This is a genomic window from Peribacillus deserti, assembly GCF_016909175.1.
GTDB classification, from domain to species: domain Bacteria; phylum Bacillota; class Bacilli; order Bacillales; family DSM-1321; genus Paraperibacillus; species Paraperibacillus deserti.
In genome coordinates, this window is record NZ_JAFBFI010000020.1 from 1 (window position 1) to 57,076 (window position 57,076).

The 57,076-nt window shown below is 39.9% G+C and carries 47 protein-coding genes, 16 tRNA genes, 1 rRNA gene and 1 pseudogene; 47 read left to right on the forward strand and 18 right to left on the reverse strand.

Features of this window, described 5'->3' with window-relative positions; translation table 11 throughout:
• From rrf to JOC77_RS17675, 18 genes are all read left to right on the forward strand, one after another.
• Positions 1-91: ribosomal RNA gene (gene rrf / locus JOC77_RS17590) — 5S ribosomal RNA — on the forward strand; the annotation flags it as partial.
• 9 nt (positions 92-100) lie between these two features.
• Positions 101-175 (forward strand) — tRNA-Asn (locus JOC77_RS17595).
• Between the two features lie 3 nt (positions 176-178).
• A tRNA-Ser gene (locus JOC77_RS17600) sits at positions 179-270 on the forward strand.
• A gap of 16 nt (positions 271-286) precedes the next feature.
• Positions 287-361 (forward strand) — tRNA-Glu (locus tag JOC77_RS17605).
• A gap of 7 nt (positions 362-368) precedes the next feature.
• Positions 369-444: transfer RNA gene (locus tag JOC77_RS17610), tRNA-Val, on the forward strand.
• Between the two features lie 46 nt (positions 445-490).
• Positions 491-564 (forward strand) — tRNA-Met (locus JOC77_RS17615).
• Between the two features lie 5 nt (positions 565-569).
• Positions 570-645: transfer RNA gene (locus JOC77_RS17620), tRNA-Asp, on the forward strand.
• A 55-nt stretch (positions 646-700) separates the two neighbouring features.
• A tRNA-Phe gene (locus tag JOC77_RS17625) sits at positions 701-776 on the forward strand.
• 5 nt (positions 777-781) lie between these two features.
• Positions 782-854, forward strand: a tRNA-Thr gene (locus JOC77_RS17630).
• Between the two features lie 11 nt (positions 855-865).
• Positions 866-950, forward strand: a tRNA-Tyr gene (locus JOC77_RS17635).
• A 15-nt stretch (positions 951-965) separates the two neighbouring features.
• A tRNA-Trp gene (locus JOC77_RS17640) sits at positions 966-1,039 on the forward strand.
• 18 nt (positions 1,040-1,057) lie between these two features.
• A tRNA-His gene (locus tag JOC77_RS17645) sits at positions 1,058-1,133 on the forward strand.
• A gap of 32 nt (positions 1,134-1,165) precedes the next feature.
• A tRNA-Gln gene (locus JOC77_RS17650) sits at positions 1,166-1,240 on the forward strand.
• Between the two features lie 5 nt (positions 1,241-1,245).
• Positions 1,246-1,317 (forward strand) — tRNA-Gly (locus JOC77_RS17655).
• A gap of 10 nt (positions 1,318-1,327) precedes the next feature.
• Positions 1,328-1,401: transfer RNA gene (locus JOC77_RS17660), tRNA-Cys, on the forward strand.
• A 6-nt stretch (positions 1,402-1,407) separates the two neighbouring features.
• Positions 1,408-1,488 (forward strand) — tRNA-Leu (locus tag JOC77_RS17665).
• 734 nt (positions 1,489-2,222) lie between these two features.
• The gene (locus JOC77_RS17670) at positions 2,223-5,246 is read left to right on the forward strand and encodes an efflux RND transporter permease subunit (protein ID WP_204546141.1); all 3,024 of its coding nucleotides are present in this window, start codon (positions 2,223-2,225) and stop codon (positions 5,244-5,246) included.
• A 162-nt stretch (positions 5,247-5,408) separates the two neighbouring features.
• Positions 5,409-5,482: transfer RNA gene (locus JOC77_RS17675), tRNA-Gly, on the forward strand.
• A 58-nt stretch (positions 5,483-5,540) separates the two neighbouring features.
• Here the strand turns inward: JOC77_RS17675 and JOC77_RS17680 are convergent.
• Positions 5,541-6,206: a B3/B4 domain-containing protein gene (locus tag JOC77_RS17680; protein ID WP_204546143.1), complete on the reverse strand. Its 666-nt coding sequence runs from the start codon at positions 6,204-6,206 to the stop codon at positions 5,541-5,543.
• Between the two features lie 125 nt (positions 6,207-6,331).
• On the opposite strand from JOC77_RS17680, the gene queG reads away from it, so the two are divergent.
• The 8 genes from queG to yhbH all read left to right on the forward strand — a co-directional run bounded on the left by queG (position 6,332) and on the right by yhbH (position 15,234).
• Positions 6,332-7,471: a tRNA epoxyqueuosine(34) reductase QueG gene (gene queG / locus JOC77_RS17685; RefSeq protein WP_204546145.1), complete on the forward strand. Its 1,140-nt coding sequence runs from the start codon at positions 6,332-6,334 to the stop codon at positions 7,469-7,471.
• Positions 7,472-7,589: 118 nt separating this feature from the next.
• The gene (locus tag JOC77_RS17690) at positions 7,590-8,444 is read left to right on the forward strand and encodes an amidase domain-containing protein (protein WP_204546147.1); all 855 of its coding nucleotides are present in this window, start codon (positions 7,590-7,592) and stop codon (positions 8,442-8,444) included.
• Between the two features lie 71 nt (positions 8,445-8,515).
• Positions 8,516-8,989, forward strand: coding sequence for a tRNA (uridine(34)/cytosine(34)/5-carboxymethylaminomethyluridine(34)-2'-O)-methyltransferase TrmL (gene trmL, locus JOC77_RS17695; RefSeq protein WP_204546159.1), 474 nt, complete (start codon positions 8,516-8,518; stop codon positions 8,987-8,989).
• A gap of 119 nt (positions 8,990-9,108) precedes the next feature.
• A complete protein-coding gene (gene nfsA / locus JOC77_RS17700; RefSeq protein ID WP_204546162.1) occupies positions 9,109-9,858 on the forward strand; it encodes an oxygen-insensitive NADPH nitroreductase in 750 nt (249 codons plus the stop codon).
• A 422-nt stretch (positions 9,859-10,280) separates the two neighbouring features.
• Entirely contained in the window at positions 10,281-12,176 is a 1,896-nt protein-coding gene (locus JOC77_RS17705) for a PrkA family serine protein kinase (RefSeq protein ID WP_204546165.1), read from the forward strand.
• A 115-nt stretch (positions 12,177-12,291) separates the two neighbouring features.
• A complete protein-coding gene (locus tag JOC77_RS17710; protein WP_204546356.1) occupies positions 12,292-12,477 on the forward strand; it encodes a hypothetical protein in 186 nt (61 codons plus the stop codon).
• A gap of 185 nt (positions 12,478-12,662) precedes the next feature.
• Positions 12,663-13,820 (forward strand): polysaccharide deacetylase family protein, encoded by a 1,158-nt coding sequence (locus JOC77_RS21775; RefSeq protein ID WP_204546167.1) that lies wholly within the window; start codon positions 12,663-12,665, stop codon positions 13,818-13,820.
• Positions 13,821-14,061: 241 nt separating this feature from the next.
• A complete protein-coding gene (yhbH, locus tag JOC77_RS17720) occupies positions 14,062-15,234 on the forward strand; it encodes a sporulation protein YhbH (RefSeq protein ID WP_204546170.1) in 1,173 nt (390 codons plus the stop codon).
• Between the two features lie 54 nt (positions 15,235-15,288).
• On the opposite strand, the gene JOC77_RS17725 is transcribed toward yhbH, so the two are convergent.
• Together JOC77_RS17725 and JOC77_RS17730 are read right to left on the reverse strand one after the other, a co-directional pair.
• Positions 15,289-15,912, reverse strand: a complete 624-nt coding sequence (locus JOC77_RS17725) for a DNA-3-methyladenine glycosylase (RefSeq protein WP_204546173.1) — start codon at positions 15,910-15,912, stop codon at positions 15,289-15,291.
• Between the two features lie 145 nt (positions 15,913-16,057).
• Positions 16,058-17,623, reverse strand: a complete 1,566-nt coding sequence (locus tag JOC77_RS17730; protein WP_204546176.1) for an MDR family MFS transporter — start codon at positions 17,621-17,623, stop codon at positions 16,058-16,060.
• Positions 17,624-18,298: 675 nt separating this feature from the next.
• On the opposite strand from JOC77_RS17730, the gene JOC77_RS17735 reads away from it, so the two are divergent.
• From JOC77_RS17735 to JOC77_RS17745, 3 genes are read left to right on the forward strand one after another with little or no spacing between them, the layout of a single operon-like run.
• On the forward strand, positions 18,299-19,657 hold the full coding sequence (locus JOC77_RS17735) for a spore germination protein (RefSeq protein WP_204546178.1): 1,359 nt from the start codon (positions 18,299-18,301) through the stop codon (positions 19,655-19,657).
• The gene (locus tag JOC77_RS17740) at positions 19,650-20,726 is read left to right on the forward strand and encodes a GerAB/ArcD/ProY family transporter (RefSeq protein ID WP_204546182.1); all 1,077 of its coding nucleotides are present in this window, start codon (positions 19,650-19,652) and stop codon (positions 20,724-20,726) included. The genes JOC77_RS17735 and JOC77_RS17740 overlap by 8 nt, the downstream gene beginning before the upstream one ends.
• On the forward strand, positions 20,723-21,805 hold the full coding sequence (locus tag JOC77_RS17745; RefSeq protein WP_204546184.1) for a Ger(x)C family spore germination protein: 1,083 nt from the start codon (positions 20,723-20,725) through the stop codon (positions 21,803-21,805). The genes JOC77_RS17740 and JOC77_RS17745 overlap by 4 nt, the downstream gene beginning before the upstream one ends.
• A gap of 110 nt (positions 21,806-21,915) precedes the next feature.
• Here JOC77_RS17745 and ald read toward each other — a convergent pair whose 3' ends face one another.
• The 4 genes from ald to JOC77_RS17765 form a co-directional block, all read right to left on the reverse strand.
• The gene (gene ald / locus JOC77_RS17750) at positions 21,916-23,049 is read right to left on the reverse strand and encodes an alanine dehydrogenase (protein ID WP_204546187.1); all 1,134 of its coding nucleotides are present in this window, start codon (positions 23,047-23,049) and stop codon (positions 21,916-21,918) included.
• A gap of 197 nt (positions 23,050-23,246) precedes the next feature.
• Positions 23,247-24,500, reverse strand: a complete 1,254-nt coding sequence (locus JOC77_RS17755; RefSeq protein ID WP_204546190.1) for a PucR family transcriptional regulator — start codon at positions 24,498-24,500, stop codon at positions 23,247-23,249.
• A gap of 123 nt (positions 24,501-24,623) precedes the next feature.
• Complete coding sequence (locus tag JOC77_RS17760) at positions 24,624-25,622, reverse strand: inorganic phosphate transporter (protein WP_204546193.1); 999 nt, start codon at positions 25,620-25,622, stop codon at positions 24,624-24,626.
• 15 nt (positions 25,623-25,637) lie between these two features.
• Complete coding sequence (locus JOC77_RS17765; RefSeq protein ID WP_204546196.1) at positions 25,638-26,261, reverse strand: DUF47 domain-containing protein; 624 nt, start codon at positions 26,259-26,261, stop codon at positions 25,638-25,640.
• Positions 26,262-26,638: 377 nt separating this feature from the next.
• On the opposite strand from JOC77_RS17765, the gene JOC77_RS17770 reads away from it, so the two are divergent.
• Together JOC77_RS17770 and JOC77_RS17775 are read left to right on the forward strand one after the other, a co-directional pair.
• Complete coding sequence (locus JOC77_RS17770; RefSeq protein ID WP_204546199.1) at positions 26,639-27,535, forward strand: manganese catalase family protein; 897 nt, start codon at positions 26,639-26,641, stop codon at positions 27,533-27,535.
• Positions 27,536-28,151: 616 nt separating this feature from the next.
• Positions 28,152-28,946, forward strand: a complete 795-nt coding sequence (locus JOC77_RS17775; RefSeq protein ID WP_204546328.1) for an aldo/keto reductase — start codon at positions 28,152-28,154, stop codon at positions 28,944-28,946.
• 21 nt (positions 28,947-28,967) lie between these two features.
• Here the strand turns inward: JOC77_RS17775 and JOC77_RS17780 are convergent, their stop codons facing one another.
• Positions 28,968-29,255 carry a DUF1761 domain-containing protein gene (locus JOC77_RS17780; protein WP_204546202.1) on the reverse strand — a complete coding sequence of 96 codons (288 nt, stop codon included), beginning with the start codon at positions 29,253-29,255 and terminating at the stop codon, positions 28,968-28,970.
• A gap of 581 nt (positions 29,256-29,836) precedes the next feature.
• On the opposite strand from JOC77_RS17780, the gene JOC77_RS21405 reads away from it, so the two are divergent.
• From JOC77_RS21405 to abc-f, 3 genes are read left to right on the forward strand one after another with little or no spacing between them, the layout of a single operon-like run.
• The gene (locus JOC77_RS21405; protein WP_239558875.1) at positions 29,837-30,028 is read left to right on the forward strand and encodes an ATP-binding cassette domain-containing protein; all 192 of its coding nucleotides are present in this window, start codon (positions 29,837-29,839) and stop codon (positions 30,026-30,028) included.
• 2 nt (positions 30,029-30,030) lie between these two features.
• Positions 30,031-30,246: a hypothetical protein gene (locus tag JOC77_RS17790; protein WP_204546218.1), complete on the forward strand. Its 216-nt coding sequence runs from the start codon at positions 30,031-30,033 to the stop codon at positions 30,244-30,246.
• A 5-nt stretch (positions 30,247-30,251) separates the two neighbouring features.
• Positions 30,252-31,610 (forward strand): ribosomal protection-like ABC-F family protein, encoded by a 1,359-nt coding sequence (abc-f, locus tag JOC77_RS17795; RefSeq protein WP_204546220.1) that lies wholly within the window; start codon positions 30,252-30,254, stop codon positions 31,608-31,610.
• Positions 31,611-31,883: 273 nt separating this feature from the next.
• Here the strand turns inward: abc-f and JOC77_RS17800 are convergent, their stop codons facing one another.
• From JOC77_RS17800 to JOC77_RS21895, 3 genes and pseudogenes are all read right to left on the reverse strand, one after another.
• Complete coding sequence (locus JOC77_RS17800; RefSeq protein WP_204546222.1) at positions 31,884-33,407, reverse strand: ATP-binding protein; 1,524 nt, start codon at positions 33,405-33,407, stop codon at positions 31,884-31,886.
• A gap of 386 nt (positions 33,408-33,793) precedes the next feature.
• Positions 33,794-33,847: pseudogene (locus JOC77_RS21890) on the reverse strand (hypothetical protein); the annotation flags it as partial.
• On the reverse strand, positions 33,834-33,992 hold the full coding sequence (locus JOC77_RS21895; RefSeq protein WP_204546225.1) for a hypothetical protein: 159 nt from the start codon (positions 33,990-33,992) through the stop codon (positions 33,834-33,836). The gene JOC77_RS21895 and the pseudogene JOC77_RS21890, both read right to left, overlap by 14 nt.
• A gap of 79 nt (positions 33,993-34,071) precedes the next feature.
• Here JOC77_RS21895 and JOC77_RS17815 point away from each other — a divergent pair, with 79 nt between their 5' ends.
• Both JOC77_RS17815 and JOC77_RS17820 read left to right on the forward strand, forming a co-directional pair.
• A complete protein-coding gene (locus JOC77_RS17815) occupies positions 34,072-35,721 on the forward strand; it encodes a catalase (RefSeq protein WP_204546228.1) in 1,650 nt (549 codons plus the stop codon).
• A 528-nt stretch (positions 35,722-36,249) separates the two neighbouring features.
• Positions 36,250-36,894 (forward strand): SDR family oxidoreductase, encoded by a 645-nt coding sequence (locus JOC77_RS17820; protein WP_204546231.1) that lies wholly within the window; start codon positions 36,250-36,252, stop codon positions 36,892-36,894.
• Positions 36,895-36,971: 77 nt separating this feature from the next.
• Here the strand turns inward: JOC77_RS17820 and JOC77_RS17825 are convergent, their stop codons facing one another.
• The 3 genes from JOC77_RS17825 to JOC77_RS17835 all read right to left on the reverse strand — a co-directional run bounded on the left by JOC77_RS17825 (position 36,972) and on the right by JOC77_RS17835 (position 43,061).
• Positions 36,972-38,786: a hypothetical protein gene (locus JOC77_RS17825; protein WP_204546232.1), complete on the reverse strand. Its 1,815-nt coding sequence runs from the start codon at positions 38,784-38,786 to the stop codon at positions 36,972-36,974.
• A gap of 830 nt (positions 38,787-39,616) precedes the next feature.
• Complete coding sequence (locus tag JOC77_RS17830) at positions 39,617-41,848, reverse strand: hypothetical protein (protein ID WP_239558878.1); 2,232 nt, start codon at positions 41,846-41,848, stop codon at positions 39,617-39,619.
• Positions 41,832-43,061: an ATP-grasp domain-containing protein gene (locus JOC77_RS17835; RefSeq protein ID WP_204546234.1), complete on the reverse strand. Its 1,230-nt coding sequence runs from the start codon at positions 43,059-43,061 to the stop codon at positions 41,832-41,834. Before JOC77_RS17835 ends, JOC77_RS17830 begins: the two co-directional genes overlap by 17 nt.
• A gap of 161 nt (positions 43,062-43,222) precedes the next feature.
• Between JOC77_RS17835 and JOC77_RS17840 the strand changes: the two genes are divergently transcribed.
• The 5 genes from JOC77_RS17840 (at position 43,223) to JOC77_RS17860 (ending at position 46,635) form a co-directional block, all read left to right on the forward strand.
• Positions 43,223-43,786 carry a GNAT family N-acetyltransferase gene (locus JOC77_RS17840; protein ID WP_204546236.1) on the forward strand — a complete coding sequence of 188 codons (564 nt, stop codon included), beginning with the start codon at positions 43,223-43,225 and terminating at the stop codon, positions 43,784-43,786.
• Between the two features lie 522 nt (positions 43,787-44,308).
• A complete protein-coding gene (locus JOC77_RS17845; protein WP_204546238.1) occupies positions 44,309-44,779 on the forward strand; it encodes a DinB family protein in 471 nt (156 codons plus the stop codon).
• Between the two features lie 170 nt (positions 44,780-44,949).
• Positions 44,950-45,564 carry an NAD(P)H:quinone oxidoreductase gene (gene wrbA / locus JOC77_RS17850; protein WP_204546249.1) on the forward strand — a complete coding sequence of 205 codons (615 nt, stop codon included), beginning with the start codon at positions 44,950-44,952 and terminating at the stop codon, positions 45,562-45,564.
• Between the two features lie 234 nt (positions 45,565-45,798).
• Positions 45,799-46,338 (forward strand): hypothetical protein, encoded by a 540-nt coding sequence (locus JOC77_RS17855; RefSeq protein ID WP_204546263.1) that lies wholly within the window; start codon positions 45,799-45,801, stop codon positions 46,336-46,338.
• Positions 46,339-46,362: 24 nt separating this feature from the next.
• On the forward strand, positions 46,363-46,635 hold the full coding sequence (locus JOC77_RS17860) for a GlsB/YeaQ/YmgE family stress response membrane protein (protein ID WP_204546265.1): 273 nt from the start codon (positions 46,363-46,365) through the stop codon (positions 46,633-46,635).
• A 130-nt stretch (positions 46,636-46,765) separates the two neighbouring features.
• On the opposite strand, the gene JOC77_RS17865 is transcribed toward JOC77_RS17860, so the two are convergent.
• Positions 46,766-47,665 (reverse strand): RluA family pseudouridine synthase, encoded by a 900-nt coding sequence (locus tag JOC77_RS17865; RefSeq protein ID WP_204546268.1) that lies wholly within the window; start codon positions 47,663-47,665, stop codon positions 46,766-46,768.
• A gap of 215 nt (positions 47,666-47,880) precedes the next feature.
• Here JOC77_RS17865 and JOC77_RS17870 point away from each other — a divergent pair, with 215 nt between their 5' ends.
• Positions 47,881-48,291, forward strand: coding sequence for a DUF5365 family protein (locus tag JOC77_RS17870; RefSeq protein ID WP_204546271.1), 411 nt, complete (start codon positions 47,881-47,883; stop codon positions 48,289-48,291).
• A 494-nt stretch (positions 48,292-48,785) separates the two neighbouring features.
• Here JOC77_RS17870 and JOC77_RS17875 read toward each other — a convergent pair whose 3' ends face one another.
• Both JOC77_RS17875 and JOC77_RS17880 read right to left on the reverse strand, forming a co-directional pair.
• Complete coding sequence (locus JOC77_RS17875; protein ID WP_204546274.1) at positions 48,786-49,256, reverse strand: thioredoxin family protein; 471 nt, start codon at positions 49,254-49,256, stop codon at positions 48,786-48,788.
• Between the two features lie 7 nt (positions 49,257-49,263).
• Positions 49,264-49,695, reverse strand: a complete 432-nt coding sequence (locus tag JOC77_RS17880) for a disulfide oxidoreductase (protein WP_204546291.1) — start codon at positions 49,693-49,695, stop codon at positions 49,264-49,266.
• 296 nt (positions 49,696-49,991) lie between these two features.
• Between JOC77_RS17880 and JOC77_RS17885 the strand changes: the two genes are divergently transcribed.
• Both JOC77_RS17885 and JOC77_RS17890 read left to right on the forward strand, forming a co-directional pair.
• Complete coding sequence (locus tag JOC77_RS17885) at positions 49,992-51,530, forward strand: bifunctional GNAT family N-acetyltransferase/carbon-nitrogen hydrolase family protein (protein ID WP_204546293.1); 1,539 nt, start codon at positions 49,992-49,994, stop codon at positions 51,528-51,530.
• Positions 51,531-51,707: 177 nt separating this feature from the next.
• Complete coding sequence (locus JOC77_RS17890; RefSeq protein WP_204546301.1) at positions 51,708-53,444, forward strand: phospho-sugar mutase; 1,737 nt, start codon at positions 51,708-51,710, stop codon at positions 53,442-53,444.
• Between the two features lie 159 nt (positions 53,445-53,603).
• On the opposite strand, the gene JOC77_RS17895 is transcribed toward JOC77_RS17890, so the two are convergent.
• Positions 53,604-53,843 carry a YhdB family protein gene (locus tag JOC77_RS17895; protein WP_204546304.1) on the reverse strand — a complete coding sequence of 80 codons (240 nt, stop codon included), beginning with the start codon at positions 53,841-53,843 and terminating at the stop codon, positions 53,604-53,606.
• 286 nt (positions 53,844-54,129) lie between these two features.
• Here JOC77_RS17895 and JOC77_RS17900 point away from each other — a divergent pair, with 286 nt between their 5' ends.
• The 3 genes from JOC77_RS17900 to JOC77_RS17910 all read left to right on the forward strand — a co-directional run bounded on the left by JOC77_RS17900 (position 54,130) and on the right by JOC77_RS17910 (position 56,599).
• A complete protein-coding gene (locus JOC77_RS17900; protein ID WP_204546307.1) occupies positions 54,130-55,545 on the forward strand; it encodes a SpoVR family protein in 1,416 nt (471 codons plus the stop codon).
• A 182-nt stretch (positions 55,546-55,727) separates the two neighbouring features.
• On the forward strand, positions 55,728-56,030 hold the full coding sequence (locus tag JOC77_RS17905) for a hypothetical protein (protein ID WP_204546309.1): 303 nt from the start codon (positions 55,728-55,730) through the stop codon (positions 56,028-56,030).
• An 86-nt stretch (positions 56,031-56,116) separates the two neighbouring features.
• On the forward strand, positions 56,117-56,599 hold the full coding sequence (locus JOC77_RS17910; RefSeq protein WP_204546312.1) for a DUF2798 domain-containing protein: 483 nt from the start codon (positions 56,117-56,119) through the stop codon (positions 56,597-56,599).
• The last annotated feature ends 477 nt before the right edge of the window (positions 56,600-57,076 follow it).

The following is a 57,076-nucleotide window of genomic DNA, read 5'->3' on the forward strand; positions in this document are numbered from 1 at the left end:
ACCCGTTCCCATCCCGAACACGGAAGTTAAGCTCTTTAGCGCCGATGGTAGTTGGGGGATCTCCCCCTGTGAGAGTAGGACGCTGCCAGGCTGGTATTATTCCGCAGTAGCTCAGTGGTAGAGCATTCGGCTGTTAACCGAACGGTCGTAGGTTCGAGTCCTACCTGCGGAGCCATATGGAGAGCTGTCCGAGAGGTCGAAGGAGCACGATTGGAAATCGTGTAGACGGTTACCGCTGTCTCAAGGGTTCGAATCCCTTGCTCTCCGCCATAAAGATTCATAAGCCGGCCCCTTGGTCAAGCGGTTAAGACACCGCCCTTTCACGGCGGTAACACGGGTTCGAATCCCGTAGGGGTCACCATTATATTGGAGGATTAGCTCAGCTGGGAGAGCATCTGCCTTACAAGCAGAGGGTCGGCGGTTCGATCCCGTCATCCTCCACCATCTTTAATTAAATGCCTTATTAGGCAAGATTAAGTACTTTTATCGTCGCGGGGTGGAGCAGTCTGGTAGCTCGTCGGGCTCATAACCCGAAGGTCGCAGGTTCAAATCCTGTCCCCGCAATAAGTGGTCCCGTGGTGTAGCGGTTAACATGCCTGCCTGTCACGCAGGAGATCGCGGGTTCGATTCCCGTCGGGACCGCCATTTTTACAAAACATACCTTTTAAAAAGGTTAATATCTATGATATAATTTAGAAATGGCTCAGTAGCTCAGTCGGTAGAGCAAAGGACTGAAAATCCTTGTGTCGGCGGTTCGATTCCGTCCTGAGCCACCATTTATGCCGGTGTAGCTCAATTGGTAGAGCAACTGACTTGTAATCAGTAGGTTGGGGGTTCAAGTCCTCTTGCCGGCATTTTAAAAAATGGAGGGGTAGCGAAGTGGCTAAACGCGGCGGACTGTAAATCCGCTCCCTCCGGGTTCGGCGGTTCGAATCCGTCCCCCTCCACCATTTTTTAAAAAATATAGGGGCATAGTTTAAAGGTAGAACAGAGGTCTCCAAAACCTCCGGTGTGGGTTCGATTCCTACTGCCCCTGCCAATTTTATATTATGCTGTGGCGGTTGTGGCGAAGTGGTTAACGCATCGGATTGTGGTTCCGACATTCGTGGGTTCGATTCCCATCAGTCGCCCCATTTTCATTTTATAATATCTATATTAATATTTTTGGGCTATAGCCAAGCGGTAAGGCAACGGACTTTGACTCCGTCATGCGTTGGTTCGAATCCAGCTAGCCCAGCCATATATGCGGAAGTAGTTCAGTGGTAGAATACAACCTTGCCAAGGTTGGGGTCGCGGGTTCGAATCCCGTCTTCCGCTTTTTAATATTGGCGGCATAGCCAAGTGGTAAGGCAGAGGTCTGCAAAACCTTTACCACCGGTTCGAATCCGGTTGCCGCCTCCAACATTTGCCGGTGTGGCGGAATTGGCAGACGCGCACGACTCAAAATCGTGTTCCTCTGGAGTGTCGGTTCGACCCCGACCACCGGTATCAGAATATGTTTGAAAAGACTTCAACACAGTTGAAGTCTTTTTTGTATGTATGCCTTAAGAGTCGAAGTCTGGAGTATGCATACCAGCTTAGATGCATTTTAAAAAGAGTTTGCTGCAGGACTCATATCAGACTCATTTAATCTTATTGTGGAATATAGACGGGATAAAAAACTACCTCTAGGATCGCCATATCTTAATTTACTCCTCGTAAAAATGAATTTACCCCCATAAAGCCGGTATTAACCCCCGGAATCCAAAAAATAATGGTGTTGGATAAATGATATAGTTTTGATCATAGTGAAAATTACAAAATCCCTTTACATAGCTAGGGAGTACCTAGAAAGTCCGGTCACATTTCAAGATCCATAGAGTGTAACTAGTGGTTCTGTAATCTAAATGCTTCAGCGACACATAATTATACATAGCTTATGTATTTTTGGATGCTTGAGCTTAGATTACGATCGCATGAATATCATTTACCTCTCACCTAATACTCCATTTCCTAACCCCAATTTATCAATATAGAAATATAACAATAACCTTAAGTTTACACAATAATAAAAATATTCTGCATTCATACCCCGCGGTATATTCTTGAATTCTGACCATACATTAGTTATTGTCGAAAAGTTTCTTTAGGAATTTTCTAAAAACTATATATCATTTGTTAAAAGAATTTGGTACGATTCATTTTGTGTATAGGTCATTTTTACTATGAAAGGGGATAAATGCATGTCATGGTTTACAAAGTGGGCTTTTGGAAATAAAGCTGCTGTAATATTTTTAACAGTTTTAATCTTAATAGTAGGCCTAGTTAGCTATAGAACACTGCCCATGGAGTTTTTTCCTGCAGCAGACCAGCCGCAGGTGACGGTAATTGTTATGGGGCAGGGTACTGATTCTAAAACGATGGAAAGCCAAGTAACAGGACCTATAGAGACTGCTGTTTCAGGGGTCAAAGGAAAGAGCGATGTTTTTTCTACATCTGGTGATGGCTTTACTAAGGTAGACATTATGTTTGATTCTAAAACCGACATGAAAGCAGCGAAACAGGAGGTCCAGGAAGCATTAAATAATACTCCGCTTCCGCAGAATGTGTCTAAACCTACTGTTGTTCAGCTTAATACTTCAATGATTCCAATTTCAGATATTTCATTAACCTTTAAAGACGGACTTACTCCTGAAAATACGGATTTTGCCAAGGAAGAAATTCTTCCATATTTTAAGGATATTAAAGGTGTGGCAAATGTTCAGACATATGGGGCTTCAAGTGCGTATGTTTCTATCAAAACTGATAATGCCAAGATGGCAGAAAATAAAGTATCCTTACAAAATGTTATGGCTGTGTTAAAGGGTCAGAATTCGTCTATTGCAGTAGGCGAAAAGCAGATCAGCGGCAAAACCAGTAATATTAAAGTGGTTGGCAGCATCGATAGTCTTGATAAAGTAAAGAACTTGAAAGTGTCTGAAAATGTGACACTCAGTGAGATTGCACAGATAGAGATTAAAAAGCCACAAGATACATTAACCCGCGTTAATGGAGAAGATGGGCTGATTTTTATCGTAACGAAGGATAGCCTTTCTAACGCAGTGAGCATCAGTAATGAAATAAAGGATGCAGCTAAAGAAATTAACAAAAAATATGATCATGTAAATGCCCATGTTCTTATAGCAACTGCAGATATGGTTGAAACATCAGTTAACACCATGATAAAGGAAGTTTTGCTTGGTGCAGTATTTGCAACCATTGTTGTTATGCTTTTTTTAAGAAATATCCGTTCTACTCTGATTACGATTGTTTCTATACCTTTATCCTTGTGTTTAACGCTTTTCCTCCTTGCTAGATCCGGGGTTACTTTGAATATTTTGACTCTGGGCGGTGTAGCAGTAGCAGTCGGGCGTTTAGTGGACGACAGTATTGTGGTCATTGAAAATATTTTTCGAAAGATGCAGAATCAGAAATTCTCTACTAGTATGGTGATCGAGGCAACAAAAGAAGTGGGGACAGCAATTACTTCATCTACTCTTACAACCGTTGCAGTTTTCTTGCCAATCGGCCTAGTAAGCGGAGGACTGCAGGATATTATCTTGCCCTTTGCACTCACTATTACATATTCATTGCTGGCTTCTCTGTTAGTGGCTCTGACAGTTGTACCGCTTTTAAGCTATTCCCTGCTGAAAAAAGCTAAACTGCCAGAACATAAACCTTCAATTAAGTTCACTAACCTGGTGAGATGGTCACTTAATCATAAATGGGTCATCATTCTTACTTCTTTAGTCATGTTTGGAGGCTCGATTGGAACATATGCAGCGATGCCAAAGGGAGCAGTCAATAATTCTTCCGCAGATTTTATAATTGCAACATTAGATTTTCCAAATGATACTCCAATTGAAACCGTGAAAGAAAAAACCATTGAGCTGGAGAATTATGTACTAAAACAGGATCATATTAAGGATCTTTTCATCCAACTGGGGAATACCGAGGATGCTGCAAAATTTGGAGAAGTCCAATCCCCTACAAAGGCAACATTCAACATTTTATTAAAGGATAAAGAATATACAGATACAGTGATCAAGAGAATTAATTCTCAAAAAGAGGCTTTTGGTTCTGGCAAGCTGACAGCAGGGGCGTCCTCGATGATGGGAGGGTCCAAAACTCAAATTATCATTGATGTTATCGGAGATGATATAAGTAAGCTTGAAGCAGCAACAGGCGCTATAGAAGATGGAGTGAGCGGAATAAAGGGTGTAGAAAAGGTAGGTACCAACCAGGATGCCAAAAAAACCGTGTACTCGTTAAATGTTGATCCTGAAAAAGGGAATGCGGAAGAGATTTCACAGGCGTTATATGGGATGTTAAATAAAATGCCTCTTGGAACGATGAAGCTTGATGATCAGCAGACGGATATATTTTTAGAACCAATCCTGGATCCGAAAACACCGGAGGATTTAAAGAATATGCCTTTAATGACAAAGGCAGGCATGGTACCTGCTTCTTCTCTTGCTGCTATCGTACAAGAAGAAACTTCAACTTTTCAGTATCGAAAAAATGGTGATACTTATATCCGAATAACAGCAGACGTAAAACCAGAGCTATTGTCTGAAATAAATGGAAAGATTAACAAATTCATATTTGGAAATGGCGATAAAAAAGGTTTGAAGCTGGACGAAGGTATAGAGGTTCTTGTAGGAGGAGCAAGTGCACAACAGGCTGAAGACTTCACTGACTTATTCACCATTATGCTTGTTTCCATTGGATTGGTATTTTTGATTATGATCATTACTTTTAAGACGTTCAGAGCTCCTATTGCCATTTTATGCACGTTGCCGCTCGCAGCGATTGGTGCGATAATCGCTCTCTTAATCAGCGGAATTCCTGTTGATCCAACAGGCTTATTGGGTGCATTGATGTTAATAGGAATTGTCGTTACGAATGCTATTGTACTCCTTGACCGGGTAAAACAAAATGAAAAAACGATGATCATCCGTGAGGCAATTGTTGAGGCAGCTGCAATCCGTATGCGGCCGATCTTAATGACAGCGATCGCTACTATCTGTGCGATGCTTCCTATGCTCTTTAAAGAGGCAGAAACGGGAAGCTTAGTATCTCAAAGTCTGGCTGTTGTGGTAATTGGCGGATTAGCTGTCGCAACACTGCTTACATTAATTGTAATTCCGGTTATTTACGAATTGCTTCATTTCAAAAAGTCAAAGAAGCAGCGATTAAATGCTTCGCAGCTTGAAAAAATCGCCTGATTATTTACAAAAAGCCTGATTCTTTATGAATCAGGCTTTAATTGTCTGGCTATAATGTTATTAGTCATAAATAAAATTAAATAAAAAAAGGCTTGATTATAGAACAAATCCAGTGTATAATAGATTTTGTCAGTTAATATTACAAATTTCGACAAAAAACTTGCGGGTGTAGTTTAATGGTAAAACCTCAGCCTTCCAAGCTGATGTCGTGAGTTCGATTCTCATCACCCGCTCCATACATAGGTCACAACGCAGTGTTTCGTCTTTTGATACGAAGCATTGCGTTTTTTTAATTTAGCTGATAATCCTAGATTCAGCTTCTCCTCCGTGAACCTGTGTGAACATGTTACGAACTGCATCGATCAGCTTATAAGCCTCTTCTGTTTGAATGGATGGACGCAGATAAATAATATGTAAGGCATTAACCGTTTTATCTGTGACTTTTGATCTTTCTGAGTCTACAAATGGGGTACCGAATGGTCCTTCCTGATCCTTTGCTACTATCATCTTATTAAGTACATTTTCTCTGCCATTCAGCCCGGTATACACATCGGTTTCATTTCCAATTGTAAATTCAATATTGCCGCTTAATTGATCTGCATCATAAATTCCAAAGGGAATCGCATATTGCAAAGAGAAAAAATTGTTTAAATCAATTGCAGAGTGAATCGGTACTAGAAAGTTTTGTTTCTTAACCCTGCGGTAAAGAGCCTCAGCAGAGTGGCGGTAACGAGAAGGGTCTGTACCCGTTTTTTTAAACACCTGCCTCCATTCTTTTATTCCTTCAAACGAAGTTAAGTCTTTTTCCAGCAGATCAAAATATAATGATTCCTGGTACATGTGGAGCCTGCCCTTGATCATTTGTGGAGAGGTGCTGACAGTAATATTTTTATAAACAATGCATCCAGCTTTAAAGCCTGGAATTTTTTCTGATAAAACAGAGTCTATTGTGATTTCCATTGGTTACCCTCCAAATGCTATTTAAAATAGTTTATCATATACACATTATTAATAAAAAAAATTGTTGTTATATTTTTCATAAGTGGATATAAAATCAAAAAACATTCGAAGGGAGGCTGAAAATTATGGATTACAGCCAATTAAAACAAGAAATTATAGCGTATAGCAAAACCATTGGCATTGATAAAATCGGTTTTACAACTTCGAGTACTTTTGATGCGATGAAAAATAAACTAATTAGGCAGCAGGAATTAGGCTATCAATCAGGCTTTGAAGAGCCTGATATTGATAAACGGACAGATCCGGGCTTAATTCACGAAAAACCCCGGTCTATCATTTCTATAGCTTTAGCCTATCCTTCGAAATTGAAGAATGCTCCACTAAGTAAAAAAGGTGAACGCAGAGGGATATTCTGCAGAGCTTCCTGGGGAGAAGATTATCACGTAATTCTCAGGGACCGCTTAAAAAAACTCGAAGAATATATTTACAGCAGGGTTCCGGATGCCAGATGCCAATCGATGGTTGATACGGGCGAGCTGGTAGACCGCGCAGTTGCAGAGAGGGCAGGAATTGGCTGGAGCGGTAAAAACTGTTCGATCATTACACCGGAGTTTGGTTCCTATGTTTATTTAGGCGAAATGATTACCAGTCTTCCATTCGAACCGGACGCTCCGATGGAGGACAGGTGCGGCAGCTGCAATAAATGCATAGATGTGTGCCCGACTGGAGCGCTGGTTCAAGGAGGCCAGCTTAATGCTCAAAGGTGCATTGCTTTCCTCACTCAAACAAAAGGCTTTTTGCCGGATGAATTTAGAAGTAAATTAGGAAATAGAATTTATGGCTGTGATACGTGCCAAACCGTCTGTCCCGAAAATAAAGGGAAGAATTTTCATTTTCATCCAGAAATGGAGGCAGACCCTGAAATAGCTAAGCCATTATTGATTCCGATGCTTCGGATGAGCAACAAAGATTTCAAAGAAAAATTCGGGAAAGTTTCGGGTTCCTGGCGTGGTAAAAAGCCATTGCAGAGGAATGCAATAATCGCATTAGCTCATTACAAAGAAGAAGGGGCAATTCCTGATTTAATCGAGGTACTAGAGAAAGACCCCCGTCCTGTAATTAGAGGGACGGCCGCCTGGGCACTTGGAAAGATCGGCGGACCTCAATCCAGACAGGCATTAGACAAAGCAAAGAGCTCCGATCAAGATCCCGATGTTCTCGCTGAAATAGAAAAAGGAATGCAGTTATTATCTGCTAATCAATAAACCGGAGAAATCCGTACAAGCTGTCCGACGAAGTCGGCAGCTTTTTTATGCTTACGAATAATTTATCCTCTGCCTCCTACATAAAAATAACCATACCTTCAAAAAAGGAGAGCTGCATGTGAGAGAAAAGCTAAAAATGCTTTTAGAAGAGCGGGTACAGAAATATGTTTCTGATTCTGCCCTGCGTGCTGAGGATGGGAAAATAGAGAAGAAATTATTGTCACTGAAAGAAAGATCGGCTGAAATAGTGAATGTAAAGGCTCAGGCCCATGTGAAGTCCCTGAATGATGACAAGGGATTTTCTTCTATTATGTATGATATCCACTTTAAATATTTGATCAAACAAAAGGATTTCATTTATATGGAGGAAGAAATAGAACACAGACAGGCGGTGGCAGAGGACGGGGAGGTCATTCAGGATTTGGAGGTTCCATACAGATTTACAGCCGAACCGTTTGAGGAGGACGCTGAAGATTTTGATGATAGAATTCCTTATGCATATAATCGGTTAAAAGCCGTACAATATTCGGAAAGATGGTGGAATGAATTTAACCCAGCTTATAGAAGATTTGAAAATGACTGCACGAGCTTCATATCTCAGTGCCTGAGAGCGGGCGGTGCACCTATGTGGGGCCAGCCTGACAGATCCAGAGGCTGGTGGTATAGTGGAAAGAGCTGGAGCTATAGCTGGTCTGTAGCACATGCCTTAAAGCTGTATCTTCAAAGGTCAAAAGGTCTTCGGACAAAACAGGTAGCAAGACCTGAACAGCTGACCTTTGGAGACATCATCTGCTATGATTTTGAGGGAGACGGCAGGTATAATCACAATACAATTGTGACTGGCAGGGATGCATACGGTATGCCTCTGGTTAATGCCCACACCACAAACAGCAGACTAAGATATTGGAAATATGAAGACTCGACAGCATATACACCAAAAATAAAATATACTTTTTTTAGAATACTGAACTGATTGATATTCTTTTATGATTTTAATGAAAAAGTATATAATAGCTGTTAGAAAGGTAAGAAGAGGTGACATAATTGGCCATACATATTGTTTTATATCAGCCGCAGATTCCTTCAAATACAGGGAATATCGCAAGGACTTGTGCAGCTACAGATACCGCACTGCATTTAATTCGTCCCCTCGGTTTTTCAACAGATGATAAAATGCTGAAGCGGGCTGGTTTGGATTATTGGGAGCATGTATCCATCACATATTATGATTCTTTGGAAGAATTTTTTAAGAAAAATGTGGATGGAGAGTTTTTCTTTATTACTAAATTCGGAGAAAAGACTTTTTCATCATTCAACTACAGCCATCCAGAAAAGGATTATTATTTTATTTTCGGACGGGAGACCACTGGGCTTCCGAAAGAGCTGATTCAGGAAAATATGGATCGCTGTCTCCGTATTCCGATGACTGATAAGGTACGCTCATTAAATCTGTCAAATACAGCTGCTATATTGGTTTATGAAGCTTTAAGGCAGCAAGAATATGCTCATTTAACTTAACCTTCCTTTACAAGGCTGATGTGAGATATCATCAGCCCCTATGGGAGGTTCTTTCTTTTTATAAAGGGTATACATTAAGTGTACAATTATAGCAAACCTAAAATAATAGGAGTGAGAAGATGAACAGTGTAATTGAAACGATCCTAAATCATCGTTCCCAGCGGTCATTCCTGCCAAGGCCGCTTTCAAACGAGCAGATAAAGATGATTGTTGAAAGTGCCCAGGCTGCTTCTACATCAAGCTTTATCCAGGCATATTCCATAATAGGCATTACAAATCCCGATAAAAAGAGGGCGCTGGCTGAACTGGCAGGATCTCAAACGTATGTAGAAGAAAATGGACATTTAATGATCTTTTGTGCGGATCTTTATAGGCATACGATGGTTGGGGAAATTGAAAGCAGAAACCTCAAGGAATCGCTGGAGAGCACCGAGAAATTTATGGTCGCAAGCATTGATGCTGCTCTGGCGGCACAAAATGCAGCAATCGCTGCTGAGTCTATGGGATTAGGGATATGCTACATAGGCGGGATCCGGAATAATCTGCCGGAAGTTTGTAAAATACTGAAAACTCCAGAAAGAGTGATTCCCTTATTTGGCATGGTATTTGGATATCCTGATCAAGTAAATGACAAGAAGCCGAGATTACCAATTGAGCATGTATATATGGAAGAGGAATATGAACAGGATAAAGAAGTATATACAGAACAGCTCGAAAGCTATAATCGGACAATCTCCGAATATTATAAGGAGCGGACCGGGGGAAAGCGTGCCGATACATGGACAAGTCAAATGGCCGATATGCTATCAGCTGGACGGAGAATGTATATGAAGGCTTTTATTGAAGAAAAGGGATTAAATAGAAAATAAGAAAAAGCTGCTCAGGGGGCAGCTTTTTTTGTTTTTCTAAAAAAGACGGGCAGATTATTTTACACCTGGTTTATCATCATAGCCAGCTGTAAATATAGCAACAAGGAAAGTTACCGTTACACCTAAAATTAAAATCATGTTCATTTGCGAAGTCCTCCTTTGTCTGCTCTTGCCATTTGTGTTCCCGCTTTCATAAATGGGAATAAGAAAAAGCCACTTTTTGGGTGAATGCTGATATTGCTATTATATCTTATCTTTTTTTCACTGTGAATGAAAAACTATTTCAAAATTTCATGTGTAATTGTATAAGCTTACTGAATGATAAACGCCGGGCCCATTTCTATGATTTGGGCTCATTTAATTAGGCATCTGTGCATACATTGTATTAATCGTCTCTGAAAAAGAACAGAGGAGGATCCATAATGGATATATTAAAGAAAATTGAAAGATACCGAGAAGATGAACAGAAATTAAAGTGGGAAGGCACTTTCGCCGATTACCTGGAACTCCTTAAAGAAAGGCCCCTTGTTGCTCAGTCCGCACATTCACGTGTGTATAACATGATAAAAGATGCAGGGATTGAAGAAGTAAACGGCAAGAAGAAATACAACTTTTTCAGCGGGCAGTTATTTGGGCTAGAAGAATCATTGGAGCGCCTGGTCGAAGAATACTTTCATCCAGCAGCAAAAAGACTTGATGTCAGGAAGAGGATTTTACTGTTAATGGGACCGGTCAGCGGCGGTAAGTCGACTCTGGTCGCCATGCTGAAAAGGGGACTTGAAAATTATTCCCATACAGCAAACGGGTCTATTTTTGCCATTAAAGGCTGTCCTATGCATGAAGATCCGCTGCATTTAATTCCCCAGTATTTAAGAGATGATTTCTATAAAGAATATGGAATACGAATCGAAGGTAACTTATCGCCCCTTAATCTAATGAGGCTTGAAAAAGAATATAATGGGCGGATTGAAGATGTACAGGTAGAACGGATCTTTTTATCAGAAGATAAAAGGGTCGGGATAGGTACATTTAGTCCTTCAGATCCAAAATCACAGGATATTGCAGATTTAACCGGAAGCATAGACTTTTCAACCATAGCTGAGTTTGGGTCTGAATCCGATCCAAGAGCCTATAGATTCGATGGCGAACTAAATAAAGCTAACCGCGGACTTATGGAATTCCAGGAGATGCTAAAGTGCGATGAAAAATTCCTATGGCATTTGCTGTCTTTAACCCAGGAAGGTAACTTCAAAGCAGGCAGGTTTGCGTTGATCAGCGCTGATGAACTGATAGTTGCGCACACAAATGAAACGGAGTACCGTGCGTTCATTTCCAACAAAAAAAATGAGGCCCTTCATTCACGGATCATTGTTATGCCTGTGCCGTACAATTTAAAAGTAACAGAAGAAGAAAAAATTTATGAGAAAATGATCAATGAGAGTGATGTCCATAATGTACATGTTGCACCTCATACATTGAGGGTCGCTGCCATGTTTTCCATAATGACCCGCTTAAAGGATCCGAAAAAGGGTGACATTGATTTAGTTAAAAAGATGAGATTGTATGATGGTGAAAATGTTGAAGGCTATAATTCGGCAGACTTGGAAGAATTGAAGAAGGAATACCAGGATGAGGGAATGAGCGGGATTGATCCGCGCTATGTAATTAACAGGATTTCTTCAACAATTATTAGGAAAGAAATACCGTCTATAAACGCACTGGATGTTCTCCGCTCTTTAAAAGAAGGATTAGACCAGCATGCATCTATAACCACAGAGCTTAGAGAAAAATATATGAATTTTATTTCGGTAGCCCGTAAGGAATATGACACCATCGCTAAAAAAGAAGTTCAAAAAGCTTTTGTTTATTCCTACGAGGAAAGTGCGAAGACTCTTATGGACAATTACCTGGATAATGTGGAAGCATACTGTAATAAAAACAAGCTTAGAGACCAGCTTACCGGCGAGGAAATCAGTCCCGATGAAAAATTAATGCGTTCGATTGAAGAACAAATAGGCATCTCTGAAAATGCAAAAAAATCTTTCCGTGAAGAAATACTAATTCGTATATCTGCATATGCCAGAAAGGGCAAACGCTTTGATTACAACTCTCATGACCGCCTGCGGGAAGCGATTCAGAAGAAACTGTTTGCTGATCTGAAAGATGTGGTTAAAATTACAACTTCTTCAAAGACACCTGACGAATTACAGCTTAAGAAAATTAATGAAGTAGTAGCCAGACTGGTTGATGAGCATGGATATAATACAACTTCTGCAAATGAGCTTCTTCGTTATGTAGGCAGTCTGCTGAATAGATAGGATGAAACACCTGCTTTATGAAGGCAGGTGTTTTCTGTCATTTGGTGTATTTGGATTCATGACTGTTTCGTTCACGGGATAACCGGGTAATAATTCAGCAAAAGGGGTGAATGCATTGAAAGAATATGTAAAGCCTGACCAAGTACCGGAAAACAGCTCAATGGCCAGAAACCTGGCGGAAATGAAAAATCTAGGGAAACAGATGGAAAACATGAGAAGCAATGAAGAACTAATCAGCTATGGAAAATCCCCCGATCCAGTTCAGCATGAAGAAGAGCTTAAAAACAAAGAAGGCTTATAACCGTCTGTAATAGGCAAATAATCTTGCGCAGCCTTCAGTGAGGGCTGCTTCATTTTTGCCTTTTCTTTTATACGAATATGTAATATTACTACTATTTTTTTACAAAAGGAACTCTATTAATTTTAAACATAATTAGGGCTCTCACCTAATAGCTATATAAAAAGAAACAAGGGGAGAGAGATTATGTGAAAAAGTTAGGCTTTTTGATTATGCTGGTTTTTTTAGTCTCACTTCATTTTCCTCAAAAGAACATTCAGGCAGCTGGAAGCAGCCAATTCAAAGATAAAATGTTAGTCGGAATAAATGATAATCTGCTTACAAATTTGGAAACAGCATGGCTTGTGGATGGTAATAAGGTTTATGTATCCTTGCAGCTATTCGAAAAATTAGATTTTCAAATGAAATGGGTAAATCAATATGAAGCTTCCCTTTATAGAAAGGATCTTCCTGAGAAAAGGTTAAGTATACTCCTGACCAAAAAATGGATTACTGATACGCATGGCTTTCAGAAATCCATTGCGATTTTGCAGCGAAATCAAACAAAATATGTACCTGCTGAAGCAATCAGCTCTTATTTTGGATTTCGGGTTCAATACCTGAAAGACGGGCCGGTCATCAGAATTAGTCATACGAAAGCAAGGCTGACTGATGCACAATTCGTCCAGAAATATAAAAAACAAATGGTCACCATTTACAATCCTCCCGCTTCGAAAAAGCGGATTCCTATATATTTAACCTTCGATGATGGTCCCGGCCCCTATATGGATTCAATTTTGAATACATTAAAGACAAAAAAGGCAAAGGCTACTTTTTTTATGATTGAACCTCATATGAAAAAATACTCGTCTCAAGTGAAAAGATCAGTTAAGGAAGGACATTATCCCGCGCTTCACAGTGTCAGCCATGATAAACATAAATTATATGGGGGGAATACATCCGCTATAGGGCTGGAAATGGAGACTGCGAGAAAAACCTTATTACGAATAACTGGTGTCAGTTCCCGCCTGACCAGAGTACCCTATGGCAGTAAACCATATATGACGGCTCCATATAGAAACAGCCTGGCAGTCAGAGGTTTTAAAATGTGGGATTGGAATGTGGATACAGAGGATTGGAAATACCAGAAAACAGATCCAAACCGTATCCTGCAGAATTGCCTGGCTGGAATTAAGAAAATGAAGAGTAAAAAAACACGAGCAGTGGTTTTAATGCATGTTAACAAAGGAACTGCATCCGTGCTGCCTAAGCTTATTGATTCTTTGCATAAACAGGGCTATGAATGTGTGGCTTATCATCCGGCATCGCATTTTATTTTAAATTTTTGGGGAGATAAGAGACTATAAATTAAAAGAGCTCATGGAGGCCTGTTAAAATGGGCTGAAAAATAATAGACTTTTGTGTAATTGTCGAAATTATTTGTAAATTTTTAACCTTTACTGCATAGGATAAAGTAATCAAGTCCCTAAAGCGAACAAGATGGATAGAACAACCCATTAAGCCTAATAATTAACAGGCTTATTTTTTACCATTCAAATCAGCATCATTAATGAAGTGTTGTAAGAAAAGTTAGGAGGGGAAATAAAAATGACAGATGACCCAAATCGCCAGTTTGTGATTTCCAAAGAAGATTGGTCCCTCCATCGCAAAGGATATGATGATCAGCAAAGGCATCAGGAAAGAGTACAGGATGCCATTCGTAACAATCTGCCTGATTTAATTTCTGAAGAAAGTATTATTATGTCAAATGGGCGTGATGTAGTAAAAATTCCAATCCGTTCACTCGATGAATATAAAATCAGATACAATTATGACAAAAATAAACATGTAGGCCAGGGAGACGGCGAAAGCCAGGTTGGAGATGTGGTGGCAAGAGACGGTTCCGGGGCACAGCAGAAAGGACCAGGAAAAGGTCAGGGCCCGGGAGATCAGTCAGGCGAGGATTATTACGAGGCTGAGGTATCTTTAATGGAGATTGAAGAGGCTTTGTTTAAACAGCTGGAACTCCCAAATCTTCAAAAGAAAGAGCTTGATGAAAATACAGTAGAAAACATAGAATTCAATGATATTAGAAAAACAGGGCTCATGGGCAATATTGATAAGAAAAAAACCATGATATCAGCATTTAAAAGAAATGCAATGAGCGGAAAGCCGGGATTCCATCCTATTACCAAGGATGACCTGAAATTTAAAACCTGGAATGAGGTCATTAAACCAGATTCAAAAGCAGTTGTGCTTGCTATGATGGATACTTCGGGATCAATGGGTCTTTGGGAAAAATATATGGCTCGAAGCTTCTTCTTTTGGATGACAAGATTTTTGCGGACAAAATATGAAACGGTAGAAATTGAATTTATTGCTCATCATACAGAAGCAAAGGTTGTATCAGAGGAAGACTTCTTTTCAAAAGGTGAAAGTGGAGGAACAATCTGCTCTTCTGCATACAGAAAATCACTCGAACTCATAGATTTAAAATACAGTCCTTCAAAGTTCAATATATATCCTTTTCATTTTTCAGACGGAGATAATTTAACCTCGGATAATGCCAGATGCGTGAAGCTCGTCAATGAGTTAATGAAAGTATCTAATATGTTTGGATACGGAGAAGTGAATCAGTACAACAGGCATTCTACCCTCATGTCAGCTTATAAAAATATTAATAATGAAAAATTCGCCTATTATATCCTTAAACAAAAGTCTGATGTTTTCCATGCGATGAAAAGCTTCTTTAAAAAAGATGATAGCAAAATGTATGCTTAATAAGCGGTGGTTACATCGCTTTTTTTGTTGGTGAAAAAAGAGGCATGAGCTGGATTAATGTCCTCTCATGCCAGAGTTTCTAGAAACGTAAGAATGACCGGTTATCCAAAAACGCCACGGATAATGGACGGCATCACCCGAATTGCCGATCCCTATGCGTGTGCCTGTCGAAATACTGTTTGGCACAATTCCTTCAGCAAGGTATAGTGGGGGCTTTGTAAAATGTCCTGCATAATCAGCCATCGTTATTCCTAAAGCCTTGGTTAATTTACCAGGACCATTGGTTAAATTCTTACTAACTTCCAGGCCTCTTCTCTGAACCATAAGGTCCAGGCCATCCACGGGTTCTACTGCTCTGATTAAAACAGCTTCCGGCGCGCCGATGTTTCCGCTGACAACATTAACAAGACAATGAGTGTGCATTACATAGGTATAAATAGACCCAGCGGCTCCAAACATAATTTCTGTACGTTTTGTTCTTCTGTTATTGTAGCTGTGGGCAGCCTGATCCATGGGCCCGATGTAAGCTTCCGTTTCTACAATATAACCGGATGCAATGCCTTCAGGAGTTTCCTTAATAAGCAGGCATCCCAGCAAGGATCGAGCTAATTCAAGTGTTGGCTGCAAATAAAAATCCAAGCTAATTGGCTGTTTACGCGTCTCGTTATTAGTATTCATAAGAAAGTTCCTTATAATGGAGATGAATTTGACCATAGAGGGCGTTCCTTTTAAAGAAGGAGGAAATAAACTTCTATAGCCTATTATCTATTTATCCTTATACTCAAACAAATAACCATTGAATTGACATAATTACTCGACATAATTAGAATTCTGTGGAACCTGCCTCTTTGTCTCTTTTGATTTTACCGCGCCCGACACTTAAGGATACGAAAATCCCGGCAGCTACAAAAAGTAAGCCTGTTAAAAAGACAGTAGAGAAAGAATCGGCCCACGCTTTGGCAATGGTTGAAATTAAAACGTTTCTAGCATCATCCGGGACCTTCAGAACCTCAGGCTGTATCAAGATACCAAAGAGAGCATCCGTTTTCTTAGAGAGCTCTTCTAATGCTGGCCGGAGAAGCGCATTTTTTTCGGCAGCTGCAGCTTGTTCCATATTAGAATGCAATGAATGAGTCATAATGGCATTTAGGATTGTTACGCCAATTGTTCCGCCAATTGACCGAAAAAAGGTGGATGCAGAGGTAACTGTTCCTAAAACAGATTTCGGAAATTCATTCTGAATGGCAATCATAATTGTTGGCATGACAAAGCCCATGCCAAAACCTAAAATCACCATGTAGAGATAGGCTGTAAGTTCCTTAGAAGCGGTATCCATTGTACTCATCAAATAAAACCCCAAACTTGTAATAATCATCCCCGCCGTAAGCACGGTCCTAAAACGAAATTTTAGCAGAAGTCTGCCGCCTATAATACTCGAGAGAATTAAAGCAATCATCATAGGAGTCATCGTAGATCCAGCACGAGTCGGGGAAACCCCTAGAACTCCCTGCATATACATGGGAACAAACATAATGGCTCCAAACATGCCTAAACCAAGTAAAAAACCTAATATATTAACAGTTGTAAACACTCTATTTTTGAAAAAGGATAAATCCAAAATCGGTTCCTTTGCCGCTCTCTCAACAAAACAGAAAATTACAAGGAAAATAAGGGATCCTCCAAATATGAAAGCCGATGTGAGCGAGATCCAATCAAATTTATCACCCCCAAAGGTTAATCCGAGAAGCAATAATATTAAGCCCATAACTAGAGTAATAATTCCGAAGTAATCAATATATATTTTGTCTTTTTTAAATACAAGCTCTCGTTTCAAGCCAAAGAATATTAATAATGCGGACAGTAGTCCGGTTGGCACATTGATTAAAAAGATCCAGTGCCAGCTGACAGCATCCACAATTACACCGCCGAAAAAGGGCCCTATCACAGAACTCAGCCCAAATAATGCACCAAAAATCCCCTGCCATTTAGCTCTTTGTTCTGCGGTGAAAATATCTCCAATAATCGTTTGAGATAAAGGCATAATCATGCCCCCGCCAATTCCTTGAATTCCCCGATATATGATTAGCTGCTCCATAGTGCTTGCGGTGGCACAAAGTCCAGAACCTATAATAAAAATGATCGTTCCAATCAGATAAAGAGATCTTCTTCCATACAAGTCAGAAAGCTTGCCTACAATTGGAACTACAATAGTTGAAGTAATCAGGTAGGCGGTCGTGACCCATGCAAAGATCGAAAACCCATTTAATTCCGCAATAATGGTTGGCATTGCCGTACCAACTATGGTCTGCTCCAGGGCGCTGAAAAACATACCTACTATTAAACCAGTCAAAACCAGTTGTTTATTAATTTCTTGAGGTTGAGTATCCATATACATCTCCTGTTTCCCTTGAAATTTAAAAATAGTATGCCCACCGAAATTAGAAAAATTAGCTATTTATTTGGTGAACCAATGGTGGGCTCTGCATATAATTATTCCTTGGATTTGATCGTGAATCTCTATGCAGCTCCCTGTCTAAACTTGCTCGCCAAGCTCAAATATTTGCTCGAAAGCAATGGTTTGCTCATAACCCTTGGAAGGCTGCTCGCAATTCATAAAAGCTGCTCGCAAAGTCCAAAAACTTGCTCGCCAAGCTTAAATTACTCTCGCAAACAATGGGTTTGCTCGTAACCCTTGAAAGGCTGCTCGCAAATCTAAAAAGCTGCTCACAAAATCAAAAACTTGCTCGCAAAGCAAAATTTTGCTCGCAAAACAATGGATTGGCTGCTCGCAATTCATAAAAGCTGCTCGCAAAATCCAAAAACTTGCTCGCAAAGCTGACATTTTACTCACAAACCTTGAGGCTGCTTATTAAAGCCGCTATTAGCATCGTACGATTATGAACCTTATTAAACCGAAAGTCTTCAATTCCTCTCATAATTCTTACTGACTTGAGGAATGATAGTATCAATTCTATAAATGAAGAACGGAGTATATTTTTGAAGGTTCGAGGAAAATTAGGCAGGTCATTTTTATGAGGTTAATTTGATTCTGGAGGAAGTTTTCATGGCGATCAAAGTAAAAACGGAAATAGAAAAGGTGCATGAATGGCTGAAGCAGCAGCTTGAAGACTGTGCAGATGTAGAGGACCGGGAGCTTTCTTCTCAGGAAAAGAAAGCTAAAATCATTTACTTAAAAAGTGTAACTGACTCTCAGCTGGTAAATAGATTTATCGTTACTCCATTTTATGAAATGAAGGATATCCAGGCATTTATGGATTATATCGTTTCCTTTCCCGCTGAAAAAGAACCAAAGGATCAGCATGAAGCCCTTTCGCTGTTATTAAAGGGCTTTGTCATTATTTTCGCGGAAGGCAAGTATGTTGCTTTTCAAGCGAAAAAAATGGCTGGAAGCGGTGTAACAGAGGCTTCTGCAGAGGTTAATGTACAAGGTTCACCTGATGCGTTTACCGAGAATTTAGAGGTTAATCTCAATTTAATCAGGCATCGGTATCAAACCGCAAACTTAAAAGTAGAGTTAAATGTAGTCGGGAGTATTTCTCAGTCTACTATCGGCATACTCTATGACTCAAATAAAGTTGATAAGGGCGTACTTCAGGAGCTTAAAGACAGGCTCAAAACAATCGATATGGAAGTATTAATCACAGCAGGGGAACTAGAACAAAAATTAGCTGGCCGCAAATTTGATATATTTCCAACGATGGTTGTGACCGAGAGACCGGATAGAATGGTAAAATGCCTGGAGCAGGGTAAGATATGTCTCATTCTTGATAAATCAAAATATGCCATAATTCTTCCGTCGGTCTTTCAAGACTTTTTTGCAGCAATGGACGATCGCATACAGCTTCCTCTTGTAGGCTGGTTTTTAAAAACCATTCGATATGCGGGTCTTGTTGCTACCTTGTCTCTGCCTGCTTTTTATGTAGCTTTTGCTTCCTATAATCCAGAAATCCTGCGGGTGCAGCTTACTTTGATGATCGCAGGAAGCAGGGCAACAGTACCATATCCCGCAGTTATAGAAGTATTTCTCATGCTTATAATGGTGGAATTTTTGATAGAAGCAAGTATAAGGCTTCCTAAGACGATCGGTCCCACTGCTACAACGGTAGGAGGTTTAATCCTTGGGACGGCTGCTACAGAGGCCGGTTTAGTTGGAAACATAATGATTATTCTGGTTTCAGCTGTTGCCATAACCAATTTTGTTATTCCTATTAATATGATGAATTTTTCAGTCCGTGTATTAAGATATGGGTTTCTTTTCTTGGCATCTCTTTTCGGATTGGTTGGAATTGTTCTTGGCTTTGTAGGAATAGTTGTTTACCTAGCACAGATGCGCAGTTTTGGGAGGCCGTATTTTAATATACTAGCCGATACTGATAGCAGAAAGGGTAAATCATATGGTTAATAATCGGTATTTTTATTATTTATTAATACTGAATGGTCTTGTTAATTCTGTTAATTTTGTTCCGCGGATTCTTGTAAATACGAATGGCAGTTTAATTGCCATAATAATTGCGGTTATCATAGGGACTTTAATGGTTTTATTTAATACAAAAGCTATGCAGAAATTTCCTGGGAAAGATCTGCCTGAAATATTAGAGCCTGTCTTGCCAAAATTAATAAATAAAGCGATGATATTATTTTTTTCCTTACATTGGTATCTTTTTGGTGCGATTACTTTAGTCTCCTTAGTGGATATCACCCACCGGTTTATTACACCTGACGTGAACCGTTTTATCCTTGCTTTTGGATTTTTGGCGCTGATTCTATTTGCCTGCCAGGTTGAATCACACTCGATTTTGGTATCAATAGAGACGATCATCATTATTAATGTCCCTATTTTTTTGTATTTTTTAGTAAAAGTGTTAACAAATGAATATTTCAGCTGGGATACGATACGGGAAGTGGTGACAGATGCGGCTGATATGCCTCACTACTCATCTATTGCGGCGGGAACCTTTATTTTTACAGGATATATTAACCTGGTGGTCTTTAACAGGATGTTCAAGAATTTAAAGATAAGAACCTGGATTATAGCGGCTGCAGGTCTGCTGCTTTTGCTCGTTTCCTTTTTAGTCCCAATTGGCTTCAATGGAATCGAAGGAGTTAAACATCAGGTATACCCATGGTTATCAACGGCTGATTCAAATAGAATCGTTTTTTTCATTATTGAACGTCTGCTTTTTGTCTACTATCTTTTTTATATTACAGTGGCATTGGTAGCTATTGTACTTTACTGGCATGTTGGACTTAGAATGCTGCAGCTCACCTTTTTTAAGAAAACTGATAAGAAGTTCAACATAAAAAACTTCCTGCTTCTTTTGGTTTTTGTTGGAGCATCCTTTTTCTTGATTCAATTGGATCAATTTGATTTTATGAAGATTAGCGATTGGTTTATACGAGTCAGGCTGATTTCGGAGGTCCTTTTACTCCTCATTTTATTTTACGCAGTTAGGAGGGTAAAAAAAGCATGAAAAAAATCCTTCTTTTTGTATGTATAGCTGCCTTGCTGTCAGGATGTAATGTCCGGGACGTCGAAAAGCGGGCCTTTGTTGTTGCGCTGGGAGTAGACAAAGCAAAAGAAAAGGACAAATTAGAAATAAGCCTTAAAGTCTCGCTTCCAACCGGTGATCCTAAGGCTGGAATTGATAAATTCTCTATTCTTACAATTAAGGCAGAAAGTATTGCTGAGGCAATTCGCATAGCTAAATCCAAAATAGATAAGGAACTGGATTTTGGGCACACAAAGGTCATTATGCTTGGCAAAGCCCTTCTAAAAGAGGACATTAAGCCTATCATTTATTGGGCACAGCGGCGAAGGGATATCCAAATGGTATCCTATATCGCTGTAGGACAGCCGGATGCTAAAACGGTAGTTTCGCTGCAGCCCAAAACGGAACGGATTCCCGGCAGTTATCTGGTTAATTTATTTGGAAAGGAAGGAAGCAACTCTCCTTTCGTCGTGAGTGAATATTTATTTGACTTACAGAGAAAGATCAGTGACTTTGGCTGGGATCCGGTCTTACCGCTGGTGGAAGCTGACAAGGATAATCTAGTGGTAGAGAAAGCTATATTAATGAATGATGAAAAGATGAAAACCATCCTGTCCCCGGATGAAACAAGACTATATAATGTATTGGCAAATCAACAAATTAAAGCAAGCTTTACAGCCATGGAGCATGGAAAGATTAAGTACACATTTAACGAAGAACACTCTAGGGCTAAGTATCATATTTCAGGCGGAAGAAACCCGTCCATTTCCTACAATGTTAAAATGAGCGGTGTGTTAGAAGAGGACCGTGTGGAAGGGTATTTCACTAAAGAAAAGTCAGAAGATGCTGCTAGAATAATTGAGCATGAGCTGAATCAAAAAATGGAAAGTCTGCTAAGAAAATTTCAACAAAACAGGGTTGATCCCGTTGGATTCGGCCTGAGATACCAGGCGACTCATTCGAAAAAAGATGAACATGAGGATTGGCTTAAAATGTATCCTCGTTTGAAATTTAAAGTAAAATCTAAAGTAGATATAGAGTCTACAGGAATTATTAAATAACAGGTTCTACTTGTTAAATTAATGTGGGCATGCAGTAAACGTAAGTATTAAGATTGATTACAAATATAATTAAAATGAAGAAGCCCGGTGAGTGATCACCGGGCTCTGTCTTATGCTTGAACAAATTCTCTTTCAAGCGCATCTTTTAGTTCTACAAAATCAAATTCTAAATCTCTTGCAACGGCTTCAAATGTAACTTCACCGTTCACAACGTTTACACCCTGAGCCAGGGCTGCATTATCAAGAACAGCTTGTTTTGCTCCTTTATTGGCAATTTGGACCGCATAAGGAACTGTTACATTTGTCAAAGCAATAGTTGACGTGCGCGGAACAGCGCCAGGCATGTTAGCAACTGCATAATGAACCACACCATGTTTAACGTAAGTAGGGTTATCATGTGTCGTAATATGGTCAACTGTTTCAAAGATACCGCCCTGGTCAATAGCGACATCTACGATTACAGAGCCTGGGGTCATAGCTTTGACCATATCTTCCGTTACTAGCTTCGGAGCTTTGGCGCCAGGTATAAGAACGGCCCCGATGACAAGGTCGGATTCTGCCACAGCTTCAGCAATGTTGAACGGGTTAGAGATGATTGTTTTAATTTGGTTGCCAAAAATATCATCTAACTGACGCAGACGTTCCGGGCTTAGATCGATCATTGTAACATCAGCACCGAGTCCGACAGCAATCTTAGCAGCATTTGTACCAACAACGCCGCCGCCGATGATCGTTACTTTTCCTCTTTTTACACCAGGTACTCCCGCAAGAAGAATCCCTTTTCCTCCATGAGGCTTTTCAAGGAATTGAGCTCCAATTTGTGCAGCCATTCTGCCGGCTACTTCACTCATAGGAGTAAGGAGAGGAAGAGTTCTGTTTACCGTCACTGTTTCATAGGCGATGGAGAAAACACCGCTCTCTTTTAGAGCTTTTGCAAGTTCAGGTTCGGCAGCGAGGTGCAGGTAAGTAAATAAGATTAAATCCTTGCGGAAATATTTATATTCACTTTGCAAAGGCTCCTTAACCTTCATAATCATTTCTGCTTCTTTCCATACATCAGCTGCAGATTCCACAATGGTTGCGCCTTCTGCTCTATATTGTTCATTTGTAAAGCCGCTTCCAAGTCCGGCATTATTCTCTACGAGTACCTCGTGGCCGGCTTGTGTTAGTGTATAAACACCAGCAGGAGTCAGGGCTACACGGTTTTCATTATTTTTAATTTCAGCAGGTACGCCAATACGCATTTTAAATTCCTCCACTTAAGGCTTTTCCTAAATTCGAAGCCTTATTATTGTATAGGGGGTTACCATATTTATTAAGTAATTTTAACCCTTTGTACAAACAGTATAAGCGCTTACATAAAATTTTTGTTTGTGTTAAGAGAAGAATTTAAAAAGGACCATTTGTGGAATTTCACAAATGGTTCTTTTGTGTAAAGGTTTTATGGATTATTATAGAAATTTTCATAAATGCGGAGCTTGATATCCAGAAAGAGGCCAACTTTCTGGAGGGGGTCTTTTAAATTGATTTCTCCTACATCGGTAATTCTTTTCAGCCGATATGTCAGGGTATTAACATGTATATGCAGCGCCTTTGCTGCTTCGTTTGGGTTGCTGTCTTTTTCCAAATATATTTTTAATGTTTCATATAAATCTGTCTGATGTTTAGCATCATAGGACTGAAGCCGGGTTAGATGTATATTCTGACCGCTTTTATCTTGATGCTTATGAAGGGTTTCTAAATATTTATATGCACCAAGCTGGCTGTATAAATAGACCTTAGCGGTATCATCAGGAAACATTTGCTGAAGGGAAAGAACCTGAAGAGCTTCCCTATAGCTCTCCATTGCCTCCGCTAAATTTGTGTAGATCATACCGGAAGCACCAGAGATATTATGTACATTAAACCTTACATTCATTTGTAAAATGAAATTATCAATAAATGAGGATAAAGATTCAATAATCGGCTGGTTGTCTTGAAATCCGACTAAAATAATAAGCTTGTTCCGGTCTGTTGTAAAAATGTCAGCCTTTATTTTCTGAGTAGTTGAGAGCATATACGAGATTTGACGCTCTCGTTCGACTGAAATAACTTCCGGAAATTGAAAAACAAGTATGGAAAAATTCGTAGGTACATGTGGAGCATGCTTAATAAACTTTTCTCGAATTTCTTGTTTATCCTGAAAATGCCCTGTCAGGAGCTGCCACAGAAATTCCTGGGCGCTCTCAAGGCGGCGGTGTTTTCTCGTCTGAAGCTGGAGAATCTGGTTTTTAGCTTCCTTTGCGGAGAATTGCAGAAATTCTAAATCATCTTCAGTAAAAGGTTTATCTACTTCAAGCGCCCAAATAAAACCCAGCACTTCACTGTTTTTCCAGATAGATACAGCTGCTCTGCTTCCCAGTCCCACATCATTAATGGAAGGAACCTTTACAGGAGCACGGCCTTTTAAGAGGGTAGGTATAATTCCTTCCTTCCACAAGGTATTAATTACATTCTCCGGAACTCTTCGTCCTATAATTGTAGAAATCCTGGCCTTGTCCGTTCTGTCATCGTGCATACTATAGGCAAGCAGACGATGATTCGCATCTTCTATTGTAATAGGGCAGCCTAAATAAGTGCTCACCCTGTCAGCAAAATCCTCTAAATCCCCATGAAGCCCATGAAACAATTCATGCCAATTCGCTTTCTTAGACATAAAAAACTCCTACCATAAATTTATCTGACTTGAATTTTATCACATACGGTGGGGACTGTCCTCATTTCCCGGGTTATTTCCCAAATAGAATAGGCCCGGAAACTATTTCCGGGCCTGCTATTTTTAAAATATTAAATCTAATAAGAAGTACATGAGTCCTGCAACTGTAGCAGATATGGGAAGAGTGATAATCCATGTAATAATCATCCGCTGTGCGGTGCCCCATTTAACCCCTTTTACGCGGTGAGCTGACCCAACACCAAGGATGGAAGAAGAAATAACGTGAGTTGTACTTACAGGAAGGTGAATGTAAGTAGCACCAAAAATGATTGCAGCACTTGTAAGATCAGCCGCGACTCCGTTGACGGGGCGTATTTTCATGATCTGCCCGCCGACAGTTTTAATGATTTTCCAGCCCCCGACGGAAGTACCAAGCCCCATTGCTAACGCACATGATATTTGAACCCATAATGGAATATCTGTAGTAGTAACGTAATTATTCGCAATAAGAGCCATTGTAATGATACCCATCGCTTTTTGAGCATCGTTTGTACCATGTGTGTAGGATTGGAGTGCAGCAGTTCCAATCTGGATTAATCGGAATCTTTGATTAGTCTTAGATAAATTCGATCCTTTAAAAACGACCTTGAAAATACTATAAACAATGTAACCAATAACAAAAGCTAAAATCGGCGAAATAATTAAGGCTTGAGCTATTTTTCCGAACCCGGCCCAATTAAGAGAACCAAGGCCTTCAGCAGCAATGGCAGCCCCGGCTATCGAGCCAATAATTGCATGGGAGGAACTGCTTGGAATTCCATAGTACCAGGTAAGAAGATTCCAAAATATCGCTGCAAGTAAAGCTGCAAGAATGACAACAGAACCGTTGTGCAGAGTAAAGGGATCTACGATATCTTTTGTAATCGTTTTAGCAACCCCTGTAAAAGTCATGGCACCCACAAAGTTCATAACGGCAGCAAGAATGATAGCATGCCTTGGCTTTAAAGCCTTAGTTGAAACGGCTGTTGCAATGGCGTTAGCTGTATCATGGAACCCATTAATAAAGTCAAAGGCCAGGGCGCCAATTACAATCAATATAGTTAATATAAATAAAGTATCCATTTAGGTTAAAACTCCTTACGCATTTTTCATGACTATGGTTTCTAGAGCGTTTGCTACAGACTGGCAGCTGTCGGCAATATCTTCAAGGTTTTCATAGATTTCTTTGTATTGAATTATGCGGATAGGATCTTTTTCAACTGTGAATAGATTTTTGATAGACTGTCTTAGTATTCCGTCGCAAATGGATTCAAGTTCTTTAATTTTGATCGCATGTTCACGGATTTGAGTGAATTTCTTCTTATTTGTAAGCAAAGCTACTGACTTTTCAATTTCAATTGCGCAATCACGGATTGCATCCACAAATTTGAGCATATAATCATCTGCATTTATCACTGAATACATTTCAAAGAGTGCAGAACTGCTTTCAAGTCCATCAAGTACATCATCCATAGTCATAGCCAGAAGAAGGATATCTTCACGCTCAATAGGAGTAATGAAAGCATTATTAAGATCCTTAATTATTTCATGTACGTAAGAATCGCCTTTGTGCTCATAATCCTTCATTGTGTCAGCAAATACCTTTAAATCACTGATATTGTTAAGCTTATAATCAGCGAAATAATCAGCACTGACTCTAATGTTTTCCGAAATATTGATAAGCAGGTTTGCAAACTTATCTTGCTTTGACTTAAATACCATAATTAAAGTACCCCCGTTTTTTCATCCAAAATATTTTACTAACAGTATTTGCTTTTACATTCTATAAAATTCTTCGACAAAAAAGCTAGGTTTCGACAGAAAATTTACAAAAACTTAACATTAAAGAGGCTGAAAATTTTGCAAATTTACAACAGGTTTACATTACGGAATTCCCTTTTTACGTATCTCTAAACTCTTGGACTATAAAAGAATGAGTAAAATTCTATAACCGGTCTCGGGGCTGATGACTCTGTTATTTATAGCAGAAGGGTGCCGCCGGCTATTCTAGAATCTTTAGATTGCGTCATATTTCTAACCCGCTTTGCATAGATGTTTAAAGAACCATTCCGTAGAACATCATGGCAGGAGGGCACAGCATGATAAAAAGAATAGATAAAATTGCAATTGAGCTGCCTAGGACGCCTAGGCCTGATCCCGCTGCAGCCGCTAATTTGCAGCAATTAATTGGCGGCAAATTTGGTGAAATGTCGACATTTAATAATTATATGTTTCAATCGTTTAATTTTAGAGGCAAGCGAAAACTGCGCCCATTTTATGAATTAGTGGCGTCTATTACAGCGGAAGAGTTTGGCCACATTGAATTGGTTTCGCATGCCATTGATTTATGCCTTGAAGGTATTACTGAACCAGGCGATCCAGATACAGCGCCTTTAATGCCAGGGAATGCAGACCGAATTGCTTTGCATTTTATTGACGCCGCACAATCGGCTATGCCGCTTGATGCACAGGGAAGACCCTGGAATGGGGAGTACGTGGTTAATAGCGGGAATTTAGTTTTTGACTTTCTGCATAATTTCTTTTTAGAGTGCGGGGCCCGGACAAATAAAATGAGAGTGTATGAAATGACAGATAATCCAGTAGCGAGGGAAATGATTGGCTATCTGCTGGTTCGCGGGGGAGTGCACATCCTTGCTTATGCAAAAGGCCTTGAAATGGCAACTGGCGTAGACGTAACCAAAATGTTTCCGATTCCGAATCTAGATAATAAAGCTTTTGATCATGCACGCAAATTTGAAGCAGCAGGCCTGCATACACGACTTTATACCTTCAGCGACAAAGATTACAAGCAGATCAATCAAATCTGGAAAGGTACTCATCCGACGGATGGACTGCCGCTTGAAGTATTCCAGGGAACCCCAAGAGGAGCAGAAGTGCCGGACTATCCGGATGTGCCTGAGGAGTTTGCTCCAGGGATCTCTGATGAAGATTTCATGAAAATCGTACAAAGACTTCAAAGGTCTGCAGGACTGTAAAAATATCCGCACAAGCATGCAGAGCCCGCAAAAAGATCGTTCATAAGCTTGTGTTCAAGCCTTTTGAGGAGGTGGTTCAGATTTATCGTTTATGCGTTAGAATTTCGGTCAGATTGTGTGTAGCTTAACGATAAAATGGCGCCTGATTTTGGCGCTATTTATGTCAAAGAACAGCTCATGTAATAGAAAAATACTAAGGTGAATTTTGAATGTAAAAAACGCAACTCCGCCTATTTGGCTGTCCAACAGGATTATATAAATACCGGCACAGTCTGATTACATTTATTGATCTTCTAATTGTTTGGACTATATCACAAATAAGAGTAAATCTTTCCTCTTCATATTATGAAGAGGTTTTATATTTTATCGGTAGAATGTAATTGGATAAAGACTATAGGTTTTTTTAACTATAGGTATCTTGCAAGACTAAGTAGTGTCAATAAACATTGGGGACCGTTAAAATATAATTGCTACATAACAAGGCGCTCAGCAAAATAAACCGAAGCATAATTGATTTTTACCAGGAAACTATAATAAGAAATTGTGCCATCCTGAAGGAGTAAAGAGAGTGGAACTACAACAAAATACGAAGGTGAATCTCCATAATGGTATAAAAATGCCCATCATAGGCTTTGGAGTGTATAAAGTAGAGGCTGGAACTGAAACAGTAGATTCAGTGAAGGAAGCAATCAAGGCAGGATACCGTTTAATTGATACAGCAGCTATTTATCAGAATGAATCGGGAGTAGGACAGGCTATCAGGGAAAGTAAAGTTCCGCGGGAGGAGCTCTTTATTACCTCCAAAGTCTGGAATGATGACCAGGGCTACGATTCTACATTAAAAGCTTTTGATGAATCTTTAAAAAGACTTGATTTAGATTATTTAGATTTATACCTCATCCACTGGCCGGTAGCTGGAAAGTACTCTGATACATGGCGGGCTATGGAAAAGCTGTATAAGGATGGAAAGGTAAGGGCCATAGGGGTGAGTAATTTTCATGTCCATCACTTGGAGAATTTATTAAAGGATGCTGCAGAAATACCAGTCATTAACCAAATAGAACTACATCCGAGGCTAAATCAGGAACAGGTACGAAATTTCTGCCGTAATCAAAGTATTGCCGTAGAAGCCTGGGCGCCGCTCGGTAAAGGGAAGCTGTTAGATCAACCTGAGCTAATAAAAATAGCCGACAAACACCAGAAGACGGCAGCCCAGGTTATTTTAAGATGGCATCTGCAGAACGATGTAATTGTGATTCCTAAATCAGTGAATCCTTCTAGGATCAGAGAGAATATCGATTTATTTGATTTTACTTTAAGCTTGAAAGAAATGAAGCAGATTAATGCTCTGAACTCCAACGAAAGATTTGGGACAAATCCAGATAAATATGAATCTCCCCAGCCGGAATGACTTGGGCCTGGGAAGGTTCATTCAAAATGACTTTTTACAAATTAAGATAATGACGCAATAATAATTCCCATAACGGTTATGGAAAGAATATGATAGCCGGCACTTATGTAAAAAAAGGGTTCGGCTTCTATTTTCAAAAAAAGTAGGCGACAGCTCTCGGAGTGAAGCGGTGAGGCCTGCCAAAAATCCAATAGCGGCTCCAGTGGCAATGGTCGGTTCATTCGATAAATGGATAAGTACAGAAAGAATATAGGCGGTTAAGATGGCAGCGATCATGGTCAATATATAGCCTGTATTCGCCCCTTCCATATTTAACTCTTCTTTTCTTTTTCTAAGGCCTTCATCCATACGTTTGAGAATAAAATAGGGGAATACCAGAGAGCACCTATTACAATGCGGCAGCTGCTAAAATGATGGCTAAAATACTTACATCTGTGAAATTCATTTTTTCTCTTTTCCTTCCTGAAAATATATTGAGGGCATTATCCACATTATAGCTAAACAATGTGAATTTATTAAAGTGTATGGGGAGGAAATGAAAAAATATAACTTTAAGAAAATTAACATTTTTAGTCCCCTGGTAATTAGTGTATAATGATGATAACTACTAATAAGGAGGCATCTAAAATAGACGATATGTACATCCAATAACTTTTTTAGCTGAGAAATTGTATAGCAAAAAAAGTACTCTGCCTGTGGTCAGAGCAATGGGATAGGTCTGTCTACTTTTAGATGACACGGATAATACTTCTCTAATAGGGATGCTTTCGAATGTATTTCGACAGCTCTCTTTAGATATCTCATCATTTCGCACAGGCAGAAGCCTGTGCTTTTTTGTCGTTCAAAATGAGAACTTGATCATACAAAAGATAAGGGATGGGGGATTATATATGCGTTTATTAAAAGCCGAAAATATTAGCGTCGAAATAAATGGACTAAACATCATACAAGGGGTAAGCCTGGAAATTCATCAGGGTGAAAGAGTGGCATTATTAGGAAGCAATGGTATTGGAAAAACCACATTTCTAAAGGTGCTGACAGGAAAATTACCGTATGCTGAGGGAACTATTTCCCGTGGTTAGATATGAATGATATCGGCTGGATGATGGAGGAAGACGCGGAACCAGAGGTGACTGCGCTCGCCTTTATCCAACAGGGAAATTCAGTTTGTTTTAGCCTGAAAACGAGCCTTGATGAACACAATGCACTATGGGAATCAAATGGAAATGATGAAAATTTTAACAGGAGTATGCTGATCAGGACGGGTATGAATGGGAAGCAGCAGTCGAGCGGGTATTGAAGGAAATGAAAATCGAGGAAGCTTTATGGAATAATCCTTATTCCAGTTTGAGCGGAGGGCAGAAAACCAGGCTTAAGCTGGCTCGCATGCTAATCAGACAGCCTAAGCTGCTGGTGCTGGACGAACCGACAAATCATTTAGATGTAGAATCAGTTGAGTGGCTGGCAGGATGGCTTGATGCTTATAAAGGAACCGTGCTATTCATATCACACGAACGTGATTTTATAGATAAAGTAGCTACGGCCACCTACGAGCTCACTGACAAAGGAACAAAGCGGTACAAAGGGGGCTATTCAGCCTTCAAGGTATTAAAGGAGCAGGAGCAGCAGGCAGCAAAAGCCTTATTTTCTAAACAGCAGCAGGAAAAAAAGAAGCTGCTGGAAGTGATACAAACCTACAAGCAGTGGTATCAAAAAGGCTCTAACTCGGCAAGTGTGAGAGACCCTTTTGCACAAAAGCAAGCAGGGCGGCATGCTGTCCAAATAAAGTCAAAAGAAAAAGCACTCGAAAAATTGGAAAGCCAGCAGATTGAAAAGCCAAAAGAAACGAAGGGGATAAAGGCGGCCTTTGATGGTGAAGGGTTTGACTCTAAAAGAATGATTACCTTAGAAGGCATTTCGTTTTCCTATACTAAAACTTCTCCTTTTTTTCAAAACGTAAACTTCCATATTGAAAAGGGCGAGAGAATTGCGGTTACTGGAAAAAATGGTTCAGGAAAAACGACATTCTTAAAGTTATTAACAGGGCAGCTCTTGCCTGACCAGGGAATCTTGAAAGCAAACCCTCAGCTTAAAATTGGTTATTTCATGCAGGAGCTGGAAGGACTGGTACTTGAAAATTCAATCTTAGATGAAGTCCTCTCTCTGAAGAATATATCACAAGAAGAAGCAAGGACGATATTGGCGTGTTTCTTATTCCGGAGAGATGAGGTATTTAAAAAGGTTAAAGATTTAAGTATGGGTGAAAAATGCCGTGTAGCGTTTGTAAAGCTCTATTTTTCAGATTCAAACCTGTTAGTACTGGATGAACCGACAAATTATCTAGATATAAATGCAAGAGAGCAAATAGAGGAAGCCCTGGTTTCCTACCATGGATCGGTTGTCATTGTATCTCATGATCCGTATTTACTTAGAAACGTCGCTACCCGTGTTCTCTCTATGGATAGAGGCTCGATGCAAGATTTTAAAGGAACATATAAAGAGTGGGAAAGCTATGAGAAAAGAACGGCAGATAAGCAGAATCTAATGAATCAGCAGCTTATTTTAGAACTGGAATTAGCAGATTTGGTGAGTCAGGAGCAGGAGGATCTGGATCAAATAAAACTGGTTCAGAGACAGATCAATCACATTAAAAACCAACTGTAGTTTTAAAAAAAGGCAGTTCATATTGCAGAACTGCCTTGTATTCATTATTCAAAGAAGGGGAATTTTTGATAAGATTATTAGAAATTAAGAGAATAGGAAACATCTTACATGTTACATTGCTTCATGCATGTTAGAACAAGCCATGGCAGTCGTCAGAGTGTGTGGGAGCATAGGCCCTCCTGCGTTTTTGACGCATCTAAAGTGAAATATGACGAAAGCCGGTGGCTCCAAATGCCGGCAGAGCACTGGCTATTGCATTCGAAAGAACTGCGGTTAACGAATAAGCGGAAATGAAAGCTGAAATATAGTTCCTTGATTGACTTCGCTCTTTACACGTATATTTCCATTGTGATTTTGGATAATTTTATAGCTTACCATTAATCCGAGTCCATTCCCTGAGGGTTTTGTTGTATAGAATGGCTCTCCCAATTTATGAATCTGGTTTTCATTCATTCCGACCCCGTTGTCTTGGATAGTGATAACCATTTCTGAATGAGTATTATGAGCATTAATCCTAACTTGTCCGCCCAGCGGCAATGCTTCTATCCCGTTTTTGATTATATTTAAGAATACTTGCTTTAATTGATTTTTTTCACCGCGGATCTTTTTTCTTATCTGTGGTATTTCATGATGCAAGATTACGTCTTTTAATGCAGCTTCAGCTTCAAGCAGCTTGATAACACTTTGAAGAATTTCGCATACATCACATTCGGTATAATAATTGGCATGAGGCTTTGCGAAGACCATAAATTCGCTCACTATAAAATTGATGCGGTCTATTTCTTCCAGTATGGTATCAGCGTACAGCAGCTTTGTCTCTTCATGAGATTTTCTTAAAAGCTGGACAAAGCCCTTGATTGTAGTCAGCGGGTTGCGGATTTCGTGAGCAATACCAGCAGCCAGTTCGCCCACCAGCGACAGTTTTTCCGCTTTTCGGAGGATTTCTTCTGTCTTTTTCTGCTCGGTAATATCATATTGAATGGATATATGCTGATAGGTTTCTCCGCTGCGATTGATAAAAGGAACTATAGTTGTATCAACCCAGTAGCAGGTTCCATCTTTAGCCTGATTAAGAATCTCTCCCTTCCAAACTTTTCCCTCCTGGATGGTGTGCCAGATATCTTCAAAAAAACTGCTTGGGTGAAAACCGGAATTCAATATATGATGTTTTTGTCCGATTAATTCCGCTTTAGTGTATTTAGATATATCGCAGAATTTTTCATTTACATAGGCAATCTCGTCGTTTTTATCCGTGATCGCAAAAATGGTCGCTTCATTTAAAGCGTTCTTAAGGTCGGCAAGCTCTTTAAGGGTGATGCTTAGATCTTCTGCCGATTCGTTAAGGGCAAACTTAGTTGTTGAAAAGCTGTCTATATACAGTTCAGTAATGGTATTCGTGACCAGCTGAAATAGAGAATCGAGCTCTCTGGTAAGCTGAAATAGAGCTTTAGTGGATAGTCTTTGGCTGGTGACTTCTTCCTCTATGAGCTCCATGATACTTGAGCGGACAATATAAATAAATTGGCAGGACAAGTCCAAAGAGATTTCGGAATGAATCGACCTTTGTCCAAACAAATCGGCCCAGGAAGCTATACTATTCCTTACCTCGATATGATCCGTAGATAAATATTCACCAAGATAATAGAATAGTTCTTCAAGTAAACAGCGGCGGTCTGTTAATTTAACATTTAATAGACTGCAGACCATATCGCCTTTTGGAACTTCTGCTGTTTTACCTGCTAGTATTTTACTATTTTGCTTAATCTTTTTGCCGATGTAATTTATTTGGTAGTTCATATTGCCCCTCCTATAGACCAAACCAAAAAGCTGTCAGTAATTTACTTTGACAAAGAAGTAAAAAATACCTCCCTGTTATAAAATAAATTGTGATTGAAGACCTATATTCTAGAATATTAGAGGCTGAAATTTTACAAAAAAGCAAGGAGGAGGACTGTTCCTTTGAACTATAAAATCTATTGCATAAAACCAGGAGGAAAATTCCCTCCTTGGCAATGGTTCAGAAGCTTGAGCCATTATTTTCTGCTTCAATAAGTACTTCTTCTGTTTCGGCAGCCCCGATGGGGCACGATGAGTAAAGTTTTCCAATCTGTACCTCTGCCTCTTAATTCTTCTTCAACCCTTCGGCCGTATTCTTCATCGAATTCATAAAACATTTCAATCCTTTTTTTCTGTATTTCTTTACGGCATGGCTTTAGAGTGGTATCAAGATTTAGAATGAGATCGTCCCTTCACAGTCATTAAATCTTCTAACGTTTCACCTGCCGGGCCGAAATTGTTTTCCAGGTCGATGGTCTTGCGGACATGAAGCGGATGATTGACACATTCGAGGACGCTCAACATTTTTGTGCTTTTATATTTCACGAATATCATCATTTCTTTCAAGATGACCCGGTTTCGGAGCCATATGATAGGGGTAACATATTTTGAGGAGGTGTTCATTTTGGCAGAGAACAAAGATATCAATGCTTCAAAGGGACAAGACGAGAAACGTGAGACGTTGACAACGCGTCAGGGCCATCCTGTGACGGATAACCAAAACATCCGCACAGTTGGTAATCGGGGTCCAGCGACACTTGAGAATTATCATTTTATTGAAAAGATTTCCCATTTTGATAGGGAAGAGGTACCGGAGCGTGTGGTACACGCACGAGGAACTGGAGCTTTTGGATATTTTGAAACGTACGGAAAAGTTGGAGATGAGCCGGCAGAGAAGTATACACGTGCGAAAGTATTTTCGGGTGCTGGAAAGAAAACACCGTTAATGGTTCGTTTCTCCACAGTGGCAGGAGCAAAAGATTCGCCGGAAACAGCACGAGACCCGCGCGGCTTTGCTGTAAAAATGTATACAGAGGATGGGAACTGGGATTTAGTTGGGAACAACCTCAAGATTTTCTTTATTCGTGATGCGATGAAGTTTCCCGATATGATTCACGCGTTTAAAGTTGATCCAGCATCAAACGTCCCAAATCCCGAGCGGATGTTTGACTTCGTTTCCCGTACCCCTGAGGCAACGCACATGATTACATTCTTATTCTCTCCATGGGGTATCCCAGCTACATACCGGCACATGCAGGGTTCTGGTGTGAACACCTATAAATGGGTAAACGCAAAAGGGGAGGCAGTACTGGTGAAATATCACTGGGAGCCTAAGCAAGGTATTCGCAACTTAACACAAGAAGAGGCAGACTCGATTCAAGCGAAGAACGTTGGTCATGCGACCCAGGATTTATACGAAGCGATTGAACGCGGCGACTATCCGGAATGGGAGCTCTTTGTGCAGATCATGGAAGATGATTATCATCCAGAACTCGATTTTGATCCGCTCGATGATACGAAACTTTGGCCGGAGGATAAATTTCCATGGCTGCCGGTGGGTCGTATGGTTCTTGACCGCAATCCAGTGGATTACCACGCGGAAATCGAGCAAGCCGCCTTTGGTACAGGGGTTCTAGTCGATGGAATGGATTTCTCTGACGATAAAATGCTGCAAGGCCGTACCTTCTCTTATTCCGATACGCAGCGTTATCGTGTAGGTGCGAACTATCTAAAATTACCTGTTAATGCACCAAAAGTGCCTGTTCGAACGAACCAGCATCGCGGCCAAATGGATATTCGTGATCCGAAAGAGTCTGGAGAAAATCCACATATTAACTATGAGCCATCCATGACCGGCGGCTACCAGGAAGCGAGTAAAGAAGATCGTCCGCAGCATCGTCCAACGTATAATGCGGCGTCGATGAGTGAACCGATTGATCGCCCTAACAACTACGGTCAAGCAGGAGAAACGTACCGAAGCATGGAAGATTGGGAGCGCGACGAATTGATCAAAAACCTATCCGCAGCGCTTGCGGTATGTGATAAACGAATTCAAGATGCCATGATCGAGCATTTCACACAAGCTGATGAAGAATATGGCCGCCGTGTGAAAGAAGGTATTGAAACAAAGATGCAAGAAATAGAAGAAATGAAGATGGAAAACAAAGAGCCAGGCCGTGAAGCAGGTAAATCGAAATTCGGTCAAGGTTCACTAGGTGCAAACAAAGCAACAGAGGATGCCGTGAAGAAAAGTCACGAAGCCGATCCTTATTAAACTTATTCTTTATGTTGTAAGAACGAGAGAGGGCTGTCCAGAAAGTCAGTGAAAACTGACTACTGGCAGCCTCTTATTTTTGATTTTTCTTCGGCCTATTCCTCGGGTGAGCGTCGGGCCAATGTTTCGCGTGTATCTCGCCTGTCTCGCTTTTCCCGCCAGAAGTGGTGAAAATGAGTATTAATTTTTTGAGGGAAAAGGATGTGTTAGGAAATTAAACAAACCTATTGTAGGGTGGGGAAAAAGGGCAGAAGTATTGTTCTTATAACGGGTGCTTATGTTAATTAAGTCGAGTCAGGAAAGGAATCTTAATTTGTTTTTAAAGATAACACATATCCTTGCCTAAAGTTTTAGATTTTAAATATTTTCTTTTAAACATAACCATTTTTTCACTCTCATGAAATCCGTTTCATGAAATAAGAGTAGACATTTGTTTGACAGAGGAGAAAAAAGGATATGTATTTGTATCACCTTAATTTGGAACGTTAATGGATAAGTCAGAAATCAAACATAAAGGGGTTACTAAGCATGAAGGTACTAGTTGTAGGAGCAAATGGGCAGGTGGGACAGCACCTTGTGCGGCTGCTAAGCGAAAATAATGATCACTCAGTCAGAGCTCTGGTACGGCAGGAAGAACAATTAGATTATTTTAAAGGTATTGGGGCAGAGGCAGTCCTAGCTGATTTAGAAGGAAGTGTGGAAGGGCTCGCAGAAGCAGCTAAAGGCTGTGATGCTGTGGTCTTTACAGCAGGTTCGGGAGGGAGTACTGGATCAGATAAAACCCTTTTAATCGATTTGGATGGAGCGGTTAAAACTATTGAAGCAGCTGAAAAATCAGGCATTAACAGATTTATCATGGTAAGTGCACTCCAGGCACATAATCGAGAAAATTGGAATGAACAAATAAAGCCCTATTATGTGGCTAAGCATTATGCGGACAAAGCTCTAGAAGCAAGCAGTCTGACTTATACAATCATACGGCCTGGCGGGCTTCTGAATGAGCCAGGCTCAGGAAAAATAGAAGCTGCAGAAAACCTGAAACGAGGAACAATATCGAGGGACGATGTGGCGAGCTGCATTATGGCCGCTTTAGATGAAGAACACACATTTAATCGGTCATTTGATGTTATTTCCGGAGAAGTGCCCATTAAAGACGCCTTAAAAAGAATTTAAAAAAGCGGGCCGCATGATAAGCATGCTGCCCGCTTTTTAGTCTATGAATTCAAGGCCATAAACGGCATATTTTATTATTAAAAGTGAAAAGCATATAAACATTTAGCAAATTGCTCAAAGGGAAGAGAGGCCTCACCTTCTATTTCCCCATTTCCGGAAACACTCACTTCCATATCCTTGCCCCATATCTGGCTGCTGTCATTATTAGGGTTGTAAAAGTAAACCCGGACATTTCCCAGCTGATCTTCACAGATTCTTTGAATCAATATCGCATGGGCTCCCAGCGGCTTATCATTCCGATCATAAATAATGACCCCTGCCGGCTGGGGAAGTGCATGCTGAATCGTATGCTGGAAACATGGGTGATAATAGTGTCTGAAAAGCATTAAAAAGTTCTGGCTATGATTGACGTCCATGAATCCAGGCAAAACACCATGTCCGTAAAAGTGTGGATTTATCCATTTGTGTGCATCCTCACCTCTGAATCCAGTCCGCTTCAGCATTTCAGCATAAATTGCATCTAAATGAGGAAGAAGGACCGCTGACGCTGAATCCATTGGAATGGTGAAGTTTATTTCAGATAATCTTAAATAGGAAGAACTTATTATCTGGCCCTCATAGGGGAGTGACACTGCCCCCGTAGTTATTGCTTCATGATAGATTTTCAGAAAGAATACAGGATTCTTTTGCGACCAGTAGCTTAGCGCCCTTGTCGACTGACAGGTTGGATTAAATCCTTGCCCAACGCCAAGCGGCTGCCCGAGTATGTTTATAAGCCCGGCTGCCAGGCATGCTTTTGCCTCTTGATCCGTCCTGCAGTGAAATACTTTCTGTATGAGTTGTTGTGTTGAAAAATCAGGTTCGGAGGATATGACCTGGCGTATTGCCTTGTTAAGCTCTTCTGTGAAAATATCCCTTTCCAGCATTTTTGATAATCCATATACCGCCTGCTTAGTCTTTTTATGAATGCCTGCAGTAATAAGTTCTTGTATTAGCGGAAAATGCTGCTTCAAATTTTTATTCCCCGCTGCTTTCAGACCTAATGAGGCGCCAATTAACCCTGGGGCATACTTATTTAGATGTGTCACTAGACAAGCATGGCTTGGTGAAACGAGGCCTGTATTTGCCATTGATAGGCTGAATTGCTCTGCTTCACGGGCTAAGGACTCATAGTTCAGCTGCTTTAGTTCCTCTTCGTACCGTTCCTCAAACTCTCTTGAGAAATGGGAGGGTGTGTGAACAGCATCTTTATACTTCTTAAACGATTCAGGCTGAATCTGATAATGCTTAAGAAGCACTGCTCCTGAGGCTATCAGCTTTTCAATTTTATCGGTTATTATAGGCCGTTGAACGGACAGTTTTTCAATTTCTTTCGTTACATATTCTAATGCACCATGGAAAGGATATCGGAGAGTGATAAATTCAAATAGTATTCGGGTTTGCTGGAATTCTGTCTGATTTATTCGGGCCTCTTCGGTTTCAGCAATAAAAAGTGAATCCAAATTGAGGGCTATTACTTCATTTAAATATAGGCGGGCTTTTTCGGCACTGAATGAAGGGTGGGGGTATATCCCGAGAGCTATGGCAAGTATTCGAAGATTGCTGCAGACCTCCGTAGTGGCAGCGGCGTTCCCGGCTTCCAGAGTTCCCCTGACTAAAGGGGGCTGGAGAAGATCCATATGTTCCCAGGGAGTCCCCTGGAAAAAATGGTGTTGATCTAACTGGGGAGCATAGGAAAATAAAGTTTCAAGTCCAGATAAACTCATAGTGAGCTCACTTGCTTTCAAAAGAATCTGGTCTCGCAGCAGGTTTCTCCTAGGTGACTTATCCTGCATGTACAAATGAACCAAGGGCAGCAGCGGGTCATCTTTCAGATTATTTAATAAGCCCATGATTTTCTTTCCTTTCGGTTTACAAAGCTTACTATAGTATAGACAAAAAGAGGGATAAATTTACAAGCTTTTACCAAAAAAGAAATAATGGGCATTATGGAGAAGGGTTGAGTGTATCCGGAATAACTATGAGCCGGGCAGGGGGAGAGTGGTTGGTAGAGGTGCCAACAATCCTTACGCAACATGCGAAAGCAAGGGGGCATAGAGCCTGAATAAGCATATGTGATAAAGGAAAGCGTAAATCCCGAAAAGACATAAGGTGTTAAAGGAAAGCATGAGACTCAGAATCTTGAGTAGAATCCTGCCAATTATAAGGATAAGCATAAAAGGCTAAAACTAAAGCATAGAACTCGCAAACTTAAGCATAAAATTCACAAACTTAAGCATAGAACGTATAAACTTAATCATAGAATTCACAAACATAAGCATAAACTCCTGAACATAAGCATAAGCCATTTAAATCATAACTAAATTTTTCTAAACACCGCCAAAACCTCTAGAAAATTCAATATTCCACTTCACTTTATGACTGCTTTATTAATAAAATACTACTAATTGGTTAATTCCTTCATTTATTTTACACAAAAAATCCCTTTTAAAAAGTTCGGACAAAGCCCTCCTTCAAAACAATGGGTATATGAGGCTAAAACTATTTTTTATGTGGCTATAACATCAATTTATGTGGCTAACTCGATATTTTATGTGTCTGTCTATCGAGCTTAACGTATTATCCTGCCAGTCTATACACTGCCTGAGGAATCCCGCGGCTCACATGTTCTCAATTAGATAAAAAAACTATGCTCCCAAATCAGAGCATAGTTTTTTAACTGTTAAATCCAGGTATATGCTTCGCCCCAGCTTGTCTGGGCGATTCCTTTTATCTCAGCCACGATGCTGTCTTCCACCATATACGTATCTCCCTGCTCATACGGATTGTAATGGAATGCATACATGCGTGACACAAATTGATGGAAAGGCAGTGAGCATTCCCCTTCAAGCTCTCCATTTCCGGTAACGCTTGGCTCAATGCCCTGGCCCCAATTCTGGCTGCTGTCATTGTTAGGATTGTAGAAATAGATTCTGTATTCTCCGTTTGCATCTTCGGCAATTCTTTGAATGGACACTGCATGCAAGCCTAATAGGTTTCCATGGACATTGGTAATATAAATGCCGACAGGATTAGGGTAAATCAGCTCGTATCCTTCATTATAGTCCGGGTGATGGGTTGCATAGAATAAGCGGACAAAGGCATCAAACTCAGATACATATCCAGTGATAGGATCTATAAGATTTAAGAATCCTCTAGGAATCCACTCTCCATAAAATTCCGGATTCACCCATTTATGCCCGTCTTCACCGCGCAGTAATGTTTTCTTCATCATTTCATTATAAATTTTATCCAGGTGTGGAACGAGAACCTTTGAGACCGGATCTAAATCCTGGTGAATTTCTCCACCGGCTACTCCGCCTTCCAGCTGGCTTGAATGGATAACTTCACCTTCAAACGTCATATCAATATCATTATCGCGTGCACCGCGGGCAATATTTTCAAGCAGCTGTCCATTGCCATGCTGAGCCCATAAGCTGATGGCCCTTGCAGACTGGCAGGTAGGGTTTAATCCCTGGCCCACACCCAGCGGCTGGCCGAGAACACTAACGGTTCCCGCAACTAATATTCCATTTGCGGTAATGCCGTTTTTCCTATATAAAGGCTTTAATAAGCTGTTTCTGACTTGAGGATGGATATCCAGCTCTAATAGACGGCGGATAGCCGGGATTAGAGGCTCCTGGGTCAAAACTCCTCTGTCCAGCATCCTGCCCAGTCCATAAATAGCCTGGCAGGTCTGCGGATAGATCGAAAGTAGAATAATGTCCCGGATCAGTTCTTTGTTGGCATTATAGCTCGCGATGCCAGTTTCTGATAAATCAAGTGCTGCAGGCATTAAATCTGGTTTCGCTCTATTAATAAAACGGATAAAGGTAGCATGAAAAGGTGATACAAGGCCTGTGGCTTGTACAGATTTTGAGAATACTTCAGCCTCTTTTTCTAATACTTCTTCATCTGCTTCCTTTAATTTACTCTGATATTGCCGTATATCCGGAAACTCCGCACTAAGTGGAGTAGGGGAAGTAATAGCTTTTTCAAATTTTATAAGGGACTCTTTGGACTTTTCATCGATATCCGATTTAACCATATTCTTGGCCATTTCAATCATGCTTTTAATGCGGTCAACCATAATCGGCCTTTGGACAGTTAAACGTTCAATTTCTCCTACAATTTTATCTGCTATGGCGTTAAAGGACAGTTCGGCTCCTAAATATTGAAATAGGCGCTCTGCGCGTTCAATATGTTCTCCGGATTCAACCCTTGCAGCTTCCGTTTCAGGAGGGAAAAGCAAATCTAAATTCAATGCAAGCACTTCATTCAAAAATGATCTGGCCTCTTCCTGTGAAAGCTTACTATGCTGGTAATCCCCCTTAGCGATTGAAAGAAGACGCATTTCACTTAACAGTTCAATGATAGAGTTAACTCCTTTTAGCTTTAGGGAGCCACCTACTAAAGGCGGCTGTAGCTTTGAAGCATCCTCCCATGGCCCGGCATAAAAAACTCCCGCTTCATCATATTTAGAAGCATTTTCGTAGAGCGCATGAAGGCCGTCTTCTGTACCAGCCAATTCTGTAGCCAATTGAAACACATTGGTCTGATACATGCTTTTGGCAAAAGGCTTTGCCTGCTGTAACGAATCAAGGGCTGATTCGAATTTTTCAATAAGAGTAGATGTTTCTGTGGCCATCGTTTCTTTTCCCCCAGTCGCTAAAGGTAAAATATCATGTATTTCTAAATTTGGAGATTCGTTTTCAACTTCAGATCTTTCTAGCTCCTCATTCATTTCAACAGTGTTTCCGCTGAGATGAGGTTCCATATTACTGGCGTAAGCTTGTTCTTGAGGTGCATCTGTATCAGGAAGACTTTTCTCGGCTATAGCGGTTGAAGTCTCGCCGCCATCATTAGAAAAGAGCAGATGATACAGTCGTTTCCACCTATTATAAATAAAAGTCATACTTCTCGTATTGCTTTAATAAGCTTCTCATTTTTTCGCTGTCGTCTCCAAAGAAGAAGATGGTGCCGTAGTGGTTGCCGAATCCAACCCTCTCTGCGACTTTTGACGTAACAGGGATAAACATGTCATGTTTTTCAAAGTATGGATTCGTTTTCAATTCTTCGGGAACATTAAGACGTTCAATTAGTTTAACTTTAGGGTAAACCATTAAACTCCCAGCATAGCCTCTTGCAGAGGTTACTTCTTCCGGGAAAAATGCTTGAAGCTCCTCCTCGGTTGTATCCGGATCGCTGCAAAGTATCTGCGCTTGGAATGCACTGAATCCATAGGCACGTTCAATCAGCTCGAATATATGGCCTCCTGGTACACGGGCAGCCACTTCCCCAAAATTCAATGTTCCATCAGCCGCAATGAAGTACTCAGGGTGAATGACACCATATTTAATTTCAAATGAATCTACGAGCTTTTGTACTTCTTCTCTAATTCTTGGACGCCATTCCTCTAAAGCAGGGGATGCCGGTATAAAGTTTGAATGGCCCAGCTGTACATATTCTGTAATATTCAGAAATTGAATCTTGCCATTATGGATGAAGGCTTCACATGAGAATTCCTGTCCATCCAGATGGCTCTCCATCAGGCAGGGAAATTCAGTGTCGCCCATTAAGTCTATATCCTGTGCATCGCGGATCAGGCGGTGTCCTACTGTGCCGGCTTTATTTAACGGCTTAACGTGGATAGGATCATTTACATCGCCATCCATTTTAATAAGAGCCTCATTCATCCTTTTCAAAAAGCGGTATACATCATCCTTCGTGTAAGCCTCTTCAAATACACCTACGCGAATTCCAGCCATTTGGGCTTTACGTTTCATTAAACCTTTATCTCTTAGAAGAAGTGAGCGGTTAAATATTCGGGGATCGTTATTGAAATGTGCATTCAGTGCGCCGGCCCATTCAACGGTTTCTTCATAAATCGGCACAGCTACCTTAGTATTCAAAGCTGCCAGTTTTTCGTATAACTCGATGGAACGTTCGTTCAACTGTTCGAAGTCCCAGGCAACAAATTGGATGCCGTTTTTATCTGCAAACTCCTGGAAGTCTGGGGGACCGACCACGACATATGGTTTGTTCAGCTTATCGATTGCCTCAATAGCCGGCAAACTCCAGCCTAAGAGAGCCGTTAATTTAGTTTCTTGGATTTCAGATTTATCCATCCTTGTTCCCTGCCTTTTTAATAGAGTAAAAGAATCTTAACGAACTATATATTTCCTAAACTAAAAGTTTTCAAACATATTTTTTTAAAAAAGGTTTAATGGGTAAAAAATATTGGTATTAGAAGATAGATTTAATAACTTTAAAGGAGTTGCCACGGACAATGACTGAATGGTATAGCAAGCTGAGAGAATATTTCCCTGAAAGAGAGATGAAATCGGAGGCGCAAATGAAAATCTTATTCTCCGATAAAGAAACGTATAAGCGGGAGACTGGTCCTGAACATGTTCTCATCTATCTCGAAAAGGAAGATTTTATCTTTGTTGATTACATTCTGATAAGCGGAAAATACCGTGGAAACGGAATGGGCAGCACTCTCATAAGCCGGCTTAAAAAGAAAAATAAGCCAATTCTCCTTGAAGTAGAGCCAATTACACCATCAGATCCTGATAGCAAAAAGAGAGTTCAATTTTATGAGAGAAACAGCTTCAAAAAAGCTAATTCTATAATCTATCAGCGCCGCCATGTTATTACAGATGAATTAAATGACATGGATATCTTTTATTGGTCCCCAGAGCGTAAAAATGAGGAATGGGTTTTTTCTAAAATGAGAGAAGTATACACAGAAGTGCATTCATATAAAGCAGCAGATGTTTATGATAAAGAAATGCAAAAAGTGACTGAGGTTCTGTCTATAAAAGAAGACAACTGGAGTGTCGCAAAATAATTTGAAAATACAAGAATGTAAACGCTTAACACAATATGTTTTGCTGTTAACTTCTTATACTCAGAACTTCTATATTTAAGTGATGTTCAATATGGGAGGATTAAAGGGCTGCTAATGTGCAGTCCTTTTTCTTTTAGTTTTAACTGACTGAAGTTGTTGGTGAAGTCCAGAACTTTATAGAAGCTGACGGCCGAAAAATACAAAAACGATATAAGTACTATTTCTAGTATTGCAGGAGAAGAAGCTAAACCGGTAACTCTTCCTATAAAGGGTAAACCTTCATTAAGGGTTATTTATTCGTTATGAAAATAATGAAGTTAAGTCTTATCATGTTTATCTGCCTCAGAATATTTTCTCCCACCAGCCATGAGGAAGTATATTATAAAAAAAGCCGAAAAACATTCATTTATTAAAAAAGAAATTATCAATTAAATATCCATTTTCTTTATTGGTCTAATTAACCCGAACTTATCAAGAAACCTTCATGTATAATTAAAGGTAATTATAAGGAGGTGGGGCAATATGAAACCAGCTGAATTAATCGTATTAAATTTTGAAGAGATCAGAAGACGAAGCATTAAGGTCTGGAGATCTATTCCTACTGACTATTTAGACTGGAAGCCAGATGAAGAAGCGATGACATGCTTGGAAATGGTGCGTCATGTACTGGATTCAGAACATTACTACCATCTAGCTATTTTGAATAGGGGAAGCCTTGAGCATTATGATTCGCCTTTTGATAAACAGCCAATAGTTTCTATTGAACAAGAAATAACCCTTTCAGAACCTTTAAGGGCAAGCTTTATTGAAATGGCAGGATCACTTACCGCTGAGGATCTTTCCCATATTTTAATCGATCGTTCTGATTCTGGTTATATTAGGACTCTTGGAGATATGCTTCTCCGGGTCGGATATCATGAATCTATACATACTGGGCAGCTCCTGGATTATTTACGGACAGCAGGAGTTCATAGAGTAAACATTTGGGATTAATGGCAGGAGCCTAAAACGGACTGGAAATTGATTTGTAAAAATAGACCGTGTGTGGCTTATTTTTTTTTGCACTTATGGACCAAAGGGTTTTTGAAGGGAAATAACGGGAATTAAGATTATGTCATGGCAAGCCTTGGGAAAGATTTTTAAAGAGATAGGGAGATGGAAAAATGGCAAATGTTAATGTTGCGATTATTTATTATAGTTCTACAGGGACTAACTATCAATTATCCCGCTGGGCTGAAGAAGCTGTAACAGAGGCTGGGGCAGAGGTGCGACTGCTGAAGGTGAAAGAACTCGCTCCGGAAAGTGCAATTTCTCAAAATTCGGCATGGGAAAAACACTACAATGAAACAAAGGATGTGCCGGAAGCTTCGAATGACGATTTAGAATGGGCGGATGCCATCATTTTCAGTACTCCAACGAGGTTTGGAAATGTTCCAGCTCAGATTAAACAATTTTTGGACATGACGGGTGGACTGTGGGCACAAGGAAAGCTGGTTAATAAGGTTGTAAGTGCAATGAGTTCCGCGAGTAATCTGCATGGAGGACAGGAACAGACGATTACGGCTCTCTATACGACCATGATGCACTGGGGTGCCATTCTTGTTCCACCCGGTTATTCAGATCCTGTTACTTTTGGTGCTGGCGGTAATCCTTATGGCACCTCTGTAACGATAGACCAGGAAGGCAATATGAAAGAAGATGCAGAAGCGGCCGTTAAATTTCAGGCAAAAAGAACGATTGAAGTAGCAGGGTGGATTAAAGAAGGACAAAAAGAATAGTCTAAAGAGAGAATATCAGCAGATATTCTCTCTTTTTACAAATTAAAAATAAACGCCGGATTTTTTATTTGCTTTTTATCATGCGGCTGGTTTGAACCATAAAGCCGCGGGAATATATGAACTAACAAAAGCATGCTTAATATTGCTATGGAGAACTAAGCAAGCAACACTCTGAAGGCAGTTTGCTTATTCATTAGGACAACAATGATAACTGATTGGAGGGGAGCTATAGTGGTGAAACAAATGTGGGGCGCTTTAATAGCTGCCGCCATGCTTACAGGCTGCGGCCAGGCGGGAGAAGAAGCTGCAAGAAATACGGAAGGTGCAGCTCAAAAAGTAAAAGAGGAATCGAAAAAAGCAGTAAATGAAATAGACAAGAAAACACAGCCGGCCCAAGATAAAGTTAAACAGGAGGCCGACACCGCAAATTTGAAAGAGAAAACTAAACAGGCAGTCGATCAGGTGAAAAGCACGATGAACAATGCCAAAACTAAGGCAGAGAAAAAAATATTAGAGCCCGGGGAGCATGCATCCGTAGAACAAGATGCTTTTCTTGCTGAAACGGAAGGCGAATATGAAAAGCTTTATCAGTTTATTAAAATAAATGATTATGACGGAGTTTCTAATATGGTTAACGAGAAAAAGGCTGTTGAGCTGAAAAAAGGTACGAAAGTAAAAATTGTCAGCAGAGAAGCGATAAGGGCGAAGGTGCTGGTAGAAGATACCCAGAAAAAGGGCTTTATTCCAACTTCTCTTCTGCAGCCTAGTAAGTAAATAAAGAGTGGGAGGAGTTTTGCTATGCTTGGTATTGTATGGTCCATCGTGATTGGAGGCCTGATTGGGTGGATCGCACAAATGATTATTGGATATGGAGTACCAGGCGGGATTGTAAGATACATCGTATCGGGTTTTGCAGGTGCATGGTTAGGATCTATGCTGCTCGGAAGTTTTGGTCCAGCCACAGGAGGCTTTGCTATAATACCCGCGCTGATTGGTGCTATCTTATTTGTATTTATCCTGAGGTTATTTTTCAAAGGAAATCACAGTAAGCATTCAGGAGGATATATGTAAAACAAGTAAGTTTGATTTTGCATAGGACAAAGAGCATCGCATTTTAGCCAAAGGTGAAAAACCCCTGTCTTTATGGCGGGTTAAAATATATAAGGCGGAGAACTTTGTTCTTCGCCTTGTTTTAGTTTTATTACATCGTAAAAATAGCAGGATGGTCCAGAAAGGGAGCCGAGATTTCAATGTTTTCTTCAGTAATTGGATGAGTGAATTCAAGTTTACAGGCGTGCAAGGCTTGTCTTGATACAACAGGCTGGCCGCCATATAAAAGGTCGCCAACTAATGGATGTCCCACATAACTTAAATGAACGCGGATTTGGTGAGTACGCCCTGTATCCAGACGGCATTTTACAAGCGTTTGGTTTTTATCAGGAAGCACCTGTATCACTTCATAATGTGTTACAGCGTCCTGTCCCGTTGGAGAGACTCTTCTCCGCGAACCATGATGACGGTCTTTTCCAATCTTTTCGTTAATCGTGCCTTTTTTGTTCTTGATAAGGCCATGTACAAGAGCTATATAAGTCCGCTTAATTTTTCTTTCTTGTAAGTCCCGGTCGAGGATTGCTGCTGATAGCCGGTCTTTTGCAAATAAAATCGCACCCGTGGTATCTTTATCAAGCCGGTGTATATGGAACGGAAACTGGCTTTCACCATTAGAAAGCATATAGAAGGCTACTCCGTTTACCAGAGAATCCGTTTCTTCCGGCTGAGATGGATGTGTCTGTACGCCTGCTTTTTTATTCACAACGATAACATGATCATCTTCATATAAGACCTGTATATCCATATAAGTTTCTCTCTCTTTTTCTTCAGCATAAAGTAATGGCACCTGAAGCAAATCTCCTTTTTGTAAGATTTCACTCCATACAGCTGGCCTGCCTCTTAATACAACTTTCTTCCCCATCCTCCATTCGTGGGCCATCTTTTTAGGGACACGCCAGTATTCGGTAAATACCTGTTCCACGCTGTAACCTGCCCATTTCTCGGGAACCCATATATGTAAGGAAGAACCCTTCTTTTCAGTCTTAATCATACATTGCCACTTCTTTCCTATTTAAATTTTAGATAAATTTATTAATGCTAGCGGATTCATCCAGTTATTTGCATCTATTAAGTCCAAATTAACTAGATAATAGCCAAGTGGTTTAAATTTCCACCCTACTTTTGAATGATTTTATGTTATCCTAAAAAAAGGAAAACACAATATACAGAATAAACAGGATAAAATGCTTAAGGGTGGTTTTTTTCGTGAGAGTGGTTTTTGCTTCTACAATAGAACAAGAGCAGGAAATATCTGACCTAGTTCACTATTTTTATGAATCGGTTTTTCCTATGTATTTTACAAAAAGAGATATTTTGCAATTTAAAGAAATTGGAGTCCTGCAAACTACTACAAAAAGTTATGATTACTTTGGAACCTTAAAAGATGCTTTTCATGTTATGACCAGTTTAAATGTTATTTTAACAGTTTTAGAAAAAAAGAGAGTAAATATTGAGATGGCAGAAGAAAGACTTGAAGAGTTATTTTTTCATAATGCTAACCTGCTAAATAAATACGGCATTTATTTTCCTTTATCCTTCGATCAATTCAGCTACATACATACACCTACAAAGGATTTGAATTTATTTATTAATCCTGCTAATGAAATATTAGTGTGAGCTGCAGGAACTGCAAAAGGCCAATCGGGTCTATTGCAGTTCTTTTTTTCGAGAAGCCCCGTTATATGCTTTAAGTTTATGTTGTCCTTTTCTGATTCAATCAGCCCGCTCTCCGGTATACTATCAGGCATTCAGCTGGCTGTGAGAGCCGGTTCAAATACACATCATTTTTCATAATCCCCATAAAAAGCTGAAATCACCATAAATTTCCGGAACATCCCAAAATAACCCTCGTACATTTCATTTTTGCCCCATAAAATCACTATTACCCCTCATAAACGTGTCGGCCGCTAAAAAAAGCATCCATGAACTTGTCGATCAAGTGCACTCTATGGACCAAAAACTAGGAAGAATATGGTTTTTCATTAAGCATTATAGGTGAAGTAGTTTTGTATAAACTGTTCTTACCTTATTTTAGTCATCATCTCCTCTGCAAACTGAAGACATGAAAAAAGCTGGTTAAGGCGATTTTCGTTGCCTTAACCAGCTTCTTGTTATTTCAAGGTGTATTTATCAAACCATTTACTAAACACATTTTTCTCGTTATATCCAACAATGCGTGCAGTTTCTTTTCCATCCTTAAACTGGACGAGGGTAGGAGTAGATTCAATTCCATAGTCATCCCATCCTTGTTCGAATTCCTGCAGATTGTACTGGTCGATGTGAATGTCTTTGCTTTTCGCCAGCGGCATTAGTTCAGGTGTTGTTCTTTTGCAATGCGGGCATGTTGAGCTATAGAAATAGACAGTTGCATCTTCATTATTATCCAGCTTCTCTTTCAAATCTGCCGGAAGTATCAAATTTTTATAATTCGGATCATCCAGCTGATCGACGGTTGCAGGATTAAGTTCTTTTTTTCCATAAGGATTGTCTGCCGTCTTTTCTTTTTGCTGAATATTATTTACAGCGGCAATTCCGCCAAAAAGAGCAATGATGATGACCAAAAAGATAATAACTTTTTTCATGGATTTTTCAATCCTCCTTTGTGTTTTTCCAGACCAACAGACTTGTGATAAAGATCAGTATAAATGCTGTTAATGCCAGTAAAGGGATCGTTATGAATCCCAGCCAGTTTATGTAGTCTGATGTACAGGGAACTCGTCCGCATGCAGGGGCAGAATCAGTAAAGAATGTAACTTTCTGAATAAGAACATGATAAATAGAAATCAGGCCGCCTATACATGAAAGAATCATGGTGTAAAAACTTATTTTAAAGTCTTTTTTTACAACTGCAATTCCAAGAATCAGTGCCATAGGATACATCAAGATTCTTTGATACCAGCATAATTCGCAAGGCTCGTACCCTTTGATTTCAGAAAAATAAAGACTGCCGAACATTGCAATGACTGAGAAACCCCAGGCTAAGAAGAGCAGATTCTCCTTTTTTTTGTCAGTATGACTCATAGTTTCATCCCCGAATATTTGAATTAAAGGTAATCATGCTAAAATTATATGTGCTTATAGCTAGATTGTAAATAACAATTGCTTTTTACAAGAAACTGTCAGCAGAACTGATCTAAACATAAAGCATATTAACGGGGATCTAGAAGAAAAGATTGGCTCTTTGGGATATAGTCATCTCTTGATATAATGTTTCATAGTATTAGCCATACGCGCATCAGGAAATAGTTTAAGGGTCATAACTATACGGGTATTAAAAGTATCATATGAATTTGTCATTACATAAGGGGTGCAGATAGATGGACGAACTGGATTTACATAAATTTGAAAAAAAATTAAACATTCGGAATATAGAACACAAAGATATAGATGAGATTCTAGAAATGCAGCTATTGTGTTTTCCGGGAATGAGTCCTTGGAAAAGGGAGCATCTGGAGAGCCATCTTACGATTTTTCCGGAAGGGCAATTTTGTGCAGAATATGATGGCAAGATTATCGGGTCTTGTTCAAGCCTGATTATAAATTTTGATGAATATGATGACCGCCACTCCTGGGATGATGTAACGGATAATGGCTTCATTACGAACCATAATCCTGAGGGCTACAATTTATATGGCATAGAAGTCATGGTCCATCCAGAATTCCGCCGTATGAAAATTGGGCATCGGCTGTATGAAGCTAGAAAGGAACTGGTCCGCCAATTAAATTTAAAGAGTATTATCATTGGAGGCCGTATACCGAACTACCACAAATTTGCAGACGAATATACACCAAGGGAATATGTTCAGGAAGTGATCCTTCATAAGATTTACGATCCGGTCCTATCCTTCCAGCTGCTGAATGGATTTAGTTTAATGCGTATTAATCCGAACTACCTTCCCGATGATAAGCAGTCAGGCAAATATGCAACTTTAATGGAATGGAATAACATTGACTATCACCCGAAAACAAATCGATTCTTTAAAACATCTCAGCCTGTACGTATATGTGTGGTGCAGTATATGATGCGCCAGATCAGTTCATTTGATGATTTTGCTAGTCAGGTTGAATATTTTACAGATGTTGCTTCCGATGCGGGCGCTGACTTTGCTGTTTTTCCGGAGATTTTTACGAATCAATTAATGTCATTTCTCAGTGAACGGTCACCAAGTATGGCGGTAAGGAAGATCACTGAGTTTACGGAGCCATTTATCGAGCTCTTTACCGACCTTGCTGTTAGATATAATGTGAACATTATTGGTGGATCTCACTTTGTGGCGGAGGATGATGATAATATATACAACATCAGTTATCTTTTCCGGAGAGACGGAACAATCGAAAAGCAATACAAGATTCATATTACGCCTAACGAGCGGAAATGGTGGGGCATCAGCCCTGGAGATCAAGTCGAAGTGTTTGATACAGACTGCGGGAAAATTGCGATCCAAATTTGTTATGATATTGAGTTCCCTGAACTGGCAAGGATTGCAACCGACAAAGGCGCCAAGATTATCTTCACTCCTTTCTGTACGGAAGACAGACAAGGTTATCTGCGAGTTCGTTACTGCGCCCAGGCCCGTGCGGTTGAAAACCAAATTTATACAGTCATTTCCGGTACAGTCGGGAATCTGCCACAGACAGAGAATATGGATATCCAATATGCCCAGTCCGGGATATTTGCTCCATCCGATTTTGAATTTGCCCGGGATGGCATCGTAGGGGAGACCAACCCTAATATTGAAATGGTGTTGATCGGGGATGTAGATTTGGAAATTCTCCGCCGTCAGAGACAGTCCGGGACTGTTAACCAGCTGCGCGACCGACGTCATGATGTGTATAAGATACAATATAAAAAATAATGAAACTGCCTATCACAGCCTTGAAAAGGAAAAAAGGGCAGGCAAAAAAGAATGGGGGCTGACCCCATTCTTTTTTTAAGGTAAAATAATCTTTGACGTTGAAGGGATTCGAGTACCAAAGTAAGAATTAATATAGTAATACTTCATTTACTTAACAAATAGCTGGGAGATGATGAGATGGATTATAAACAAATCGCAGAACAATGGGAAGCGTTTTCCGAGCTTGACATCGAATTAAAAAATGAATTATTGGAACTAAAAAAGAATGAAAAAGCTTTAGAAGATGCTTTTTATAAAAATTTAGAGTTCGGCACAGGCGGGATGAGAGGAGAAATTGGCGCTGGAACCAATCGTATGAACATTTATACGGTCAGAAAGGCATCAGCAGGTTTGTCTGCCTTTATTTCTTCCTATGGAGAGGAAGCGAAAAAGCGCGGCGTTGTGATCGCTTATGATTCCAGACATAAATCTCCAGAGTTTGCTATGGAGGCAGCAAAGACTCTTGCCTCACAAAATATACAGGTCTATGTATTCGAAGGCCTACGCCCGACACCGGAATTATCGTTTGCTGTCAGAAAACTCCATGCATATGCTGGTATTGTTATTACAGCAAGCCATAATCCGCCAGAATATAATGGATATAAAGTATATGGCCCCGATGGTGCCCAGCTTCCGCCCGGGCCGGCTGATTCTGTGATCCAGTATGTTAATAATATCGAAAATGAACTCCTGCTTAATGTAAAGGAACAAGGTGAGCTGATGGAAATAGGGCTCATCAAAATGATTGGTGAAGAAATAGATGCAGCCTATAATGAACAACTCATGACTATTTCTGAAAACCCTGAGCTGGCAGCTTCTGTTGACTTAAATATTGTGTTTACTGCCCTGCATGGAACCGCCAATTTTCCAGTTCGAAGAGGACTCGAATCAATGGGGTACAAGAATGTATACATCGTAGAAGAGCAGGCAGAGCCCGACGCGGATTTCTCGACAGTTGCTTCACCAAACCCGGAAGAGCACGCTGCATTTGAACTGGCAATCCGAAAAGGAAAAGAAGTAAATGCAGATTTACTAGTGGCTGCCGATCCGGATGCTGACAGACTGGGTATAGCGGTAAAAAACCCAGAAGGAGAATACACTGTGCTCACAGGTAATCAGACCGGTGCTATTCTGCTTGAGTATCTTCTTTCACAGAAGAAGGAAAAAGGCACGCTTCCTGAAAATGGAATTGTTATGAAAACGATCGTAACATCTGAGATAGGCAGAACCATAGCTGAAGCATATGGACTGCAGGCAGAAGATGTTCTGACTGGATTTAAATTTATCGCTGAAAAAATTGGGCAGTATGAAGAGTCCAAGGAGCATACCTTCTTATTTGGCTATGAAGAAAGCTACGGGTATTTAATAGGCGATTTTGCACGTGACAAGGATGCAGTACAAGCTGCCCTGCTTGCGGCAGAAGTGGCTGCTTACTATAAAAAAAGAGGCATGACGGTGTATGAAGGCCTCAATGAAATATTTGAGAAGTATGGCACATATCTTGAAAGTCTGCGCTCTCTAACTCTGAAAGGGAAAGATGGAGCAGAACAGATTCAGCAGATTCTAACGGATTTTAGAAGCAATCCGCCCGAAGCATTAGCAGGCCTGAGAGTTACTCAAATGGAGGATTATCAAACAAGCACTAAACACAGCCTGGTTGAACAAACGAGCGAAGAGATTAATCTTCCAAAGTCAAATGTGCTGAAGTATTTTCTTGAGGATGGGACATGGGTTTGTTTAAGGCCGTCAGGAACAGAGCCGAAAATTAAGTTTTATTTCGGAGTGAATGATACTTCCCGAGAAAAAGCAGTTCAAAAACTTCAAAACGTAGAACAAGCCTTCATGGGTGTATCTTATATCGCTAAATTAATCTAAATAAAAAACTCAGCTGTCTCCATGTCAGCTGAGTTTTTTTAATGATTAGCTTTCCTTACGTTTTACATAAGGGATTACCAACCCTGCGTTACAACGATTCGACCCGGGAAGTGCGGAGAATAGCAGAGCCTCGTATGGAAATGCTATACACAATTCTGTCTACCCGTATAAGACCAGCTCATCAGCCAATTTTGCTGATGCATGGTCAATATATCTTAATAAACCATAAAGGTGTTTTTCAATTACTGAGTAATCCTTTTCGAAATGGTAAGAGTGAAGGAACATCTCAATTTTCTTAGATAAAAACTGATCCTTAGTCCTGACCATTAATATTAAAAGATTATCCCACTCAGACCTGTGGGTGTAGTAAAGGGCCCGGTCATAATCCACTTTAGTCATCTTATTTCCTCCTTTTTAGGAGTTAATAGTAGTGTATGCTGTTTCTGTTCTTTGTTCCTCAGAAAAACTTGGTCATTCAGCAGGAGCGGCATTGTTTGTTTTTCCCTGAATGAAAACATTGAGCATGAGGGAACAATAGCATATCTATAAGTTTCAGCTGGCAGAAGTCCATATTATTTCATTAACTTAACAATTAAATGGGAACAAACTGTTTTTTCCTTAGCCGCTCGTCATTTTCTCTTATCTTTTACATACATTGTGGTAAGAAGAAAAGGGGGAGAGGCAAGTGCGGGAATCTGACCAAAAAGCCCTTGAATATGCCATTAATGAAATTACGGAAATTGCTACAGGTTTTGGGCTCGACTTTTATCCGATGCGGTATGAAATATGTCCCTCAGAAATTATTTATACATTTGGAGCTTACGGAATGCCGACCAGATTTTCTCATTGGAGTTTTGGAAAGCAATTCCATAAGATGAAGCTGCATTATGATTTAGGATTAAGTAAGATTTATGAGCTGGTCATTAATTCGGACCCTTGTTATGCTTTTTTACTGGATTCCAATTCCCTTATTCAAAATAAATTAATTGTTGCCCATGTTCTTGCACACTGCGATTTCTTCAAAAATAACGTCCGATTTCAAAATACAAAGCGGGATATGGTAGAAAGCATGGCAGCTACTGCAGACCGAATCCGGCAGTACGAAATTCAATACGGGAAGGAAGAGGTCGAATCTTTCCTGGATGCCATTCTTGCTGTTGAAGAACATATAGATCCTTCATTAATGAGGCCAAAGCTAAGCTGGTCCCTGCATGATAGTGAAGATGAGTCGAGTGAGAAAACAATATCCACCCCATATGATGACCTATGGAAACTAGATCAGAAAAACTCTGTAGAAAAACCAGAAAAACGAAAAACTCAAAAATTTCCACCTAAGCCGGAAAAAGATATTCTCCTCTTTATTGAGCAATACAGCCGGCATCTGTCTGAATGGCAGCGTGATATTCTTACCATGATGCGTGAGGAAATGCTGTATTTCTGGCCGCAGCTGGAAACGAAGATTATGAATGAGGGCTGGGCATCTTACTGGCATCAGCGGATACTTCGGGAACTTAATCTAACGAGCAGCGAATCCATTGAGTTTGCTAAACTGAATGCAGGAGTGGTGCAGCCTTCACGAACCAGCATCAACCCATATTATTTAGGCCTGAAGATATTTGAGGATATTGAAGAACGCTACAATAATCCTACAAAAGAAATGAAGGAACGTGGAATAAAGCCAGGATCAGGCCGTGAACAAATGTTTGAGGTTAGAGAAATTGAGTCAGATATCTCTTTTCTAAGGAATTATCTCACCAAGGACCTTGTCATGAGAGAAGATATGTACTTATTCCAAAAGCAGGGGAAAGAATACAAGGTTGTTGATAAGCAGTGGGAGCATGTACGTGACCAGCTTGTCAGCATGCGGGTCAATGGGGGCTTTCCATTTATTACAGTCAACGATGGAGACTATTTAAAAAATGGGGAGCTGTATCTAAAGCATTGGTTTGAAGATATCGAATTAGATGTAAAATACCTGGAAAAAGTACTCCCATATCTACATCAGCTTTGGGGCAGGCCTGTGCATATGGAAAGCGTATTTGAAGGAAGAAATATTGTGTTCAGCTACGATGGGAAAGGTGTACATCGGAAGTATATATAAAAAAAAGAACTGCTGTTTAAAAGACAGTAGTTCTTTTTCTTAGGTGATAAAAAACCTTTATTTTCCTAAAAATGAGGGTACTATAGCATGGATTAGAGAGAAAATGAGCGGTCTTCTATTTTACATGAATGAATGGATAGTATTTTAGAAACAAATTAACTCTGTAATTTGTGGAGGATGCCATGAATGATACAAATTTTTTTCTTGCATCATTAATTCTTTGGCTATTACTACTTTCGGGAACTGTTTATCTAATTTTAAAGCAAAAGCAAACATATCGAGTTGGAATATTATCACGTTCTATATTAAACATTGGTTTATGTATAATTATTTCTTCCCTTTGGTTTTATTCGATCGCCATTGATGGGATAAGTCATGATATGGGGTATGATATGCCAGCAATACTCCTTGAAGATATTGCTTTGACCTTAAACTGTACTACGAATTTTTCACGTCAAAACAACAGTGTATTTAATATAGACTAAAATAAAGTTCACAAAAATGTCACTTATGTAAAAATTTTCGTGCATATATAATTACATTTATTCTCTAAAGAAAGGATGTTTTTATTTTGCCCAGTAATAAAAAAGAAGGCATTATTTTCGGGTTATTTATGTGTTTTGGAATGGTTCTTATTATGTCAGTTTACAACACAGTTTTACACGGATTTTCATCGTTTACAGTAGGGAGTGCAGTGATACAATTTGTTGTAACACTTATCGTCGCTTTTATAGCAGAATCATTAGTTGAACCGAAAGCGCGTAAAATTGCATTATCACTACCTTATAAGAAATCGAAAGAAATCAACTTTATTGTGGCGCTTGCTTTTTGTATGGTCCCTATGATGGTTCTTATTATGTCAGTATACGGTCTTATTTTAACAGCGTTTATGACAGGAATTGAAGGTTTAATTTTCAGAGCATACATTAAAACAGTAGGTCTAAACTTCATGGTGGCTCTTCCATCGCAGTTACTAATAGTGGGACCAATATCACGTTGGCTTTTAGGTAAATACATTAAACCATCGAAGCAAAAGCCAGAATTTAACCTGTAAAAACCAGCAAGCTGCATTCTGGCAGCTTGCTGGTTTAAGGTGTTTTAGGCAGCAATTCTATTTTATCCCACGAGGACTGTTCGGAAAAATGCTATGGATACTGAGCATTCACCCATATTTACTTACAATATAAAACAACTGAAGAAATCAATTTCGGTGAGTTCAATTTAAATGAAACAGGATGGGCTCACAAGGACCTATGGGTAGATAATTTACTGCGAAAAGCAAATAAGTGAAGTTCTAGGTTTTGATAGAGGCGGTTTCTTATCGTAAGGACCATTAGTTTATTGAAATCGACGAACAAGATTATGTAGTTAATAGTTATTGAACAGAGCTGTCCTTTAGAAAGCTTTTTTCTGTGAAAATAAAAAAAGAACTAGGAATCAATCCTCTCCAAAGTAATCTAGAAGGGTAAAAAAGGCAACACGAAAATAAGGGTGTGCAGTTGGATTTTTAAAACACACTCCCGGAAAAAAT

Bases quoted from the DNA above. Each gene is read 5' to 3' on its own strand.
- JOC77_RS17730 (WP_204546176.1), bottom strand. From the start codon at position 17,623: ATGGATACTCAACCTCAAGAAATTAATAAACAACTGGTTTTGACTGGT.
- JOC77_RS17775 (WP_204546328.1), top strand. From the start codon at position 28,152: ATGCCCATCATAGGCTTTGGAGTGTATAAAGTAGAGGCTGGAACTGAA.
- JOC77_RS17725 (WP_204546173.1), bottom strand. From the start codon at position 15,912: ATGAATACTAATAACGAGACGCGTAAACAGCCAATTAGCTTGGATTTT.
- abc-f (WP_204546220.1), top strand. From the start codon at position 30,252: ATGAAAATCGAGGAAGCTTTATGGAATAATCCTTATTCCAGTTTGAGC.
- JOC77_RS17735 (WP_204546178.1), top strand. From the start codon at position 18,299: ATGGCGATCAAAGTAAAAACGGAAATAGAAAAGGTGCATGAATGGCTG.
- JOC77_RS17835 (WP_204546234.1), bottom strand. From the start codon at position 43,061: ATGGATAAATCTGAAATCCAAGAAACTAAATTAACGGCTCTCTTAGGC.
- JOC77_RS17825 (WP_204546232.1), bottom strand. From the start codon at position 38,786: ATGGGCTTATTAAATAATCTGAAAGATGACCCGCTGCTGCCCTTGGTT.
- ald (WP_204546187.1), bottom strand. From the start codon at position 23,049: ATGCGTATTGGCGTACCTGCTGAAATTAAAAATAATGAAAACCGTGTA.
- JOC77_RS17765 (WP_204546196.1), bottom strand. From the start codon at position 26,261: ATGGTATTTAAGTCAAAGCAAGATAAGTTTGCAAACCTGCTTATCAAT.
- JOC77_RS17740 (WP_204546182.1), top strand. From the start codon at position 19,650: ATGGTTAATAATCGGTATTTTTATTATTTATTAATACTGAATGGTCTT.
- JOC77_RS17880 (WP_204546291.1), bottom strand. From the start codon at position 49,695: ATGAGTCATACTGACAAAAAAAAGGAGAATCTGCTCTTCTTAGCCTGG.
- JOC77_RS21405 (WP_239558875.1), top strand. From the start codon at position 29,837: ATGCGTTTATTAAAAGCCGAAAATATTAGCGTCGAAATAAATGGACTA.
- JOC77_RS17790 (WP_204546218.1), top strand. From the start codon at position 30,031: ATGAATGATATCGGCTGGATGATGGAGGAAGACGCGGAACCAGAGGTG.
- wrbA (WP_204546249.1), top strand. From the start codon at position 44,950: ATGGCAAATGTTAATGTTGCGATTATTTATTATAGTTCTACAGGGACT.
- JOC77_RS17820 (WP_204546231.1), top strand. From the start codon at position 36,250: ATGAAGGTACTAGTTGTAGGAGCAAATGGGCAGGTGGGACAGCACCTT.
- JOC77_RS17780 (WP_204546202.1), bottom strand. From the start codon at position 29,255: ATGGAAGGGGCGAATACAGGCTATATATTGACCATGATCGCTGCCATC.
- JOC77_RS17905 (WP_204546309.1), top strand. From the start codon at position 55,728: ATGAATGATACAAATTTTTTTCTTGCATCATTAATTCTTTGGCTATTA.
- nfsA (WP_204546162.1), top strand. From the start codon at position 9,109: ATGAACAGTGTAATTGAAACGATCCTAAATCATCGTTCCCAGCGGTCA.
- JOC77_RS17745 (WP_204546184.1), top strand. From the start codon at position 20,723: ATGAAAAAAATCCTTCTTTTTGTATGTATAGCTGCCTTGCTGTCAGGA.
- queG (WP_204546145.1), top strand. From the start codon at position 6,332: ATGGATTACAGCCAATTAAAACAAGAAATTATAGCGTATAGCAAAACC.
- JOC77_RS17890 (WP_204546301.1), top strand. From the start codon at position 51,708: ATGGATTATAAACAAATCGCAGAACAATGGGAAGCGTTTTCCGAGCTT.
- JOC77_RS17845 (WP_204546238.1), top strand. From the start codon at position 44,309: ATGAAACCAGCTGAATTAATCGTATTAAATTTTGAAGAGATCAGAAGA.
- JOC77_RS17860 (WP_204546265.1), top strand. From the start codon at position 46,363: ATGCTTGGTATTGTATGGTCCATCGTGATTGGAGGCCTGATTGGGTGG.
- JOC77_RS17705 (WP_204546165.1), top strand. From the start codon at position 10,281: ATGGATATATTAAAGAAAATTGAAAGATACCGAGAAGATGAACAGAAA.
- JOC77_RS17875 (WP_204546274.1), bottom strand. From the start codon at position 49,256: ATGAAAAAAGTTATTATCTTTTTGGTCATCATCATTGCTCTTTTTGGC.
- JOC77_RS17840 (WP_204546236.1), top strand. From the start codon at position 43,223: ATGACTGAATGGTATAGCAAGCTGAGAGAATATTTCCCTGAAAGAGAG.
- JOC77_RS17670 (WP_204546141.1), top strand. From the start codon at position 2,223: ATGTCATGGTTTACAAAGTGGGCTTTTGGAAATAAAGCTGCTGTAATA.
- JOC77_RS17770 (WP_204546199.1), top strand. From the start codon at position 26,639: ATGATAAAAAGAATAGATAAAATTGCAATTGAGCTGCCTAGGACGCCT.
- JOC77_RS17865 (WP_204546268.1), bottom strand. From the start codon at position 47,665: ATGATTAAGACTGAAAAGAAGGGTTCTTCCTTACATATATGGGTTCCC.
- yhbH (WP_204546170.1), top strand. From the start codon at position 14,062: ATGACAGATGACCCAAATCGCCAGTTTGTGATTTCCAAAGAAGATTGG.
- JOC77_RS17830 (WP_239558878.1), bottom strand. From the start codon at position 41,848: ATGACTTTTATTTATAATAGGTGGAAACGACTGTATCATCTGCTCTTT.
- JOC77_RS17760 (WP_204546193.1), bottom strand. From the start codon at position 25,622: ATGGATACTTTATTTATATTAACTATATTGATTGTAATTGGCGCCCTG.
- JOC77_RS17680 (WP_204546143.1), bottom strand. From the start codon at position 6,206: ATGGAAATCACAATAGACTCTGTTTTATCAGAAAAAATTCCAGGCTTT.
- JOC77_RS17800 (WP_204546222.1), bottom strand. From the start codon at position 33,407: ATGAACTACCAAATAAATTACATCGGCAAAAAGATTAAGCAAAATAGT.
- JOC77_RS17895 (WP_204546304.1), bottom strand. From the start codon at position 53,843: ATGACTAAAGTGGATTATGACCGGGCCCTTTACTACACCCACAGGTCT.
- JOC77_RS17755 (WP_204546190.1), bottom strand. From the start codon at position 24,500: ATGTCTAAGAAAGCGAATTGGCATGAATTGTTTCATGGGCTTCATGGG.
- JOC77_RS17885 (WP_204546293.1), top strand. From the start codon at position 49,992: ATGGACGAACTGGATTTACATAAATTTGAAAAAAAATTAAACATTCGG.